Annotated in this window: 57 protein-coding genes and 2 pseudogenes (1 of these 59 only partly in view); 27 read left to right on the top strand and 32 right to left on the bottom strand. The window is 68.2% G+C overall.

Features of this window, described 5'->3' with window-relative positions:
* The 3 genes in view from PARHAE_RS00475 to PARHAE_RS00465 are tightly spaced (at most 14 nt apart) and all read right to left on the bottom strand, a layout consistent with a single transcriptional unit that may run on beyond the window.
* Positions 1 to 160, bottom strand: the beginning of a protein-coding gene (locus PARHAE_RS00475) for a DUF2478 domain-containing protein (RefSeq protein ID WP_126152654.1). 353 nt of this gene lie to the left of the window's left edge; 160 of the gene's 513 nt are visible here — the first part of the coding sequence; the start codon lies at positions 158 to 160; its stop codon lies off the left edge, out of view.
* 5 nt (positions 161 to 165) lie between these two features.
* Complete coding sequence (locus PARHAE_RS00470; RefSeq protein WP_206436829.1) at positions 166 to 789, bottom strand: response regulator; 624 nt, start codon at positions 787 to 789, stop codon at positions 166 to 168.
* Between the two features lie 14 nt (positions 790 to 803).
* On the bottom strand, positions 804 to 2,135 hold the full coding sequence (locus PARHAE_RS00465) for an ATP-binding protein (RefSeq protein WP_126152642.1): 1,332 nt from the start codon (positions 2,133 to 2,135) through the stop codon (positions 804 to 806).
* A 77-nt stretch (positions 2,136 to 2,212) separates the two neighbouring features.
* Here PARHAE_RS00465 and PARHAE_RS00460 point away from each other — a divergent pair, with 77 nt between their 5' ends.
* Genes PARHAE_RS00460 through PARHAE_RS00445 form a run of 4 tightly spaced genes read left to right on the top strand, consistent with a single transcriptional unit; the run spans position 2,213 to position 4,305 of the window.
* Positions 2,213 to 2,665, top strand: coding sequence for a GAF domain-containing protein (locus PARHAE_RS00460; protein WP_126152641.1), 453 nt, complete (start codon positions 2,213 to 2,215; stop codon positions 2,663 to 2,665).
* Positions 2,658 to 3,035, top strand: coding sequence for a GFA family protein (locus tag PARHAE_RS00455; RefSeq protein ID WP_126152640.1), 378 nt, complete (start codon positions 2,658 to 2,660; stop codon positions 3,033 to 3,035). The genes PARHAE_RS00460 and PARHAE_RS00455 overlap by 8 nt, the downstream gene beginning before the upstream one ends.
* On the top strand, positions 3,032 to 3,658 hold the full coding sequence (locus tag PARHAE_RS00450; protein ID WP_126152639.1) for a LysE family translocator: 627 nt from the start codon (positions 3,032 to 3,034) through the stop codon (positions 3,656 to 3,658). Before PARHAE_RS00455 ends, PARHAE_RS00450 begins: the two co-directional genes overlap by 4 nt.
* Positions 3,655 to 4,305, top strand: coding sequence for a pseudouridine synthase (locus PARHAE_RS00445; RefSeq protein ID WP_126152638.1), 651 nt, complete (start codon positions 3,655 to 3,657; stop codon positions 4,303 to 4,305). Before PARHAE_RS00450 ends, PARHAE_RS00445 begins: the two co-directional genes overlap by 4 nt.
* Here PARHAE_RS00445 and PARHAE_RS00440 read toward each other — a convergent pair.
* Positions 4,302 to 4,754 (bottom strand): RrF2 family transcriptional regulator, encoded by a 453-nt coding sequence (locus PARHAE_RS00440; protein WP_126152637.1) that lies wholly within the window; start codon positions 4,752 to 4,754, stop codon positions 4,302 to 4,304. The two genes, PARHAE_RS00445 and PARHAE_RS00440, sit on opposite strands and share 4 nt — an antisense overlap.
* Positions 4,755 to 4,898: 144 nt before the next feature.
* Here PARHAE_RS00440 and PARHAE_RS00435 point away from each other — a divergent pair, with 144 nt between their 5' ends.
* From PARHAE_RS00435 to PARHAE_RS00425, 4 genes and pseudogenes are all read left to right on the top strand, one after another.
* A complete protein-coding gene (locus tag PARHAE_RS00435) occupies positions 4,899 to 5,372 on the top strand; it encodes an Lrp/AsnC family transcriptional regulator (RefSeq protein WP_126152636.1) in 474 nt (157 codons plus the stop codon).
* A gap of 90 nt (positions 5,373 to 5,462) precedes the next feature.
* Positions 5,463 to 5,630 (top strand): annotated as a pseudogene (locus PARHAE_RS21840) (alpha/beta hydrolase); the annotation flags it as partial.
* A 70-nt stretch (positions 5,631 to 5,700) separates the two neighbouring features.
* Entirely contained in the window at positions 5,701 to 6,063 is a 363-nt protein-coding gene (locus PARHAE_RS21835; RefSeq protein ID WP_277600620.1) for an RBBP9/YdeN family alpha/beta hydrolase, read from the top strand.
* A complete protein-coding gene (locus PARHAE_RS00425; protein ID WP_164555089.1) occupies positions 6,063 to 6,272 on the top strand; it encodes a hypothetical protein in 210 nt (69 codons plus the stop codon). Before PARHAE_RS21835 ends, PARHAE_RS00425 begins: the two co-directional genes overlap by 1 nt.
* Here PARHAE_RS00425 and PARHAE_RS00420 read toward each other — a convergent pair.
* Positions 6,191 to 6,865, bottom strand: coding sequence for a TetR/AcrR family transcriptional regulator (locus PARHAE_RS00420; protein ID WP_126152634.1), 675 nt, complete (start codon positions 6,863 to 6,865; stop codon positions 6,191 to 6,193). The genes PARHAE_RS00425 and PARHAE_RS00420 overlap by 82 nt on opposite strands.
* Before the next feature lie 104 nt (positions 6,866 to 6,969).
* On the opposite strand from PARHAE_RS00420, the gene PARHAE_RS00415 reads away from it, so the two are divergent.
* The 3 genes from PARHAE_RS00415 to PARHAE_RS00405 are packed head-to-tail and all read left to right on the top strand — an operon-like array spanning position 6,970 to position 12,617.
* Positions 6,970 to 8,154: an efflux RND transporter periplasmic adaptor subunit gene (locus PARHAE_RS00415; RefSeq protein ID WP_126152633.1), complete on the top strand. Its 1,185-nt coding sequence runs from the start codon at positions 6,970 to 6,972 to the stop codon at positions 8,152 to 8,154.
* A 3-nt stretch (positions 8,155 to 8,157) separates the two neighbouring features.
* Positions 8,158 to 11,268 carry an efflux RND transporter permease subunit gene (locus PARHAE_RS00410; protein ID WP_126152632.1) on the top strand — a complete coding sequence of 1,037 codons (3,111 nt, stop codon included), beginning with the start codon at positions 8,158 to 8,160 and terminating at the stop codon, positions 11,266 to 11,268.
* Positions 11,265 to 12,617, top strand: coding sequence for an efflux transporter outer membrane subunit (locus PARHAE_RS00405; RefSeq protein ID WP_164555088.1), 1,353 nt, complete (start codon positions 11,265 to 11,267; stop codon positions 12,615 to 12,617). Before PARHAE_RS00410 ends, PARHAE_RS00405 begins: the two co-directional genes overlap by 4 nt.
* Before the next feature lie 203 nt (positions 12,618 to 12,820).
* Here the strand turns inward: PARHAE_RS00405 and PARHAE_RS00400 are convergent, their stop codons facing one another.
* A complete protein-coding gene (locus PARHAE_RS00400; RefSeq protein WP_126152631.1) occupies positions 12,821 to 13,510 on the bottom strand; it encodes a fumarylacetoacetate hydrolase family protein in 690 nt (229 codons plus the stop codon).
* Positions 13,511 to 13,678: 168 nt separating this feature from the next.
* Between PARHAE_RS00400 and hmuQ the strand changes: the two genes are divergently transcribed.
* On the top strand, positions 13,679 to 13,999 hold the full coding sequence (gene hmuQ / locus PARHAE_RS00395; RefSeq protein WP_126152630.1) for a heme-degrading protein HmuQ: 321 nt from the start codon (positions 13,679 to 13,681) through the stop codon (positions 13,997 to 13,999).
* Between the two features lie 24 nt (positions 14,000 to 14,023).
* Positions 14,024 to 15,646: an acyl-CoA synthetase gene (locus PARHAE_RS00390; protein ID WP_126152629.1), complete on the top strand. Its 1,623-nt coding sequence runs from the start codon at positions 14,024 to 14,026 to the stop codon at positions 15,644 to 15,646.
* Here the strand turns inward: PARHAE_RS00390 and PARHAE_RS00385 are convergent.
* The 5 genes from PARHAE_RS00385 to PARHAE_RS00365 all read right to left on the bottom strand — a co-directional run bounded on the left by PARHAE_RS00385 (position 15,622) and on the right by PARHAE_RS00365 (position 18,877).
* Positions 15,622 to 16,068, bottom strand: a complete 447-nt coding sequence (locus PARHAE_RS00385) for a DUF1284 domain-containing protein (protein WP_126152628.1) — start codon at positions 16,066 to 16,068, stop codon at positions 15,622 to 15,624. The two genes, PARHAE_RS00390 and PARHAE_RS00385, sit on opposite strands and share 25 nt — an antisense overlap.
* Positions 16,065 to 16,628, bottom strand: coding sequence for a biotin transporter BioY (locus PARHAE_RS00380; RefSeq protein WP_126152627.1), 564 nt, complete (start codon positions 16,626 to 16,628; stop codon positions 16,065 to 16,067). The genes PARHAE_RS00385 and PARHAE_RS00380 overlap by 4 nt, the downstream gene beginning before the upstream one ends.
* An 88-nt stretch (positions 16,629 to 16,716) precedes the next feature.
* Positions 16,717 to 17,343, bottom strand: a complete 627-nt coding sequence (locus PARHAE_RS00375; RefSeq protein WP_126152626.1) for a GntR family transcriptional regulator — start codon at positions 17,341 to 17,343, stop codon at positions 16,717 to 16,719.
* A gap of 39 nt (positions 17,344 to 17,382) precedes the next feature.
* On the bottom strand, positions 17,383 to 17,934 hold the full coding sequence (locus PARHAE_RS00370) for a DUF924 family protein (RefSeq protein ID WP_126152625.1): 552 nt from the start codon (positions 17,932 to 17,934) through the stop codon (positions 17,383 to 17,385).
* 1 nt (position 17,935) lies between these two features.
* Positions 17,936 to 18,877 (bottom strand): pirin family protein, encoded by a 942-nt coding sequence (locus PARHAE_RS00365; RefSeq protein WP_126152624.1) that lies wholly within the window; start codon positions 18,875 to 18,877, stop codon positions 17,936 to 17,938.
* 161 nt (positions 18,878 to 19,038) lie between these two features.
* On the opposite strand from PARHAE_RS00365, the gene PARHAE_RS00360 reads away from it, so the two are divergent.
* Both PARHAE_RS00360 and PARHAE_RS00355 read left to right on the top strand, forming a co-directional pair.
* Positions 19,039 to 20,562, top strand: coding sequence for a VOC family protein (locus tag PARHAE_RS00360; RefSeq protein WP_126152623.1), 1,524 nt, complete (start codon positions 19,039 to 19,041; stop codon positions 20,560 to 20,562).
* Positions 20,555 to 20,872: a GNAT family N-acetyltransferase gene (locus tag PARHAE_RS00355; RefSeq protein WP_126152622.1), complete on the top strand. Its 318-nt coding sequence runs from the start codon at positions 20,555 to 20,557 to the stop codon at positions 20,870 to 20,872. The genes PARHAE_RS00360 and PARHAE_RS00355 overlap by 8 nt, the downstream gene beginning before the upstream one ends.
* 52 nt (positions 20,873 to 20,924) lie before the next feature.
* On the opposite strand, the gene PARHAE_RS00350 is transcribed toward PARHAE_RS00355, so the two are convergent.
* From PARHAE_RS00350 to PARHAE_RS00340, 3 genes are read right to left on the bottom strand one after another with little or no spacing between them, the layout of a single operon-like run.
* The gene (locus PARHAE_RS00350) at positions 20,925 to 21,683 is read right to left on the bottom strand and encodes a VOC family protein (protein ID WP_126152621.1); all 759 of its coding nucleotides are present in this window, start codon (positions 21,681 to 21,683) and stop codon (positions 20,925 to 20,927) included.
* Positions 21,680 to 22,240: an NADPH-dependent FMN reductase gene (locus PARHAE_RS00345; protein WP_126152620.1), complete on the bottom strand. Its 561-nt coding sequence runs from the start codon at positions 22,238 to 22,240 to the stop codon at positions 21,680 to 21,682. The genes PARHAE_RS00350 and PARHAE_RS00345 overlap by 4 nt, the downstream gene beginning before the upstream one ends.
* Positions 22,241 to 22,291: 51 nt before the next feature.
* On the bottom strand, positions 22,292 to 23,233 hold the full coding sequence (locus tag PARHAE_RS00340) for a ring-cleaving dioxygenase (RefSeq protein WP_126152619.1): 942 nt from the start codon (positions 23,231 to 23,233) through the stop codon (positions 22,292 to 22,294).
* Positions 23,234 to 23,356: 123 nt separating this feature from the next.
* On the opposite strand from PARHAE_RS00340, the gene PARHAE_RS00335 reads away from it, so the two are divergent.
* Together PARHAE_RS00335 and PARHAE_RS00330 are read left to right on the top strand one after the other, a co-directional pair.
* Positions 23,357 to 24,253, top strand: coding sequence for a LysR family transcriptional regulator (locus tag PARHAE_RS00335; protein ID WP_126152618.1), 897 nt, complete (start codon positions 23,357 to 23,359; stop codon positions 24,251 to 24,253).
* A gap of 67 nt (positions 24,254 to 24,320) precedes the next feature.
* Positions 24,321 to 24,503 carry a hypothetical protein gene (locus PARHAE_RS00330; protein WP_126152617.1) on the top strand — a complete coding sequence of 61 codons (183 nt, stop codon included), beginning with the start codon at positions 24,321 to 24,323 and terminating at the stop codon, positions 24,501 to 24,503.
* A gap of 2 nt (positions 24,504 to 24,505) precedes the next feature.
* Here PARHAE_RS00330 and PARHAE_RS00325 read toward each other — a convergent pair whose 3' ends face one another.
* A complete protein-coding gene (locus PARHAE_RS00325; RefSeq protein WP_126152616.1) occupies positions 24,506 to 26,107 on the bottom strand; it encodes an alpha-glucosidase family protein in 1,602 nt (533 codons plus the stop codon).
* Positions 26,108 to 26,226: 119 nt separating this feature from the next.
* On the opposite strand from PARHAE_RS00325, the gene glgB reads away from it, so the two are divergent.
* The 5 genes from glgB to PARHAE_RS00300 all read left to right on the top strand — a co-directional run bounded on the left by glgB (position 26,227) and on the right by PARHAE_RS00300 (position 35,727).
* Complete coding sequence (gene glgB, locus PARHAE_RS00320; RefSeq protein ID WP_126152615.1) at positions 26,227 to 28,419, top strand: 1,4-alpha-glucan branching protein GlgB; 2,193 nt, start codon at positions 26,227 to 26,229, stop codon at positions 28,417 to 28,419.
* Positions 28,420 to 29,676, top strand: a complete 1,257-nt coding sequence (gene glgC, locus PARHAE_RS00315) for a glucose-1-phosphate adenylyltransferase (protein WP_126152614.1) — start codon at positions 28,420 to 28,422, stop codon at positions 29,674 to 29,676.
* A gap of 13 nt (positions 29,677 to 29,689) precedes the next feature.
* Positions 29,690 to 31,114, top strand: coding sequence for a glycogen synthase GlgA (gene glgA / locus PARHAE_RS00310; protein WP_126152613.1), 1,425 nt, complete (start codon positions 29,690 to 29,692; stop codon positions 31,112 to 31,114).
* Entirely contained in the window at positions 31,111 to 33,192 is a 2,082-nt protein-coding gene (gene glgX / locus PARHAE_RS00305; protein ID WP_126152612.1) for a glycogen debranching protein GlgX, read from the top strand. The genes glgA and glgX overlap by 4 nt, the downstream gene beginning before the upstream one ends.
* Positions 33,193 to 33,342: 150 nt before the next feature.
* Positions 33,343 to 35,727: a glycogen/starch/alpha-glucan phosphorylase gene (locus tag PARHAE_RS00300; protein ID WP_126152611.1), complete on the top strand. Its 2,385-nt coding sequence runs from the start codon at positions 33,343 to 33,345 to the stop codon at positions 35,725 to 35,727.
* 11 nt (positions 35,728 to 35,738) lie between these two features.
* Here PARHAE_RS00300 and PARHAE_RS00295 read toward each other — a convergent pair whose 3' ends face one another.
* The 8 genes from PARHAE_RS00295 to PARHAE_RS00260 form a co-directional block, all read right to left on the bottom strand.
* The gene (locus PARHAE_RS00295) at positions 35,739 to 36,473 is read right to left on the bottom strand and encodes an ABC transporter permease (protein WP_126152610.1); all 735 of its coding nucleotides are present in this window, start codon (positions 36,471 to 36,473) and stop codon (positions 35,739 to 35,741) included.
* The gene (locus PARHAE_RS00290) at positions 36,470 to 37,390 is read right to left on the bottom strand and encodes an ABC transporter ATP-binding protein (protein ID WP_126152609.1); all 921 of its coding nucleotides are present in this window, start codon (positions 37,388 to 37,390) and stop codon (positions 36,470 to 36,472) included. Before PARHAE_RS00290 ends, PARHAE_RS00295 begins: the two co-directional genes overlap by 4 nt.
* Positions 37,387 to 38,523, bottom strand: a complete 1,137-nt coding sequence (locus PARHAE_RS00285) for an ABC transporter permease (protein ID WP_164555087.1) — start codon at positions 38,521 to 38,523, stop codon at positions 37,387 to 37,389. Before PARHAE_RS00285 ends, PARHAE_RS00290 begins: the two co-directional genes overlap by 4 nt.
* Positions 38,524 to 38,526: 3 nt before the next feature.
* The gene (gene osmF / locus PARHAE_RS00280) at positions 38,527 to 39,432 is read right to left on the bottom strand and encodes a glycine betaine ABC transporter substrate-binding protein OsmF (protein ID WP_126152608.1); all 906 of its coding nucleotides are present in this window, start codon (positions 39,430 to 39,432) and stop codon (positions 38,527 to 38,529) included.
* Between the two features lie 61 nt (positions 39,433 to 39,493).
* Positions 39,494 to 40,069 carry a DUF1190 domain-containing protein gene (locus PARHAE_RS00275; protein ID WP_126152607.1) on the bottom strand — a complete coding sequence of 192 codons (576 nt, stop codon included), beginning with the start codon at positions 40,067 to 40,069 and terminating at the stop codon, positions 39,494 to 39,496.
* A 12-nt stretch (positions 40,070 to 40,081) separates the two neighbouring features.
* Positions 40,082 to 41,308, bottom strand: a complete 1,227-nt coding sequence (locus PARHAE_RS00270) for a glutathionylspermidine synthase family protein (RefSeq protein ID WP_126152606.1) — start codon at positions 41,306 to 41,308, stop codon at positions 40,082 to 40,084.
* Positions 41,309 to 41,355: 47 nt separating this feature from the next.
* Entirely contained in the window at positions 41,356 to 41,820 is a 465-nt protein-coding gene (locus tag PARHAE_RS00265) for an Lrp/AsnC family transcriptional regulator (RefSeq protein WP_126152605.1), read from the bottom strand.
* A complete protein-coding gene (locus PARHAE_RS00260; RefSeq protein ID WP_126152604.1) occupies positions 41,817 to 42,272 on the bottom strand; it encodes an Lrp/AsnC family transcriptional regulator in 456 nt (151 codons plus the stop codon). The genes PARHAE_RS00265 and PARHAE_RS00260 overlap by 4 nt, the downstream gene beginning before the upstream one ends.
* Before the next feature lie 131 nt (positions 42,273 to 42,403).
* On the opposite strand from PARHAE_RS00260, the gene ilvC reads away from it, so the two are divergent.
* Positions 42,404 to 43,426, top strand: coding sequence for a ketol-acid reductoisomerase (ilvC, locus tag PARHAE_RS00255; RefSeq protein WP_126152603.1), 1,023 nt, complete (start codon positions 42,404 to 42,406; stop codon positions 43,424 to 43,426).
* Between the two features lie 139 nt (positions 43,427 to 43,565).
* Here ilvC and yghU read toward each other — a convergent pair whose 3' ends face one another.
* Positions 43,566 to 44,432, bottom strand: coding sequence for a glutathione-dependent disulfide-bond oxidoreductase (yghU, locus tag PARHAE_RS00250; RefSeq protein WP_126152602.1), 867 nt, complete (start codon positions 44,430 to 44,432; stop codon positions 43,566 to 43,568).
* A gap of 104 nt (positions 44,433 to 44,536) precedes the next feature.
* On the opposite strand from yghU, the gene PARHAE_RS00245 reads away from it, so the two are divergent.
* A complete protein-coding gene (locus PARHAE_RS00245; protein ID WP_126152601.1) occupies positions 44,537 to 45,616 on the top strand; it encodes a PA0069 family radical SAM protein in 1,080 nt (359 codons plus the stop codon).
* Between the two features lie 11 nt (positions 45,617 to 45,627).
* On the opposite strand, the gene PARHAE_RS00240 is transcribed toward PARHAE_RS00245, so the two are convergent.
* The 8 genes from PARHAE_RS00240 to PARHAE_RS00205 all read right to left on the bottom strand — a co-directional run bounded on the left by PARHAE_RS00240 (position 45,628) and on the right by PARHAE_RS00205 (position 50,915).
* Positions 45,628 to 45,993 carry a DUF983 domain-containing protein gene (locus tag PARHAE_RS00240; RefSeq protein WP_126152600.1) on the bottom strand — a complete coding sequence of 122 codons (366 nt, stop codon included), beginning with the start codon at positions 45,991 to 45,993 and terminating at the stop codon, positions 45,628 to 45,630.
* 30 nt (positions 45,994 to 46,023) lie between these two features.
* A complete protein-coding gene (locus PARHAE_RS00235; protein WP_164555086.1) occupies positions 46,024 to 46,773 on the bottom strand; it encodes a YoaK family protein in 750 nt (249 codons plus the stop codon).
* Between the two features lie 70 nt (positions 46,774 to 46,843).
* Positions 46,844 to 47,806: a betaine--homocysteine S-methyltransferase gene (bmt, locus tag PARHAE_RS00230; RefSeq protein WP_126152598.1), complete on the bottom strand. Its 963-nt coding sequence runs from the start codon at positions 47,804 to 47,806 to the stop codon at positions 46,844 to 46,846.
* A gap of 160 nt (positions 47,807 to 47,966) precedes the next feature.
* Positions 47,967 to 48,548: a 50S ribosomal protein L9 gene (gene rplI, locus PARHAE_RS00225; RefSeq protein ID WP_126152597.1), complete on the bottom strand. Its 582-nt coding sequence runs from the start codon at positions 48,546 to 48,548 to the stop codon at positions 47,967 to 47,969.
* 12 nt (positions 48,549 to 48,560) lie between these two features.
* Positions 48,561 to 48,788, bottom strand: a complete 228-nt coding sequence (gene rpsR, locus PARHAE_RS00220; protein ID WP_103173059.1) for a 30S ribosomal protein S18 — start codon at positions 48,786 to 48,788, stop codon at positions 48,561 to 48,563.
* A gap of 2 nt (positions 48,789 to 48,790) precedes the next feature.
* On the bottom strand, positions 48,791 to 49,249 hold the full coding sequence (rpsF, locus tag PARHAE_RS00215) for a 30S ribosomal protein S6 (RefSeq protein WP_126152596.1): 459 nt from the start codon (positions 49,247 to 49,249) through the stop codon (positions 48,791 to 48,793).
* Positions 49,250 to 49,433: 184 nt separating this feature from the next.
* Positions 49,434 to 49,691: a hypothetical protein gene (locus PARHAE_RS00210; RefSeq protein ID WP_126152595.1), complete on the bottom strand. Its 258-nt coding sequence runs from the start codon at positions 49,689 to 49,691 to the stop codon at positions 49,434 to 49,436.
* A gap of 162 nt (positions 49,692 to 49,853) precedes the next feature.
* Positions 49,854 to 50,915: a cytochrome-c peroxidase gene (locus tag PARHAE_RS00205; RefSeq protein WP_126152594.1), complete on the bottom strand. Its 1,062-nt coding sequence runs from the start codon at positions 50,913 to 50,915 to the stop codon at positions 49,854 to 49,856.
* 149 nt (positions 50,916 to 51,064) lie between these two features.
* Here PARHAE_RS00205 and speB point away from each other — a divergent pair, with 149 nt between their 5' ends.
* The 3 genes and pseudogenes from speB to PARHAE_RS00190 all read left to right on the top strand — a co-directional run.
* Positions 51,065 to 52,024: an agmatinase gene (speB, locus tag PARHAE_RS00200; RefSeq protein WP_126152593.1), complete on the top strand. Its 960-nt coding sequence runs from the start codon at positions 51,065 to 51,067 to the stop codon at positions 52,022 to 52,024.
* A 106-nt stretch (positions 52,025 to 52,130) separates the two neighbouring features.
* Complete coding sequence (gene prfA / locus PARHAE_RS00195) at positions 52,131 to 53,183, top strand: peptide chain release factor 1 (protein ID WP_126152592.1); 1,053 nt, start codon at positions 52,131 to 52,133, stop codon at positions 53,181 to 53,183.
* A pseudogene (locus PARHAE_RS00190) lies at positions 53,180 to 53,373 on the top strand (peptide chain release factor N(5)-glutamine methyltransferase); the annotation flags it as partial. The gene prfA and the pseudogene PARHAE_RS00190, both read left to right, overlap by 4 nt.

Genomic DNA, 53,373 nt, shown 5'->3' with positions numbered 1-53,373 from the left:
CGTCCATGTCGCAGGCGCAGTCGGCGCCCTGGTCGGTATTGACTTGGATGGCGCCCGCCAGCCGCAGGCCCGCATCCGCCAGACCGGCGGACAGGCGCGCCAGGATCCGGTCGGCCTCGCCCGCCGGCGCGTCGTCGTCCAGGCTGAACCATCCCAGCATCGCCGTCATACCCCGCTGTCCAGGGCGAATTTCATCAGCCCGTTGATGCCGTCCACGCCCAGCTTCTTCTTCAGCGCCGAAGACGTGTTGGCTGCCGTCTTGTAGCTGACCTCCAGGTGATCCGCGATGGCTTGCAGGCTGAGGCCCCGGCCGATCAGTGCCAGCACCTGCCGTTCCCGATCCGAAAGCGCCCCCAGCGGATCGGCCGAGGCCCCGGCCCGCAGCGTCGCCAGCGCCATGGCGTGGCGGGGCGACAGATAGAATTCGCCCGCTTCTAGCATCCGCACCGCCTCGCGGAAATCGGCGGGGGGCGCGTTCTTCGACAGAAACCCCTGCGCGCCAGCCTGCAAGGCGCGGGCGGCAAAGCCGGTCTGGTCGTTCATGGAAAAGATCAGGATCGGCGCATCGGGCGCGGCATCGCGCAGCGGCGCCACCAAATCCAGCCCGCCCGCGCCCGGCAGGCTGATGTCCAGCACGATCAGATCCGGCGCCTCGCCGCCCGCCAGTTGCAACAGCGCCTCCTCGCCCGACACGGCCTGGCCGATGCGGTCGTATCCCAGTTCGCGCAGCAGGCGGTTGGCGCCCAGATGGGTGATCGGATGATCGTCGATGACAAGCGCGGACTTCATCTGCGGTGGGGCCTTCATTCCGGCTGTTGCAAGGGCAGGCTGGCGCTGATGGTGGTCCCCTCCGCCCCCGAGGACAAGGACAAATCGCCGCCCAGCAGGGTGATGCGTTCGCGCATCCCGGTCAAGCCGGTGCCTTCGCGCGCGTCCGGCGCCATGCCCCGGCCGTCATCGGACAGCACCACCCGCCAATGCGCCGGATCGGCCCACAGGCGCACCGTCACGCGCGACGCCCCGGCATGGCGCAGGGCGTTGGTGGTGCCCTCCTGAACGATGCGGAACAGCGTCAGGGCGGTCGCCTCGTCCGGTTCCGGCAGGTCGGGGGCCAGATCCAGGTCGATGTCCAGATCCGGGAAGCGCCGTTCCAGGTCGGCCAGGTAATCGCCCAGCACCGCCGCCAGCGGCAGCTGCCCGATGGCGGCGGGGCGCAGGTCGCCCAGAAGGGCGCGGTTCACGCGGGCGATTTCCTCGGCGATGTCGGCGATGGCCTGGGCATGGGCCTGGATCGCGGGGGTCGGGGCGGCCTCGCGCAGGGCGTCGGCCTCGACCCGCAGGCCGAACAGGCAGGGGCCCATCTCGTCATGCAGGTCGCGGGCCACGGCCTTGCGTTCCTCGTCCCCGCGGGTGACGACGCGGCGTTGCAGCCGGGCGCGGTCGGCCTGGGCCTGCCCAAGCGCCTGCGCCAGGTCGTCCACCCCGGCGGCGATGGGGGCCAGGTCGCGCTGCGCCACCGGCCCGACGCGCGCCGACAGATCGCCCCGGCGCAGGTCGCCCAACCGGCTGGCGATGGCCGCGACGGGCCGCAGCGCTTGGCGCGTGGCCCACAGGATCAGCAGCCCCTGGACCACCGCCGCCAAGGCCGCCAGCCCCAGGAAGGCCGACAGGTCGCGCCAGGCCAGGGCGATTTCCGCCCCCGGATCGGTCGCGATGAAGACATAGCCGCGCGGCCGCCCCTCCAGCACCACGGGAAGGCGGGTTTCCAGCAGGTCGGGGGCGACCAGGGCCGCGAACCAGGGCGGCGCCGAGGCCTGCGCCGGCACCGGGGCGCGGGCCCGGCGCACCACCCCGTCCAGGATGTCGACGGTCCCCAGCGTGACATGGCGCGGCACCACCAGCCGTTCCGGCAGAAGCTGCATGATCCGATCCGGGGGGACCGCCCCCTGCATGGTCCCGATGGTCGCCAGCACCAGGGCGCGCGCGGTTTCGACCGCCAGCCGGGTCTCGGTGGCGATGTCGCGGCGCGCGCCCTCAAGGCTGGCCACGGCCAGGGCGGCGAACAGCGCCGCCTGCACGGCCAGGATCACCAGGAAGATGCGTTGCGTCAGGGTCAGGCGGTTCATGCCGCGCATGATTGGCCCAGCCGCGGGGCCGCGTAAATGCCAAGATCGCGGCTTTTCGCGCCGCGTCGCCCGGCGTAGAAAGGGGCATGACCGATTACGACGCCCTTGCCGCCCGCATCCGCGCCCTGACCGACGGCGAGACCGACGAGGTCGCGCTGATGGCGACCCTGGCCTGCGAGATCCACCATGCCGACGACCGCTTCGACTGGACCGGCTTCTATCGCGTCGTGGCGCCCGAGCTGTTGAAGATCGGCCCCTATCAGGGTGGCCATGGCTGCCTGGTCATCCCGTTTTCACGCGGGGTCTGCGGGGCTGCGGCGCGCACGGGGCAGGTCCAGCTTGTCCCCGACGTGGACGCCTTTCCCGGCCATATCGCCTGCGTCAGTTCCACCCGGTCGGAAATCGTCCTGCCGGTCCGGGGCAAGGGCGGGCGGCTGATCGGCGTTCTGGACATCGACAGCGACCGCCCCGATGCCTTCACCGAAGCGGATGCCGGCCGGCTGGCCGCGATCCTTCACGAGGTTTTCGCCCATGTCTGATTTCACCGGGCGCTGCCTGTGCGGCGCGGTCACCTTTGCGGGACGCTGGACCGATGATCCGCTGCGCGCCTGCCATTGCGGCCAGTGCCGCCGCTGGTCGGGCCATGTCTGGGCCGCGGCCTCGGCGCGGGGCGTGACCGTGGACGGGCCGGTGCGCTGGTATCGGTCCTCGGACCAGGCCGAGCGCGGCTTCTGCCCCGAATGCGGCAGCAGCCTGTTCTGGCGGCAGATCGGCGCGGCCAACCCCGAAATCGCGGCAGGCGCCGTGGACAGCCCCACCGGGCTGCGGCTGGCGGGCCATATCTATGTGGCCGACAAGGGCGATTACTATGACATCGCCGACGGCTTGCCGCAGGAAGCGCAGGGATGATCTGGGACACGATCGCCGCCATTCCGCTGGCGCAGCTGACCGCCTTCGTCGCGGGCGGGCTGCTGCTGAACGTCGCGCCGGGCCAGGACGTGTTCTTCGCCAGCGCCTGCGGCATTCAGGGCGGGCCGCGCGCAGGCGCCCTGGCGGGATTCGGCGTGGGCCTGGGCGTGCTGATGCATGTGACGCTGGCGACCGTGGGCCTGGGCGCGGTGGTCGCCGCCCACCCCGAGGCGTTGCGCGCGATCAAATACGCGGGCGCGGCCTATCTGCTGTGGCTGGCCTGGAAAAGCTGGCGGGCGGGGCCGGTCGATCCGTCGGCGCGCGGCAGCGTCCGGCCCTGGGCCATCATCCGGCGCGGCTTTCTGTCGAACGCGCTGAACCCCAAGCCGGTGCTGTTCCTGCTGGCCTTCCTGCCGCAGTTCACCAACCCCGCCTGGGGCCCGGTCTGGCAGCAGATCCTGGGCCTGGGGCTGATCTTCGCCTTTACCGGCACGCTGGTGACGATGGGTTACGGCATCGTCGCGGGCTATGCGGGCCATGTGATCGGGCGGCGGCTGGGCCTGATCAACAGGATCGCCGCCGTGATGTTCGCGGGCCTGGCGATCCGGCTGGTCGCGAAGTGACAGATTTCGTCTATGCTCCGCCGCCGGACGCGCCGCAGGTGATCCATGCCGATCACGAGATCCTTGTGGTGGGCAAGCCCGCCGGGCTTCTATCGGTGCCGGGCCGGGGCGAGGGCAAGGACGACTGCCTGATCAACCGCCTGCGCGGCGCCTTCCCGACGGTGCTGCTGGTGCATCGGCTGGACCAGGACACATCCGGCGTGATGGTCTTCGGCCTGACGCCGCACGCGCAGCGGGTGCTGTCCAAACAGTTCGAGGACCGGAAGGTCAAGAAGGCCTATGTCGCGCGCTTGGCCGGGCGGCTGGAACCCAGGACCGGCACCGTGGACCTGCCGCTGATCGTCGACTGGCCGAACCGCCCGCGCCAGAAGGTCGACCACGAAACGGGGCGCCCGGCGCTGACCGAATGGCGGGTGATCCGCGCGACGGATGACGAAACTCGCGTGCGGCTGTTCCCGCTGACCGGGCGCAGCCATCAACTGCGGGTTCACATGGCCGAAACCGGCCATCCGATCCTGGGCGACCCGCTGTATGCGACGGGCGCTGCGGCCGATCATCCGCGCCTGATGCTGCACGCCGAAAGCCTGCGCCTGCGCCATCCCGACAGCGGTGTGCAGGTCAGCTTCAGCCAGGCGGCGCCGTTCTAGGCCCCGATCACCTGTTCCGCCACCTGTTCGGACCGCAGCATGTCCTCCAGCGTCAGCGATTCGATCAGGATCAGATAGGACCAGAAAATCTCGGCGAAGACCTTGCGGATGCGGCAGGACGCCTCGTCCCGGCAATCCTCGCAGCGTTGATAGGCGCGCCGCGACAGGCAGGGCAGCGGTGCGATGGGACCGTCGATCAGGCGCAGCAGTTCGGAAATGGAAATGTCGCTGGGCCGCTTGATCAGCAGATAGCCGCCCGACCGGCCGCGGATCGAGCTGACCATGCCCGCGTTCCTGATCTCCAGCAGGATCTGTTCCAGGAACCGCTTCGGCGTGTCGGACCGGCGGGCGATCTTCTCGATGGTCAGCGCCTCGGGGTGGGGCTGGGCGGCCTCGTCCCCCAGGACCAGCATCGCCTTGAGGGCGTATTTCATCTTCTGCGTGATCATGGCCCACCCTATGGCGATAAAATACCCGCTTCAAGGTCGACATTTGCCGCAGGTCAAGGCAATTCCAAATATACGACAATAACGGTGGACATTTGCTGTTTTTATGGCAGTCTGTGGCCGATGCCGACCCCGAGGAAAGACCAGATGGCCAATTTGGACCTGATCGACCGCAAGATCGTCGCCGCCCTGATGCAGGACGCCACCCAGCCGATCGCGCAGATCGCCGATCAGGTGGGCCTGTCGCAAACCCCCTGCTGGAAGCGGATCCAGAAGCTGGAGGCGACGGGAGTCCTGACCGGGCGCGTGGCCCTGGCCGATCCGGCGAAGCTGGGCCTGGGCCTGACCGTCTTCGTGGGGATCGAGGCGGCGGACCACGGCGCGGCCTGGCGCGACGCCTTCCTGGCCGCCGTCAGGAAGTTCCCTGAGATCATGGAAGCCTATCGCATGGCCGGGGAAATGGACTATCTGCTGCATGTCGCGGTGTCCGACATGGCCGCCTATGACGACTTCTATCGCCGGCTGACCGACGCCGTGCCGATCAAGAACCTGACCTCGCATTTCGCGATGGAACGGTTGCGCCATACCACCGCCTATCCGATCAACACCCGCGACCGTTAGAGATCCCCGTTCTCTTTGGGCCGGGATCTTTGGGAACAAAATCACGACAACGATTGTAGTCTTATCGGGACGGATGAAAGGAATCGCGCCATGTCCAAGACTCTGATCGGTCCCGGTCTCGACGGATCGCCAGCGCCGCATTGGCAGGACTGGTGGGCGCGCACCGATCCAAGCGCGGTGATCGTCGATTTGCCCGACCCCCGCCGCCCCGTGCGCGAGGCGTGGGAGGCGACGCTGGCCGAAATGATCCTGCGCCATCCAGACAGCATCCTGGTCGGCCATTCGCTGGGATCGGTGCTGATCGCGCAGATGCTGGGCGGGGCTGCGGGTGCGCGGCGCTGTCCTGGTCGCGCCTGCCGACCCGCTGGCGGGATCCGAGGATTGCAAGCGCATCCGCCGCTTCGGGCCTTTGCCCGAACGGGCGCTGGACGTGCCTGCGGTCGTGGTGGCCAGCCGCAACGATCCCTGGATGTCCTTCGGCCGCTGCCAGGATCTGGCCGACGACCTGGGCGCGGACCTGATCGACCTGGGCCATGCGGGGCATATCAACGTCGCCTCGGGCTTTGGGCCGTGGCCGGGGGGCAAGGTGATCCGCGACCGGCTGCTGGACCGGACTGCCCGGCCATCGATGCTGCGCAGGCTGCTGGGCCAGTCGACGGCCCCGCGCCGGGCGCCGGTGGCAGGTGCATGATGCCCGCCCGCAGTTTTGACCGCCGCGCCGAACCCTGCCCGATCATCGACTTCGGGGTGCCCTTCATGTTCGACATCCAGACCGAGCTGCACCTGCGCCGCATCGGCCAGGACGCTCCGGCCGCGGTTCACGGCCGGATCGGGGCCGCCGCGGTGCTGGTCATTGCCTGCGTGTCCGGCCTGACGGTGCTGGCGGCGGGGATGGGCTGAACGCCGGGCGTCAGTAAACCGCGCAAGACCTGCAATTTGGCGGCAGCAATGTCGACGATGCTGTCGGCCGACATGCCGTCGTCATTGGCCCAGATGCGGAACGTGTCGGCTAGGGCGTGGGAAATCGCCTCGGCCAGCAGTTCGGCGTCGGCGCGAGCATCCTCGCCCAGGCGCATGACGGCCAGATCGGCGATCTGGTCGCGCAGGCGTTTCAGCGATCCGTAAAAGATCGGCAGCAGATCGGGCGACCTGACCAGCAGCCGGTCGATCAACTGCGAGGTGGAGCGGTCAAGGTCGCTGTTCGACAGCAGCCGCCGCAGCGCCTGCAACAAATCCGCCAGCAGCGGTCCCGACGATTCGCGGAACCGGGCCACGGTATCGTCGTCGAAGCTGGGCGCGTTGCCGATGATCGCGGCATCCTTGTTCAGGTAATAGTTGAAGAACGTCCGCTGGCTGATCCCCGCTTCGGCCGCGATGGCCTCGGTGGTCACGCTGTCATGGCCGTGGCGCAGCGCCAGCGTCAGCGCCGCCCGCTGGATCTCGCGCGAGGTCTGCAATCGCCTTCGATCACGAAGCGACGATTTCACGGTCATGGCGCATTTCCCCCTCCCATTCACATCAGGCAAATATTGCACACTATGCATTCATGTGCAACAAGGCGGCAAAGCCCCTCCGCCTGTCCGAAGGAACGATTCCGATGCCCCTTTTCCGCCCGCTGGCCTGCGTGGCCCTGATCGCCGTCTGGTTTTCGTCGCTGCCGGCGCTTGCGCAGCAGGACCAAATGCCGCCTCCCGCCGTCGGCGTGGTGACGGTGCAGCCCCAAGAGGTGCCCCGCATCGTGACCCTGCCGGGTCGCGCCGTGGCCCAGTCCCAGGCCGCGATCCGTCCCCGCGTCGGCGGGCTGGTGACGGAAATCCTGTATGAGCCGGGGGCCGCCCTGGAACGGGGCGCGCCGATGTTCCAGATCGACCCGGCGACCTATCAGGCCAATCTCTCCAGCGCCGAGGCGCAGGTCAGTTCCGCCCGCGCCGCGCTGACGCAGGCGGAAACCTCGTTCGGGCGGACCGAGCGGCTGCTGGGATCGGGCACGACCCAGGCGCAGGTCGACGAATCGCGCGCCACGCTGGAACAGGCCCAGGCCGCGCTGCAATCGGCCGAGGCCGCGCTGACGCTGGCGCAGGCGGAACTGGACTGGACCACCGTCACCAGCCCCATCGACGGCGTGGCCAGCGTCGCGGCCGTCTCGGTCGGCGATCTGGTCACGGCGGGGCAGGCCGATGCGCTGGCCACCGTCACCAGCCTGGATCCGATCGACGTGGACATGTACGAGCCCTCGGCCCGGCTGCTGTCCCTGCGCGAGGACATCAGCGCGGGCCGGCTGCGGCTGAACGAAACGCTGCAAGCGACGCTGACGCTGGAAACCGGCGAGACCTATGAGGCGACGGGGACGCTGGTGGCGCCGGGCGTCACCGTCTCGACCTCGACCGGGTCGGTGGATACGCGGTTCCGCTTCGACAACCCGCGCCGCCTGATCCTGCCCGGCATGTTCCTGCGCGGCCAGATCGAGATGGGCACGACCCAGGCCTTCCTGGTGACGCAGAACGCCGCGACCCGTGACAGGACCGGCCAGCTAACGGCCTGGGTGATCCGCGACGGCAAGGCCGCGCAGGTGAACCTGACCGACGACGGCAGCTATCGGAACCACTGGATCGTGACGGACGGGCTGGAACCCGGCGACCTGCTGGCGGTCGACAACCTGGCCGCGCTGACCGAAGGCGCGACCGTCACGACCGTGCCCGTCACCCTGGACGACAACGGCGTGGTCCGCGAAGCGGCGCCCGATGCCGCCGCCGCCCAACCCGCCCCGGCCCCGGCAGAGTAACCCATGGCACGTTTTTTCATTCATCGTCCCGTCTTCGCCTGGGTTCTGGCCTTCGTGACCATGCTGGTCGGCGGGCTGGGCCTGCAAACCCTGGCGATCGAGCAATATCCCCAGATCGCCCCCACCACCGTGCGCATCAGCGCCACCTATACCGGCGCCTCGGCCGAGATCGTGGAAAACTCCGTCACCACCGTGATCGAGGACGGGATGACCGGGATCGACGGGCTGATCTACATGACCTCGAATTCGACGCCGGGATCGGCCTCGGTATCGCTGACCTTCGACGATACGGTCGATCCCGACATCGCGCAGGTCCAGGTCCAGAACAAGCTGCAACTAGTCACCAGCCAGCTGCCCGACATCGTGCAGAGCCAGGGCGTGAACGTGTCGCGGTCGACCTCGTCGATCCTGCTGGTGGGCGCGCTGACCAGCACGGACGGCAGCTTCTCGTCCGTGGAACTGGGCGATCTGGTGGCGCAGATGATCGAGGATCCGGTCAAGCGGACCCCCGGCGTCGGGTCCATCAACACCTTCGGGTCGGGCTATGCGATGCGCATCTGGCTGGATCCGATGAAGATGGCGCAATACCAGGTCACGCCCGCCGATGTGACCGCCGCCGTGTCGGAACAGAACACCAACGTGACCGTGGGCGACCTGGGCGCCGAGCCGTCGGCGGAAGGCCAGCGGCTGACCTTGACCCTGTCGGCGCAGTCGCAGTTCAGCTCTGTCCAGGAATTCGAGCGGATCCTGCTGCGCGTGGATCCCGACGGATCGACGGTCTTTCTGGGCGACGTGGCCCGGATCGAGATCGGCCAGGAATCCTATGGCGGGGCTGCGCGATACAACGGCAATCCGGCGGCGGGCTTCGGCGTCAACCTGGCGACCGGCGCCAATGCCGTGGACACGGCCCATGCGGTGCGCGCGGTGATCGACGGCATCGCGCCGTCGCTGCCCGCGGGCGTGCAGGTCGTCTATCCCTATGACACCGCGCCCTTCGTCGAAAAATCCATCCACCAGGTCTACAAGACCCTGGCCGAGGCCGTGGTGCTGGTCTTCCTGGTGATCCTGGCCTTCCTGCAAAGCTGGCGCGCCACGATCATCCCGGTGATCGCCATCCCGGTGGTGCTGCTGGGCACCTTCGGAGTGCTGGCGGCGGCGGGCTTTTCGATCAACACGCTGACCATGTTCGCGCTGGTGCTGGCCATCGGCCTGCTGGTCGACGACGCCATCGTGGTCGTCGAAAACGTCGAACGGGTTATGGAGGAAGAGGGCCTCGGCCCTGTCGAGGCCACCCAGAAGAGCATGGAGGAGATCACCTCGGCCCTGGTCGGCATCGTCATGGTGCTGTCGGCGGTGTTCCTGCCGATGGCCTTCATGTCGGGCGCGACGGGGGTGATCTATCGCCAGTTCTCGCTGACGATCATCACCGCCATGGTGCTGTCGCTGGGCGTCGCGGTGATCCTGACGCCCGCCATGTGCGCCAGCCTGCTGAAGCCGCGCAAGCATGGCGACGGCATCGCGCCGGCCCGCTGGTTCAACCGCAACCTGGACCGGGCGACGAACGGCTATGGCAGCGTCGTGGCCCGGCTGGTGCGCCGCCCGTTCAGGATGCTGCTGGTGCTGGTCGCCATCGGCGCGGGCGCCCTTGCGCTGTATGAACGCCTGCCCGGATCGTTCCTGCCGGACGAGGATCAGGGCGTGATGATGGTGATGATCGAGACGCCCGACGGATCGACCACCGCGCAGACCCTGGCCCTGGTCGAGCGGGTCGAGGACTATCTGCGCGTCCAGGAAGCCGATACGGTCGAGTCGACCTTCTCGGTCCTGGGCTTCAGCTTCGGCGGCGCAGGCCAGAACAACGCCATGCTGTTCGCCAAGCTGCGCGAATACGAGGATCGCCCCGGCCTGGACGTGGCCTCGCTGGTGACGCGGGCCAACGGCTATTTCTTCATGAACAACCGCGCGGGCCAGGCCTATTTCCTGCAACCGCCGGCGATTCCCGGCATGGGCGCGTCCTCGGGCTTTTCGATGTATCTGGTCGATCAGGCGGGTCGCGGGCAAGAGGCGCTGACCTCGGCCGCCGACCAGTTGGTCGCCACGGCCCAGGCCGACGGCCGCGTCACCAACCTGCGCGGCAACGAGGCGCCGTTCCAGACATCCTTGCGGCTGGACATCGACCAGCAGAAGGCCGCCGCCTTCGGCCTGTCGATCTCCGAGGTGAATGCGATGCTGTCGGTGATCTTCTCGGGGCGCGACGTGAACGATTTCGCACTGGGCACCGAACTGCGCCCGGTGATCGTCCAGGGCGAGGCCTATGCCCGGTCCCAGCCCGAGGATATCGACCGCTGGTTCGCCCGCAACGCGGCGGGCGACATGGTGAATTTCGGCGCCTTCACCACCCGCGTCTGGGACCAGGAACCGCAGGCCCTGGCCCGTTACGGCGGCACCCGCGCGCTGGAACTGTCGGGCGCCGCGGCGCAGGGCCTGTCGTCCGGCGCCGCCATGACCGCGATGGAGGAGATGGTGGCCGACATGCCCGGCGGCTATGGCACCGCCTGGACGGGCCTGTCTTATCAGGAACGGCTGTCGGGCAACCAGGCGCCGCTGCTGTTCGCGCTGTCGGGGCTGGTGGTGTTTCTGGCGCTGGCTGCCCTGTACGAAAGCTGGACGGTTCCCCTGGCGGTGATGCTGACCGTGCCGGTGGGTATCCTGGGCGCCTTGGCTGCCGCGCTGTTCTTCGACCAGACCAACGACGTCTACTTCAAGGTCGGGCTGCTGACGACCATCGGCCTTGCCGCGCGGAACGCCATCCTGATCGTGGAATTCGCGCAATCGCTGGTGGCCCAGGGCCGTCCGCTGCTGGAGGCCGCCATCGAGGCGTCGAAGATGCGGCTGCGCCCGATCCTGATGACCACCTTCGCCTTCATGCTGGGGGTGCTGCCGCTGGCCATCGCCTCGGGCGCGGGGGCGGGTGCGCAGAACTCGATCGGGATCGGGGTTCTGGGCGGCATGGCGTCCTCGGCCGTGATCGGGATCTTCCTGGTGCCGGTCTTCTATGTGGCCGTGCTGAAGGCGGTCGAGCTTGCAAGAAGAAGAAAGGGGAAGCCCGCATGACGACGACGATGCGCCGCCGCGCGCTGCTGGGATCGGTTCTGGCGCTTGGCGCCTGCGCGGCGGTCGGCCCGGACCCGGACGCCTTGCCCACCCCTGCCGTTCCTGCCGGGTTCCAGGAAGGCGAGGGCGCGGCGACCCCGGCCCAGACGGCCTTCTGGTCGGGATACAACGACGCCAATCTGAACCGGCTGATCGGGCAGGGTCTGAGCCAGAGCTTCGATATCATGGCCGCCAACGAACGCATCCGCGCCGCCCAGGCGGATCTGGCGGGGACCGGCGTCCTGGCCAGCCAGGTCGGCGGCACGACCACGGCGGGCCGCGAACGGGCGGGCGGCGACGGCATCGCCGCAGCCGCGGCCAATACCGCAAACCTGTCGGCCAGCCTGGTCTTCGACCTGTTCGGGGGCGCTCGCCGCGCCCGCGAAGGGGCTGCGGCCAGCCTGCGGTCGGCCCAGGCCCAGGCGCAGACCGTCCATCTGGCCTGGCTGGCCGAGGTGATCGCCGCCTATGCCGATGCGCGGTATTATCAGCAGGCGCTGGCGCTGACACGGGACACGATCAGCACCCGCGAGGGCACGCTGGAGGTGACGCGCAACAGCCTGTCCGTGGGCATCGCCACCGAATACGACCTGGCCCAGACCGAGGCGCTGTTGCAGACCGCCCGCGCCGACCTGCCGAATTACGAGGCGCAGTTCAACGCCCAGGTCTATCGGCTGTCCACGCTGCTGAACCTTCAGGCTGCCCCGCTGATGGCGCAGATGCGGCGCGGGTCGGCACCGTTGCGCACCCCGCCGGGGCCGGGCACGGGGGTTCCCGCCGACCTGCTGCGGTCGCGCCCCGACATCCGCGCGTCGCAGGCCGATTACGCGGCGGCGCTTGCGGCGGTGGGGGTGGCGACGGCCGATCTGCTGCCCGCCATCTCGCTGACCGGGACGGTTTCGGACCGGGGCGGCGCGACCACATGGGGCTTCGGTCCCGGCCTGTCGCTGCCGGTCCTGAACCAGGGCACCTTGCAGGCCGCCCGGTCGCGCCGCCTGTCCGAGGCGCGCCAGGCCGAGATCGCCTGGAAATCCGCCATCGCGGCGGCGGTCGAGGATGTGCAGACCGCGCAATCGAACCTGCGCCGATACCGGCAGCGGGCCGCGACGCTGGACGGGGCGGCGGCGTCCTATGACCGCGCCTATACCCTGGCCCGCCAGAACTTCGAGGAAGGAGCCCTGGCCCTGGTCGATCTGCTGGAGGCCGACCGATCCCGCGCGGCGGCCCGGCTGGCTGCGGCTCAGGCAAGGAACGCCGCCGCGAAGGAATGGGCGGTCTTGCAGATCGCCACGGGGGCGGGATCGCGCTAGGCTAGGCTGGGCTGGAACGGCGAAGGCAATCGCCTTCGCCGCGCGACGGCCCATCCTCTGAACCGCCGGGCCGGGCGCCGGCCTTCCGTGGTCGCGCGACGGCACCGTCTTTATTGGCAAGGTCGCGCGAATGGCGGGGAAAACGTGGGGCGTTTCCCCGTCCCGCCCTGCCGCGCAGCAAGACGGGCCGAGTGCGTGCAGTTTTAAACCACCCGTGTGACCAGCGGCGTCAACCCCTCGATCTCGACCTTCACCACCTGGCCGCGCGCGACCGCGCCGACCCCCGCCGGGGTGCCGGCGAAGATCAGATCCCCCGCCGCCAGCCGCACCGATTGCGACAGATGCGCGATCACGTCGGCGACCGGCCAGATCATCTGCGACAGGTCGCCGTCCTGCCGCAGGTCGCCATCGACCGTCAGCGCGATGCGGCCCCGATCCAGCGGGCCGGTCTGCGCCGCCGGATGCAGCCTCCCGCAGGCCGCCGACAGATCGAAGCCCTTGGCCAGATCCCAGGGCCGCCCGGCTTTCTTCGCCACCGCCTGAAGGTCGCGCCGGGTAAAGTCGTTGCCCGCCGCATAGCCCCAGATCAGCCCCTGCGCATCGCCGGGCGCGATGTCGGTCCCGCCGCCGCCCAGGGCGACGACCAGTTCCGCCTCGAAATGCAGGTCGCCGGTCTGCGGCGGATAGGGCAGATCGCCGCCATCCGTCAGCAACGCGTCGGCGGGCTTTCCGAAGAAGAACGGCGGTTCCCGGTCGGGGTCGTGGCCCATTTCGCGCGCATGGTCGGCATAGTTGCGGCCCACGCAGAAAATTCGCCGCACCGGAAAGCGGCGGCTGTCGCCCGACACGGGAACGGACGGGATGGCGGCGGGCGGGATGACGAAATCGGACATGGGCCGGACCTTTGCTGGTTCGCGGCGGACTGTCCCGCGCCCGTCGCGTCCCGTCAAGGCCGCCTTGGATCGCCCCTTACAACCGCGTGACAGCGGTCGAACAAGGGCTTATCCAAGGCACCGAAGCCCGCGGGATCGCCAGCCGGAACCCTTTGGAAAGGACAAACGATGTTCATCGCCATGAACCGCTTTACCGTGCCGGTCGAGAATGCCGAGGCGTTCGAGGCCCTGTGGCTGTCGCGCGACAGCAAGCTGAACGAGCTTCCCGGATTCGTCGAATTCCACATGCTGAAAGGCCCCGAGGAAGACGGGCGGCGCCTTTATGCCTCGCATACCGTATGGGAAAGCGAGGAACATTTCCGGGGCTGGACCCGCAGCCAGCAGTTCCGCGACGCCCATGCCCGCGCGGGCGACACGAAGAAGCTGCATGAAGGCACGCCCCGGTTCGAAGGCTTCACCGCCATCCAGGCCATCGGCCGCGCCGGATAGGATCGAGAAAAGAGGGAGGGGGACATGAGCGACACCATCTATGACCGGGGGCTGGACGCCTGCGCGGCCAATTTCGCGCAGCTGACGCCGCTGGATTTCCTGGCGCGCACCGCCGCGATCCATCCCGACCGGCTGGCCCTGGTCCATGGCCCGGTGCGGCGGACCTGGGCGCAGGTTCATGACCGGGCCGTCCGCCTGGCAAGCGCCCTGGCCGCGCGCGGCGTCGGGCGCGGCGATACGGTCGCGGTGGTCGCCCCCAACATTCCCGAACTCTACGAGGCGCATTTCGGCGTGCCGATGCTGGGCGCGGTGCTGAACGCCATCAATACCCGCCTGGACGCCGAGGCCGTCCGCTTCATCCTGCGACACGGAGAGGCCAAGGCCCTGCTGGTGGACAGCGAATTCGCCCCCCTTGCGGCCGAGGCCCTGCAAGGCTGCGACATCGGGCTGGTGGTGGACATCCTGGATCCGGCCGTTCCGCATGGCGATCCGATCGGCGCACTGGATTACGAGGCACTGCTGGCCGAGGGCGACCCCGCCTATGACTGGCAGCCGCCCAGGGACGAATGGGACGCCATCGCGCTGAACTATACGTCGGGGACCACCGGCAACCCCAAGGGCGTCGTCTATCACCACCGGGGCGCGGCGCTGAACGCGATTTCGCAGTTGCAGGACTGGGGGATGCCCGCGCATTCGGTCTATCTGTGGACGCTGCCGATGTTTCACTGCAACGGCTGGTGCTTCCCCTGGGCGATGGCGGCGAATGCCGGGGTGTCGGTCTGCCTGCGCGCGGTGCGGGCAGAGCCGATCTTCGACCTGATCGCGGACGAGGGCGTCACCCATTTCTGCGGCGCGCCCATCGTGCTGAACATGCTGGCGCAGAACGCGCATCTGAAACGCTTCGACCATCCGGTCAAGGTGATGACCGCGGGCGCGTCGCCCCCCGCCGCCGTCATCCAGGCGATGGAGGACATGGGCGTCGAGGTGACGCATGTCTATGGCCTGACCGAGGTTTACGGCCCGTCGGTCGTCTGCGTCTGGAAGCCGGAATGGAACGACCTGCCCCCCGACCGCCGCGCGCGGCTGAAGGCGCGCCAGGGGGTGCGCAACGCGGCCCTTGCCGGGCTGATGGTGGCCGATCCCGACACGCTGGCCCCGGTTCCCCATGACGGCCAGACGATCGGCGAAATCTTCATGCGCGGCAACAACGTCATGCGCGGATACCTCAAGAACCCCGAGGCCACGGCCCAGGCATTCCGGGGCGGCTGGTTCGCGACCGGCGACCTGGGGGTGATGCATCCCGACGGCTATGTGGAAATCAAGGATCGCAGCAAGGACATCATCATCTCGGGCGGCGAGAACATCTCCTCGGTCGAGATCGAGGACGTGCTGTATCGTCATCCTTCGGTGAACGAAGCCGCCGTGGTCGCCCGGCCCGACGCGAAATGGGGCGAAACGCCCTGCGCCTTCGTCGACCTGCGGCCGGGCAGGCAGGCATCCGAGGCCGAGATCATTGCCTTCTGCCGCGATCACATGGCCCATTTCAAGGCGCCCAAGACGGTGGTGTTCGGACCGCTGCCCAAGACCTCGACGGGCAAGATCCAGAAATTCGTGCTGCGCGATCAGGCCCGCAGCCTGTCGGGCTGAGACGCGGGCAGCGCCGTCGCGGCAAAGCCGTCCGCGGCGATGTCGCGGCACAGATCCGCCCAGTCGCAGCCCGCGCAGGCGCTGCGGATGCCGCCCCGGGCAAAGGCGCGCCGCATCCGGTCAAGGACGGCGCGGTCCAGCACCAGCCGCTGTCCGGGCGCGACCGGACGCCCCAGCAGGGCCGCCACGTCGCGCGCGGCCTGCGCGTCGCGCCGCACCACGCTGTCGCCCCGGCAATGGCAGGCCGGGTCGTCCAGCATCGGCGCGCAGACATCGTCGGGGCCTTCGGTCATCACCACCGCCTCGCCCGCCGCGATGCGGGTGGCTATGGCGGTGAACCCCGCCGTGAAGGCGGGGCTGTAGCCCTTGCCCGCATAAGTCAGCAGGCACAGCAGGTGATGCGCGCGCAGGTGGATCGTCATGCGCGGCGCGGACGGCTCAGTTGCCGCAGCGCCAGCGCGCCCACGGCGGATTTCAGCGCTGCTCCCAGCAGGAAGGGCAGCACGCCATGGGTGATGGCCGCGTCCCAGCCGATGCCGCGCGACAGCCAGGCCGCGCCAAGGACCAGGCACAGCAGGTTCCCGGCCAGCATCGACAGGAAGGCCAGCCCGGCGCGGCTGCCGTTCCAGCCGCGTTCCGCCAGCCAGCCGATCAGCGCCGCCATGACCGGGAAGGCGGCCAGATAGCCGCCGGTCGGCCCCGCGAAATGCGCAAGCCCCGCGGCGCCCCCCGCCAGCACCGGCAGGCCAGCCGCCGCCTGGCCCAGCCAGGCCAGCACCGTCAGCGCGCCCAGCCGCCAGCCATACAGCGCGCCGACCATCGCCACGGCGAAGGTCTGCATGGTGATCGGCACCGGCACCATCGGCACCTCGATCCGCGAGGAAACGGCCAGCAGCACCGTGCCGAAGGCGACGGCCAGCAGGCGGACGGGCAGCGACCGGGATTGCAGGTCCACGGGGCTGAAGGCGGATGATGTGGTCATGGATGTCCCTCTTGTTGAATTATAGATAATCATGGATTCGTCGTGACCAGATACTCCATGAATTATCTATCGGATCAAGGGAAAGGTTTCACCTGCGCGCTGAACGCGGTCTTTGACCGCTGAACTGGATATGCCGCGCCAGCACGGATGCCGCCCGGTCCACGTCGCCGGATCGCAGGGCGTGCAGGATGGCGCGGTGGTCGCGGTCGGTCGGCGCTTCCCATTCGGCACGCCAGCCGGAAAACAGGAAGCGCGCGCTTGCGGTATGCAGATCGGCGATGGATTTCAGCAGGCGCGGCATCCCGCAGGGATCCAGGATCAACCGGTGGAACTGCCGGTTCGCCTGTTCCCAGGTTTTCACGTCGCCTGCATGATCGCCCGCCCGCGTGGCCTCATCAGCCCGCTCCAGAATGGCGCGGGTCAGGTGCGGCGCGGCATGGCGCAGGGCCAGCACCTCCAGGGCGGCGCGCATCTCGGCGACCTCGCGCACCTCGGCCAGTGAAAAGCCCGCGACACGAAAGCCGCGCCGGGGTTCGCTGACGGCAAGGCCCCGGCTTTCCAATTCGCGGAACGCCTCGCGCACCGGGACATGGCTGGCGCCGAATTCGGCGGCGACGTGATCCTGGCGCAGCCGTTCGCCGGGGGCGATCCGGCCAGAGACGATGCGGGCCGCCAGTTCGCGGCTGATGCGATGGGCAAGGGGTTCCTGGGTCATGGATTATAGATAATCCGGCCCGAACCCGGCGTCCAGCCGTCAGAAGCCGTGATGGGTTTTCAGGAACTCATCCTCGTCCGGGGTGTTCGGCCGGTCCAAGGCGGCGTTCCTGTGCGGGAAGCGGCCGAATTGCTGGATGATGTCGCGGTGCTGGATGGCGAAGTCCAGGCTTCCCGGATCGCCCAGGGCCTCGTACAATTCGACCGAACGGGTCTGATCGGGCAGATCCTCGCTGTGCATGAAGGGCAGATAGAAGAACTGCCGCCGCTTGGGGTCCACCTGCTGGTCGAAGCCCGCATCGACGGCGGCGCGGGCATGGTCCAGGGCCAAATCGTTCGATTCGAAGGCCCGGCCGCTGCCCCGAAAGATGTTGCGGGGAAACTGGTCCAGCACGATCACCAGGGCCAGCGCGCCTTCGGGCGTGGCGGCCCAGTCGTCCAACTCTCGCCGATGGGCGGCCTGGTAGGTGGCGGCGAAGCGGTCGCGGATGGCCGCGTCGATATCGTCGGATTTGGCGAACCAGTTCGGCTCCATCCGGTCCGAGAACCAGAAATCCAGCACGTCGGCGGCAGTGGCGGGTTCGGTCGTCATGTCAGTTCCTTTCCGGCAGCGGAATATGTTCGGCCCGGTCGGTGGGCGGCAGGTCGAACAGACCCGTGCCCCAACGCCCGGCCCGCCATTGGCGTTTCGCCTCGTCAATGCGGTCGCGGGATGATGCCACGAAGTTCCACCAGATGTGGCGCGGCCCGTTCAGCGTCGCCCCGCCCAGGGCCATCAGCCGCGCCCCCCGGTCGCCCGCCTGCACGGTGATCGCGTCGCCGGGGCGGAACACCATCATCTGCCCGGACTCGAAATCCTGCCCGGCGATGCGGACGCTGCCCTGGGTGACGTAGAGGCCGCGATCCTCGTGATCGCCGGGCAGCGGAAAGCGCGCGCGCGGATCCAGGGTCACGTCCAGATAGAAGGTGTCGGAATAGATCGTCGCGGGCGCGGTTTCGCCATAGGCCCGGCCCAGGATCAGCCGGGCGTCGATGCCCGCGTCGCGGATCACCGGCAGCGCGTCGCGGCCGTGATGCTCGAACGAGGGGGCCATGTCCTCGTGCGTCTCGGGCAGGGCGATCCAGGTCTGGATGCCGAACAGGCTGCTGGGGCCGTGGCGCGCCGCTTCGGGGCTGCGCTCGGAATGGGTGACGCCCTTGCCCGCCACCATCCAGTTCAGCGCGCCGGGCGTGATGACCTGGTCCGCCCCGGTGCTGTCGCGATGCTGGAAGCTGCCGCGATACAGATAGGTCACGGTTCCCAGCCCGATATGGGGATGGGGGCGCACGTCGATGCCCTGATTGGTCAGGAGCTCGGCGGGGCCCATCTGGTCGAAGAAGATGAAGGGACCGACCATCTGGCGCCTCGGTGCAGGCAGGGCGCGGCGCACCTCGAACCCGCCCAGGTCGCGGGCGCGGGGGATGATCAGCGTCTCGATGGCGTCGGCGCCGATCTGGTCGGGACAGCCTGGGGCCAGGGCGGGGTTCCAGCTCATGTCGTTCCTCCTGTCGCCCCAGGATAGGTCCGGTTGCCGCAGGGTGCCAAGCCCGCAGGCGTTCGCGGGGACCGAACGCCGGGTTGGCGCGCAGGACGGTGGCGCGGATGCGCGCGGAACCGCATCTTGGGGCGAAAGTTTTCCAAGCCGGGGGAAGGGCGATGACCAGCGGACTGCATCATGTGACGGCGATCACCCGCGACGTTCAGGCGAATGTCGATTTCTGGATGGGCTTTCTGGGCCTGTCGCTGGTCAAGCAGACGGCGGGGTTCGAGGATGCCGAGCAGCTGCACCTGTTCTATGGCGATCCCGCCGGGTCGCCCGGCAGCCTGGTCAGCTTCCTGGTCTGGCAGGACGGCGCGCCGGGCCGCACCGGCCATGGCCGGGTGGCGGAAATCGCGCTGGCGATCCCGCGCGCCCGGATCGGCGACTGGCTGACCCGCGCCATGCAGCGGGGCCTGCGCGTCGAAGGCCCGGTCCGCGAATTCGGCGAACCCGTGCTGCGGCTGAAGGATCCCGACGGCATCATCGTCAAGCTGGTGGGCATCGACCTGCCCGATACCGGCTGGCCCGCGGCGCCTGCCGCCCTGCGCGCCGTGACGATCTGGTCCGAGGTGCCGGACCGGACCGCCGCTTTCCTGCGCCCCTTCGGCTATCGCGACGGCGGGGCCGAGGGCGGGCTGAGGCGGCTGCTGTCGGACAGCGACGCCATCGACATCCGCGACGCCTCGGGCTTCGTGCCGGGCATTCCGGGAACAGGGGTCGTCGACCATGTGGCGCTGCGGGTGCCCGATGCGGCGGCATTGCAGCGCCATCACGATGCCTTGAAGGCCCGCGACGCGGGCGATGTGACGGTTCACGACCGCAAGTATTTCGCGTCCCTTTACGTCCGCGAACCGGGCGATACGCTGATCGAGCTTGCGACCGACGGGCCGGGCATGGCGGTGGACGAGGATGCGGATCGCCTGGGGCGGATCCTGATGATCCCGCCGCATTTCGCCGGGACCGAGGATTTGCCCCTGCGGCTGCCTCAATTCGCCCGACCGGGCGAGGAAAGGACAAGGATGAGAGAGCTTCCCTTCGTTCACCGGCTGCGCCAGCCCGACGCCCCCGACGGATCGGCCATGGTGCTGCTGCACGGCACCGGCGGTTCCGAGGCCGACCTGATGCCGCTGGCCCATCGCATCGCCCCTCATGCGACGCTGCTGGGCGTGCGCGGCCGTTCGGCCGAGGAAGGCGTGGCGCGCTTCTTCCGCCGCACATCGATGACCAGCTTCGACCAGGACGACATCCGCGCCGAGGCCGAGGCTTTCGCGGCCTTCTGGCAGGGCGCGCTGTCGGCCTATGACCTGGATCCGGCGCGGATCACGGTGATGGGGTACAGCAACGGCGCGAATTTCGCCGCCGCCGTGATGGGCCTTCATCCCGGCCTGATCCGCCGCGCGATCCTGATGCGGCCGATGGCGGTGCTGGAGGATCTGCCGAAGGCCGACCTGACCGGCGTGTCGGTGCTAACCCTGACCGGGGCGCGCGATCCATACGGCCCGCACGCGCCGCGCCTGAACGACTGGCTGGCGGCGCGCGGCGCGACGCTGGACGCGCGGGTGGTCGCCGGCGGGCATGAACTGTCGCCAGACGATCTGGCAGAGGCTGCGGATTGGATGAAAGGGGCGCGGGATGGCTGAGATCACGGTTTCCAGAGAAGACATCGATGCCCGGCACGGCCGCTATGTCGCGCGCGTGGCGGGCATCGACGCCGAGGCAGAACTGACCTTCACCCATCGCGGCCAGGATCGGATCAGCGCCGATCACACCGGCGCGCCCGAGGCGCTGCGCGGAACCGGCGCGGCGGCCGCCCTGGTGGATGCGATGGTGGCCGACGCGCGCAAGGCGGGCTTTCGGATCGTGCCGCTGTGTTCCTATGTGGCGGCGCGCTATGCCAGGAACCCGGACTGGGCCGATGCCTTCGCCACCGCGCCGGGGGAACAGGCGTAGGGTGGGGTTCCACCCCACCGTTCGCCGGGGCGTGGTGGGGTGAAACCCCACCCTACACAAAACGGAACCGCGTGCCCCAGGGATCGGTGATCGCCTGCCCCGCGCGGCGGGGATCCCCGATGACCACCTCGGCCAAGCCCGCCATCTGCGGGTCGCGAGGACCGGCGCCCCGGCTGTTCCAGGTGTTTCCGGCCAGGTGGTGGTGATAGCCGTTCCAGCCATACCAGGCCCCGCCCTGGCCGTCGAAGGTCCGCGTCAGGGCCAACTCGCCCGCGAAAAAGCCGTCCGCGCGGTCCAGGTCGCCGACCTGGAGATGGACATGGCCCACGCTGCTGCCCTCGGGCGCGCCTTGCCAGGGGGCGTCGGCCAGGGACAGCAGGTCGTCCAGATCCAGGCGGCGGGTGAACATCTCGATCCGGTCGTCGTCGCGCTGCCATTCCGACGCCGGGCGGTCCCAATAGATCTCGATCCCGTTGCCTTCCGGGTCGTCCAGATAGATCGCCTCGCTGACGCCGTGATCGCTGGCGCCGGTCAGGCGGACGCAGTTTTCGGCGGCGTGGCGCAGCCAGCGGGCCAGGTCGGCGCGGTCGGGCAGCAGGAAGGCGGTATGGAACAGCCCCGCCTGGCGCGGGTCGCGGGGCCGGGCGGCGGTGTCGCCGCGCAGTTCCAGCAGCGTCCGCCCGCCCGCGCCCAGCCGCGCGGTTTCGCCGTCGCCGCCCAGCGGCGCCAGGCCAAGGGTGTCGCGATAGAAAGCCGTCATGGCGGGCAGATCGCGCACCGTCAGGGCAACGTGGCCGATGGCAGGGGTCATGATGTTTCCTGTCCCGTCTTCAGGCTGGCTGCGAAGCCCGCGATGAAATCGGCCAGCATTTGCCGGGTCTTGTCGTCGGTCAGGGTGCCGTCCGCGTCGAACAGCCCGCCCGCGCGCGACACCATCAGCCGCCCGTCCCACCAGGGCCGGGTCCGCAGGGTCCGCAGCACCGGCAGCCAGTGCGCCTGCGCCAGCGTGGTCCCGAACCCCCCGGGCGAGGCGCCGATGACCGCGACGGGCTTGTTCGCGAACAGCGCCAGACCGTCGCCGCGCGACATCCAGTCGATGACGTTCTTGAACACGCCGGGGATGCCGTTGTTGTATTCGGGCGTCACCAGCAGCAGCCCGTCGGCCTGCGCAAGCTGGCGGTTCAATTCGGCGACCGCCGGGGGCGTGCCGTTGGCAGCCTCAAGATCGCCGTCATACAGCGGCACGCCGGAAATGTCGCCGATGCGGATGGTGACGCCTTCGGGCGCGGTATCGCGCGCGGCCCGCAGCAGCCCGCTGTTGAACGAGGCGCGGCGCAGGCTGCCCGACAGGCCGAGGATGGTGGTCATGATGGGATCTCCTGTGACGATGCCGGGGGCAGGGTGCCCCCGGCGCCGGGGTCAGTCCAGCGGTTTCAGCCCGGCTTCGATGGCCGCTCGGCGACCCTCGAGGAAGGGGGGCAGCGACAGGCCCTGGCCCATCGTCTCGCGCGGTTCATCCACGTCGAAGCCGGGACCGTCGGTCGCCAGTTCGAACAGGTTGCCGCCCGGTTCGCGGAAATAGAGCGAGCGGAAGTAGTACCGCTCGACCTCGCCGGAATTGGGCACCCGCAACCCGCGCAGGCGGGCTGTCCATTCGGTCAGCGCCGCCGGGTCGGGAACCCGGAAGGCGACGTGATGGACGCCGCCCGCGCCCTGCCGGGCCACGGGCAGGCCGGGCTGGACCGCGACATGCAGTTCCGCCGCCGCCCCGCCGTCGCCCATCTGGAAGACATGGATCTGGCCTTCGCCGTCCGGGCTGGCATAGTCGCGGACCTTCCGCATGTTCATCGCCTGGGTCAGCACGGCCTCGGTCGGAGCCAGGTCGGGGACGGAAATGGTGATCGGCCCCAGGCCCCGGATCTGGTGTTCTGCCGGAACCGGGCTTCGGTCCCAGGGCTGGCCCGCCGGATCGGGGGCGGCGACCAGGCGCAGGCGCTGGCCTTCGGGATCCTCGACATCCAGGCTGGCGCGGCCGTCCAGCGCGGCCACCCTGCCGGTCGACACGCCCAGGTCGGCCAGGCGCGCGGCCCAGAACTCCAGGCTGGCTTCCGCCACCCGCAGCCCGGTGCGGCTGATCGAATGGGTGCCGCGCCGTTCGCGGGCGGCGGGCCAGTCGAAGAAGGTGATGTCGGTGCCGGGCGTGCCCGCGCCATCCGCGAAGAACAGGTGATAGGCCGAGGTGTCGTCCTGATTCACGGTCTTCTTCACCCGGCGCAGGCCCAGCGTTTCGGTATAGAAGCGGTTGTTGCCGGACGCGTCGGCGGTGATGGCGGTCAGGTGATGGATGCCGGTCAGTTGCATGATGCGGTTCCTTGTCCTTGGTCGACGCCAATATGGCGCGGCGGTCCCGTTCGGAACAGCCGCCCCCTGCGCAAAGCGGCGTTCGCTTCTTGCGAACGGGCGGGCGGCGGCTATGGTTGCGGGATGAACTGGTCGATCAGCGACATCCAGACCTTCCTGTCCGTGCTGGATGCGGGCAGCATCTCGGCCGCCGCCGCACGGGCCGATCTGTCGAAATCCGTGGTCAGCAAGCGGATCAGCGATTTCGAGGCCGCCCTGGGCGTGGCCCTGTTCGTCCGCAACGCGGGCCGCATCGCGCCCACCGACACCGCCCTGACCCTGGCCGAGCGGCTGCGCCCGGCGCTGGCCGAACTGATCGCAGCCACCGAAAGCGTGGGCGCGCAGGCCGATCTGCGCGGACGGCTGGCCATCGCCGCGCCGATGAGCTTTGGCATCCGCCATCTTGGCCCGGTGATCGCCGGTTTCGCCCGCGCCCATCCGGGGCTGGAGATCGTGCTGGATTACGACGACCAGCTGGCCGATCTGGGCCGGGCGGGTTTCGACGCGGGTCTGCGCATCGGCGAGTTGAAGGACAGCAGCCTGATGGCCCGCCGCGTCTGCGAGGATCCGCGGGTCCTGGTGGCCAGTCCCGATTATCTGTGCGTGCATGGCCCGATCCGCGCCCCCGCCGACCTGGCTCGGCACCGCGCCATCGGATATCTGAACGCCCGGCTGGGCGACATCTGGCCCTTCGACGGCATCGCGCCGCCGCCGCTGGGACCGATCACGGCGAACAACGGCGATGCGATCCGCGACATGGCGGTGGGCGGGCTGGGGCTTGCGCTGCTGCCGATGTTCATCGTCCACGACGCGCTGCGCGACGGGCGTCTGGTGCGGCTGCTGCCCGGCCTGCCGCAGCGGCCCCTGCCGATCAGCGTGGTCTGGCCGCCGGTCCGGCCGATGCCGCGCAAGACCCGCGCCTTTGTCGACCATGTGGCGGATGCCTTTGCGGGGGCGCCGCCCTGGCTGGAGGGGTTGTGAAAGGCCGGGGGTTTCACACCCCCGGACCCCCGTGGGATATTTGAAGTCCAAAGCAGGAGCCGTTGAGATGCTGGTCGATCCGAACGCGCCGTTTTTCCGGTCCCTTTGGGTGCGGATCCTGTGTGTCTTTGTGCCGCTGGCCTGGGCGGGGGTCGAGATCTGGACCGGCAACCCCTTCTGGGCGCTTCTGTCGGGCGCCGCCGGTCTTTATCTGGCCTATGAGTTGTTCCTGCGCCGCGATCCAGGCTGAGGTCAGGCCAGCAGGCCGACCGCGCGGTCAAGCCAGGCAAAGCCGTTGGGCGGCAGGCTCAGCACTCGGCCCGACAGCGTGGCGTGCGAGGGGCCGGTCAGGTCCGCCTTGTCCGACAGCGTCAGCGTCGCCGGGGTCTTGGACAGGTTGAACACGCAGGTCAGCGCCTGCCCGCCGTCGCCGCGATGGAAGGCCAGCAGCGGTTCGGGCAGATCCAGGAACGACGTCTTGCCCACCCGCAGCGGCGGCTGGGCCTTGCGAAAGGCGATGGTCGCGCGATAGGCCGACAGCACGCTGTCATTGTCGGCCTGCTGGCCCGCCACATGGCGCGCGGCCTGGGGTTCCTTGACCGGCAGCCAGGGCCGGGCGTCGGAAAACCCGGCATGGGCGCTGTCGTCCCAGACCATCGGCGTGCGGCAGCCGTCGCGGCCCCTGACCTCGGGCCAGAAGCGCAGGGCCGGGGGGTCGGTCAGTTCGTCATAGGTCAGCTCGGTTTCCGTCTGGCCCAGTTCCTCGCCCTGATAGAGACAGATGGTGCCGGGGAAGGACAGCAGCATCGCCGCCGCCTGCCGGGCGATGGCTTCGGGCGATTCCGCATGGGGCAGCCAGCGGGTGACGTGGCGGAACACGTCGTGGTTGGAAAAGGACCAGCAGGCGTGGCTGTCAGGCGCGCCGTTATGGACGCCCTCGATCGTGTGGCGGAAATGCCGGGCGGTGAATTGCGGGCTGAGCATCTCGAAGCTGTAGCACATGTGCAGCCGGTCGCTGCCCGCCGTGTATTCGGCCATGATGCGGATCGAGGTGTCGCCGCCGTCGCCCACCTCGCCCACCATCATGCGGGCGTCGTATTCGTCGGTCAGCTTGCGCATCCGCTTCAGGAAGGGAATGTTTTCCGGGCGGTTCTTGGAATAGATGTGGCGTTGCAGGTTATAGGTGTCCGGCCCGGCATGGTCGGGATTGGGCGGGTTGTCGCGCAGCCGGGCGTCGTGGAAGTAATAGTTCACCGTATCCAGCCGGAACCCGTCCACGCCGCGTTCCAGCCAGAAGCGCATCGTGTCCAGAAGCGCGTCCTGCACGTCGCGGTTCCACAGGTTCAGGTCGGGCTGTTCGATCAGGAAGTTGTGCAGGTAGTATTGCCTCCGCCGCGGCTCCCATTCCCAGGCGGGGCCGCCGAAGACCGAGGGCCAGTTGTTGGGCGGCGTGCCGTCGGGGTTCGGGTCGGCCCAGACATACCAGTCGGACTTGTCGTTGTCGCGCGACCGGCGGCTTTCCGCGAACCAGGGGTGGCGGTCGCTGGAATGGCTGATCACCTGGTCGATGATGACCTTCAGCCCCAGCTCATGCGCGCGGGCCACAAGCGCGTCGAAATCGGCCAGCGTGCCGAACAGCGGGTCGATGTCGCAGTAGTCGCTGACATCGTAGCCCATGTCCTTCATCGGGCTGGTGAAGATCGGCGACAGCCAGATCGCGTCCACCCCCAGCGAGGCGACGTGATCCAGCCGCCGGGTGATGCCGGGCAGGTCGCCGATGCCGTTCCCGTCGCTGTCCTGAAAGCTGCGGGGATAGATCTGATAGATCACCGCGTCGCGCCACCATTCGGTCATAAGGGTCTCCTGTCCGTTCGGTCTTGGGCCGATAGAACACGATGACGGTGGCACCGGAAAGGCGGTTTCCGCGTTAGGAGACGGATTGCCCCGAGTGATGGGCCGGTTAAGGTGGGTGCATGGGACAGACGCCGGAACGCTTGCGCCTGACGAACGACGACATCGCCGCCCTGTCCGGCGGGCGCTGCGACCGGCCGTTCGACATCCTGGGACCGCATGACGGCTGGCTGACCGTCTTTCATCCCGACATCGCCGCCCTGTCCGCCGTGACCGAAGCGGGCGAGATCCCGCTGGAGCGGGTGTCGGGCGACCTGTTCCGGGGCCGGGTGGACGGGCCCTATCGGCTGAAGGCGCGGTCGGCGGGCGGGGTGGAATGGGTCTTCGAAGATCCTTACCGCTTCGCCCCCGTGCTGGGGGACATCGACCTGCACCTGCTGGGCGAGGGGACGCATCGGCGCCTGTGGCAGGCGCTTGGCGCGCATGTCATCACCCATGAAGGCGTCGCGGGAACGCATTTCGCGGTCTGGGCGCCGAATGCGCGGCGCGTGTCGGTGGTGGGACCGTTCAACGCCTGGGACGGGCGGCGTCATCCCATGCGCCGGATCGGCGGCAGCGGCGTGTGGGAGATTTTCCTGCCCGGCGTGGCGGAAGGGGCGCTGTACAAATACGAGATCCTGGGTGCCGATGGCGGGTTGCTGATGAAGGCCGACCCGGTGGGCTTCGGCAGCCAGCATCCGCCGGAAAAGGCCAGCGTGGTGCGCGACATCGCGGGCTATGGCTGGAAGGACGCGGCCTGGATGGAAGGGCGGGCCCAGGCGCAGGACCGCCGGGCGCCGATCAGCATCTATGAGGTGCATCTGGGATCCTGGCGCCGCCGCCTGGATCAGGGCGGGCGGCCCTTGTCCTACAAGGAACTGGCGCGCGATCTGGTGGCCTATGCCCGCGACATGGGCTTCACGCATCTGGAACTGCTGCCGGTCAGCGAGTTTCCCTTCGACGGATCCTGGGGATACCAGCCGGTCGGGCTTTACGCGCCGACCATCCGCTTCGGCCCGCCGCACGAATTCCGCGACCTGGTCGAGGCCGCGCACAAGGCGGGCCTGGGCATCCTTCTGGACTGGGTGCCCGGCCATTTCCCGACCGATGCGCATGGGCTGGCCCGTTTCGACGGGACCGCGCTTTACGAACATGCCGATCCGCGCGAAGGGTTCCACCAGGACTGGAACACCCTGATCTACAACTACGGCCGGACCGAGGTCCGCAATTACCTGATCGCCAACGCGCTGTATTGGCTGGAGGAATACCATATCGACGGGCTGCGCGTGGATGCGGTGGCATCGATGCTGTATCGCGACTATTCCCGCCGCGAGGGTCAGTGGATCCCCAACAAGCATGGCGGGCGCGAGAATCTGGAGGCCATCGACTTCCTGAAGGCCATGAACGTCGCGGCCTATGCGGAATCGCCCGGCATCATGACCGTGGCCGAGGAAAGCACGTCCTTTCCCAAGGTGTCGGCCCCGGTGGACGCGGGGGGCCTGGGCTTCGGGTTCAAATGGAACATGGGCTGGATGAACGACACGCTGCGCTACATGAGCCGCGATCCCGTTCATCGGCGCTATCACCACGACCTGATGACCTTCGGGCTGATGTATGCGTTTTCGGAAAACTTCATCCTGCCGATCAGCCATGACGAGGTCGTCCACGGCAAGGGATCCATGCTGCGCAAGATGCCGGGCGACGAATGGCAGCAGTTCGCGAATCTGCGGGCCTATTACGGCTTCATGTGGGGCCATCCTGGCAAGAAGCTGCTGTTCATGGGCTGCGAATTCGCCCAGCCCGAGGAGTGGAACCATAACGGCGAACTGAACTGGCCCGCCGCCGCCGAAGCCCGGCATCAGGGCGTGCAGGCCCTGGTGCGCGACCTGAACCGGCTTTATCGCGACACGCCCGCGCTTTACCGCAAGGATGCCGATCCCGACGGTTTCCAGTGGGTCGCGACGGATGCGGCGCAATCGACCTATGTCTGGATCCGGCTCGGCGATCCCGGCGATCCGCCGGTTGTGGTCGCCTGCAACTTCACGCCCGTGCCGCGCGCCGATTTCCGCATCGGCGTCCCGCAGCCCGGCCCCTGGCGCGAGGCGATCAACACCGACGCGGCGATCTATGGCGGCAGCGGCAAGGGCAATCTTGGAGGAGTGACGGCCACCGAAGCGCCGCAGGACGGGCAGCCCGCGTCCATGGCGGTGATGCTGCCGCCCCTGTCGGTGGTGATCTTCGTCGCGGGCAAGGACGAACATGGGGAGGATGTTTGAATGGCCGAGAAACGATTGACCCGCCGCGCGATGGCCTTCGTGCTGGCCGGGGGACGGGGCAGCCGGTTGCGGGAACTGACCGACCGCCGCGTCAAGCCCGCCGTCTATTTCGGCGGCAAGACCCGCATCATCGACTTCGCGCTGTCGAACGCGATGAATTCCGGCATCCGCAAGATCGCCATCGCCACCCAGTACAAGGCCCACAGCCTGATCCGGCATGTGCAGCGCGGCTGGAACTTCTTTCGCGCGGAACGCAACGAATTCATGGACATCCTGCCCGCCAGCCAGCGATACGACGAATCCATGTGGTATCGCGGCACCGCCGACGCCGTGGCCCAGAACATCGACATCGTGGACAGCTATGATGTCGACTACATCATCATCCTGGCCGGGGACCATATCTACAAGATGGATTACGAGATCATGCTGCGCGAACATTGCGAAAGCGGCGCGGACGTGACCATCGGCTGCCTGACCGTGCCCCGGATGGAGGCCACGGCCTTCGGCGTGATGGCGGTGGACGATGCCGGGCGCATCACCTCGTTCCTGGAAAAGCCCGCCGATCCGCCGGGGATGCCCGACGATCCCGACAGCGCCTTGGCGTCGATGGGGATCTATGTGTTCAACTGGCCGTTCCTGCGCGACCTGCTGCAAAAGGATGCCGAGGATCCGAATTCCAGCCATGATTTCGGCCACGACCTGATCCCCGCCATCGTCAGGAACGGCAAGGCGATGGCGCACCGCTTCGATACCTCTTGCGTGCGCGATCCGGGCGCGCCCGCATACTGGAAGGACGTGGGCACGGTGGATGCCTTCTGGCAGGCCAATATCGACCTGACCGATTTCACGCCGGAACTGAACCTGTGGGACCGCGAATGGCCGATCTGGACCTATTCCGAAAGCGTGCCGCCCGCCAAGTTCATCCATGACGAAAAGGACCGGCGCGGCATCGCCGTGTCGTCGATGGTCTCGGGGGGCTGCATCATCTCGGGGACCGAGATCCGCAATTCGCTGCTGTTCACGCAGGTCCATACCAACAGCTATGCGCAACTGGATCATGTGGTGGCGCTGCCCTATGTGACGGTGCAGCGGCGCGCCCGGCTGACCCGCGCGGTGATCGACCGGGGCGTCGTCATCCCCGAGGGTCTGGTGGTCGGCGAGGAACCCGCCGAGGACGCCCGGTGGTTCCGCGTCAGCGACGGCGGCATCACCCTGATCACCCAGGACATGCTGGACCGGCGGGCGGCCAGTCTGTGAAGGAGGGCCGGTGATGCGGGTTCTGTCGATCGCGTCCGAATGCGCGCCGCTGGTCAAGACCGGCGGGCTGGCCGATGTGGCGGGCGCGCTGCCCGCCGCCCTGCGGGCCGAGGGGGTCCAGATGCGCACCCTGCTGCCCGGCTATCCGGCGGTGGCGGCCGCCTTGCAGGACGGGGCCGAGGTGGCGCATTTCGACGACCTGTTCGGCGCGCCGGCCCGTGTGATGGCGGGGCAGGCGGCGGGGCTGGATCTGCTGATGATCGACGCACCCCATCTGTTCGCCCGGCCGGGAAACCCTTACCTTGGCCCGGACGGCCGCGACTGGCCGGACAATCCGGAACGCTTTGCCGCTTTGTCCTGGGTGGGGGCGCATCTTGGGGTGCATGGCGCGGGCGGCTGGCATCCGCAGGTGCTGCACGGCCATGACTGGCAGGCGGGCTTCGTCACCGAATACCTGCGCCAGATGGGCGGCGGCCCGGCCACGGTGCTGACCATCCACAATATCGCCTTCACCGGCAGCACCGATGCCGGGCGGATGCATTCGCTGCGCCTGGACCCGGGCCGCTTCACGGTCGACGGCTATGAATTCTATGGCGGCATTTCCGCGCTGAAGGCCGGGCTGATGGGGGCCGAGGCGCTGACCACCGTGTCGCCGACCTATGCCGAGGAGCTGATGACCCCCGAATACGGCATGGGCCTGGACGGGGTGATGCGATACCGGCGCGAGGCGCTGACGGGGATCCTGAACGGCATCGACACCGACGCCTGGAACCCCGCCACGGATCCGGCGATCCAGCCCTTTGACAGCCTGGCGGGCAAGGCCGCGAACAAGGCCGCCCTGCGGGCCGAGATGGGCCTGCCCGATGCGGATGGACCGCTCTGCACGATCGTGTCGCGGATGACCCATCAGAAGGGCCTGGACCTGGTGCCCGAGGCGCTGCCCGTGCTGCTGGACCATGGCGGGCAGCTGGCGCTGCTGGGATCGGGCGATCCGGGGCTGGAATACGCCTTTCGCGCGCTGGCCGAACACAATCCCCATGTCGCCGTCCGCATCGGCTATGACGAGGCGTTGTCGCATCGGCTGATCGCCGGAGCCGACGCGATCCTGGTGCCCTCGCGGTTCGAACCCTGCGGGCTGACGCAGATGTACGGGCTGCGCTATGGCACGGTGCCGGTCGTGGGCCTGACCGGGGGGCTGGCCGATACCGTCATCAACGCCTCGCCCGCGGCGCTGGCGCGGGGGGTGGCCACGGGGATTCAGTTCTCTCCGGTGACGGCGGATGCGCTGCGCGGCGCGCTGGCCCGGCTGTGCCTGCTTTACAAGGACGCCGAAACGTGGTCCCGGCTGGTGGCGAACGCGATGGCGCATCCGGTCGGCTGGGATCAGTCGGCGCGGGCCTATGCCGCGCTTTATGCAGGGCTTGCGACGCAACGATGACTGATCCGATCACGGCGGGACATCCTTTCCCGCTTGGCGCCTGCTTCGACGGGGCGGGCGTCAATTTCGCCATCTTCTCGCAGCATGCGGACCGGGTGGACCTGTGCCTGTTCGACGACCAGGACCGGGAAACCCGCATCCCCCTGCCCGAGCGCGAGGGCCATGTCTGGCACGGATATATCGCCGGCCTGGCGCCGGGCCAGCGATACGGATACCGTGTGCTCGGACCCTATCGCCCCAGGGACGGCCATCGCTTCAATCCCAACAAGCTGCTGATCGACCCCTATGCCAGGCGCCTGACCGGCAGTCCGCGCCCCCATGACGCGTTGTTCGGATACCGGGCCGGGCATGAGGATGCCGACCTGTCCTTCGACCGACGCGACAGCGCCGCCCATATGCCGCGCTGCGTGGTCGTGGACCCCGCCTTCAGTTGGGGCGACGACCGCCCCCCGCGCCGCCCGCTGACCGAAACCGTCATCTACGAGGCGCATGTGAAGGGCCTGACCATGCTGCATCCGGGCGTGGACCGGCCCGGCAGCTATCTGGCGATGGCCTCGGATCCGATCCTGGACCACCTGAACCGGCTGGGCGTCACGACGGTGGAACTGCTGCCGGTCCATGCCTTCGCCGACGACCGCTTTCTGACGAACCGGGGGCTGACGAATTACTGGGGCTATATGTCCTATGGCTTCTTCGCGCCCGAGCCGCGCTATATGCGCGACGGCGACATCGCCGAATTCCAGCAGATGGTCGCCCGCTTCCACCAGGCCGGGATCGAGGTGATCCTGGACGTGGTCTACAACCACACCGCCGAGGGAAACGAACTTGGCCCGACGCTGAGCTTTCGCGGCCTCGACAACGCCGCCTATTACCGGCTGGCCGAGGACCGGCGCTTTTACGTCAACGACGCGGGGACGGGCAATGTCCTGAACCTCGACAATCCCTTCGCGCTGCGGCTGGTGATGGACAGCCTGCGTTACTGGGTCGAGGCGATGCATGTCGACGGCTTCCGCTTCGACCTGTGTTCGGTGTTGGGCCGCACGCGCGGGGTGTTCGACCGCGACGCGCCGCTGTTCCGGGCGATCCGGCAGGATCCGGTCCTGAACCGCGTCAAGCTGATCGCGGAACCCTGGGATCTGGGGCCGGACGGCTATCAATTGGGCAACTATCCGGCGCCGTTCTGCGAATGGAACGACCGCTATCGCGACCAGGTGCGCGGCTTCTGGCGCGGCGATCCGGGCATGGTCGGCAAGCTGGCCAAGCGCATCGCCGGATCGGCGGCGCGCTTCGACCATGACGGCCGGGCGGCCACCTCGGGGGTGAACTTCATCGCCGCGCATGACGGTTTCACGCTGATGGATACCGTCAGCTACAACCACAAGCACAATCAGGCGAATCGCGAAGGCAACCGCGACGGCCACGACCACAACCTGTCCGACAACATGGGCGTGGAAGGCCCGGCGGGCGATCCGGCCATCCGCGCGCGCCGCGACCGCCGCCGCCGCGCCCTGTTCGCCACGCTGATGCTGAGCCAGGGCACGCCGATGATCCTGGCCGGGGACGAGCTGGGCAATTCCCAGGGCGGCAACAACAACGCCTATTGCCAGGACAACCCCTTGGGCTGGGTGGACTGGCAGGGCGCGGATCCGGATTTCCTGGAGTTCTGCCGCCAGGCGATCGCCTTTCGCAAGGCGCATCCGATCCTGCGCCAGCGCCGCTTTCTGCACAGCCAGCCCCGAGAACAGGACGGGCTGCCCGACCTGTTCTGGCGCCGCGCCGACGGCGCCCCTATGACGCCCGAGGATTGGGCAGATCCCGGCCTGCGCCTGCTGGCGGCCGAGATGCGCATGGCATCGGGCACCCCGGCCTATGCGGCGCTGCCGGGCGCGATCTTCGTGGTGTTCAACAACGGCCCCGAAACGCCGGTGCGCCTGCCCGATCCCACCCAGGGCGGACATTGGCGCAGGCGTCTGGACAGCGCGCGCGACCGCCAGCCCGACGCCCCCGCAGGCCCGGTCGAACGGATCGAGGCGGAAAGCGTGGCGGCCTTCGTGCTGTGCGATCTGGGCGGGGACTGACCGGATCGCAGGCAGGACCGGCATCGCCGCGTCATAAATCCGGCGCGGCCCTTTCCATCGGCCCGCAAAGCTGGCAACAAAAATCAACCCTTGGGCGGTAATCTGGCCGTTCGACGGCAGCCCCCGATTCCCCCCGCTACGAGGCTTGATTTGCAGAATGTCCCCTCGGCCCAGGCCCTGCACGACCAGATCCTTCATCACCTGACCCACAGCCAGGGGCGCGGGGCGGAATTCGCAACGCCCTTCGACTGGCGGATGGCCGTCAGCTATACCGTGCGCGACCTGATGGCGGGCACCTGGGTCGATGCCTTCCGCGCCGCGCGGGACCAGGGGGCCAAGCGGGTCTGCTATCTGTCGATGGAATTCCTGATCGGGCGAATGCTGGGCGACGCGATCATCAACCTGCGGCTGGAAAAGCCGATGGCCGAGGCGCTGCGGATGCTGGGCCTGGACCAGCAGCAGATCCTGGACAACGAACCCGACGCGGCACTGGGCAATGGCGGGCTGGGACGGCTGGCGGCCTGCTTCATGGAATCGCTGTCATCCTTGCAATGCCCGGCCTTCGGCTATGGCATCCGTTACGAACACGGGCTGTTCCGGCAGCGTTTCGAAGGCGGCCAGCAGGTCGAGACGCCCGAGGACTGGCTGAACCAGCCCCACCCCTGGGAATTCGTCAAGGTCGATTACAGCTATACCGTGGGCTTCAAGGGGCATGTCGAAACCGTCGATGGCCGCGCCGTCTGGCGTCCGGGCGAAAGCGTGATCGCGCGGGCCTATGACACGCCGGTGATCGGCTGGGGCGGCAACTGGGCCAATACGCTGCGGCTGTGGGGCGCGCATCCGACCACGCTGCTGGATCTGCACCGCTTCAACGCGGGCGACCACACGGCGGCGGCCGAACCCGAGGCCTTGGCCCGCACTCTGTCGCGCGTCCTTTACCCCGACGACACCACCGAATCGGGCAAGGAACTGCGGCTGAAGCAGGAATATTTCCTGACTTCGGCATCCTTGCAGGACATCCTGCGCCGCTTCATGCAGGAACACGGCGACCTGCGGCTGCTGCCCGACAAGGTGGCGATGCAACTGAACGACACCCATCCCGCCATCGCCGGGCCGGAACTGATGCGGCTGCTGATGGACGACCACGGGCTGCCTTTCGACCAGGCCCGCGACCTGGCGCGGGGCACGCTGAACTATACCAACCACACCCTCATGCCCGAGGCGCTGGAACGCTGGTCCACCTGGCTGATGGGCGGCGTGCTGCCGCGCCATATGCAGATCATCCAGATGATCGACGACGACCACCGCAAGACGACGGCCCGCCCGCCGCAGGTGGGCATCGTCCAGCACGACCAGGTGCGGATGGGCGAACTGGCCTTCATCATGGCCAGCAAGGTGAACGGCGTGTCCGCGCTGCATACCGAACTGGTCAAGGACACGGTCTTCGCCGACCTGCACCGTCTGCATCCCGACCGGATCGTGAACCAGACGAACGGCGTCACCCCGCGCCGCTGGATGCGCATGTCCAATCCGGGACTGGCGCGGCTTCTGGACGACACCATCGGCGAAGGCTGGACCACCGATCTGGACCAGTTGCGCGGCCTTGAACCCCATGCCGGGGACGCGGGCTTTCGCAAGGCGCTTGGCCAGGTCAAGCGCGCCAACAAGGTCTGGCTGTCGAACGGCCTGCTGGCCGAGCTGGGGATCAAGGCCGACCCAGAGGCGATCTTCGACATCCAGGTCAAGCGCATCCACGAATACAAGCGCCAGCTTCTCAACGTCCTGGAGGCCATCGCCCTGTGGCAGCGCATCCACGACGATCCGAACGGCGACTGGACCCCGCGCGTCAAAATTTTCGGCGGCAAGGCGGCGCCGGGATACTGGCTGGCGAAATCGGTGATCCACCTGATCAACGACGTGGCCGCGACCATCAACAACGATCCGGTCACCGCGCGATACCTGCAAATCGCCTATCCGCCGAATTACAACGTCTCGATGGCCGAGGATCTGATCCCGGCGGCGGATTTGTCGGAACAGATCAGCACGGCGGGGAAAGAGGCCTCGGGGACAGGCAACATGAAGTTCACCCTGAACGGCGCGCTGACCATCGGCACGCTGGACGGGGCGAACGTGGAGATCCGCGATCTGGTGGGGCCCGAGAACTTCTTCCTGTTCGGGCTGAAGGCCGACCAGGCCGCGGCCGAGGCCGCAAGCCCCGGCCATGCCCGCCGCGCGATCGAGAAAAGCCGGGAGCTGAGGGACGCGCTGCACCTGATTTCGGAAGGCCGGTTCGGGCGCGCGGAATCCTATTACACGCTGCTGGACCGGACCTGGAACGACGATCCCTTCCTGGTCGCCAGCGATTTCGACGATTATTTCGCCACACAACGCCGGATCGACGCTGCCTATCGCGACAGCGCGGCCTGGGACCGGATGGCCTGCCTGAACATCGCGCGTGCGGGGTTCTTTTCGTCGGACCGCACCATCCGGGGCTACATGAACGACATCTGGCACGTTCTGCCGGTGGCGATCTGACGGCGCGCGGGTCAGGCCAGCCCCATCCGCCCTCGGACCCGACGTTCGGCCGCCTGGAAGCCGTGGTGGATCAGCACAGCCAGGATGCCGACCACCAGTCCGCCTTGCAGCACGAAGGCGGTGTTCGAGGACAGCAGCCCGGCGATGATCACCTCGCCCAGGGTGCGCGCGGCCACCGTCGATCCGATGGTCGCCGTCCCCAGGGATATCACCGCCGTCAGCCGCATCCCCGCCAGCAGCAAGGGCAGCGCCAGCGGCAGGTCGATCTGCCACAGCCGCTGGGTCGGTGTCAGGCCCATGGCCCGCGCGGCCTCTGCCACGGGCGGAGGCTGGCAGGTCAGCCCGGCCAAGGCGTTCTCGAACACCGGCAGCAGGCCATAAAGGAACAGCGCCACCAGCGTCGGCCCGCTGCCGAAGCCCAGAACCGGCACCGCCAGGGCCAGCACCGCGACCGGCGGAAAGGTCTGGCCGACCGCCGTCACCGTGCGCGCCAAGGGCAGGAACTCTCGCCCCGCCGGGCGGGTCACAAGGATCGCCAGCGTCACGCCCACCAGCGTCGAGGCCGCGACGGCCAGGGCGACGATGGCCAGATGCGACAGGGTCAGCGACAGCAGGCTGGTCTGGGTATAGATCGCGGGCGCGTCGTTGCGGGTGAAGGGCCGGAACAGCGGCGCGAAGGCCGTTGGCGCAGTCAGGAAGGCCAGCAGCGCCAGCCCCGCCAGAACCGGCAGGATTCGCCCGGTCATCGCTGCCCGGCCCGCGCGCGCAGGGCGTCCAGCGTCACGACCCCGCCGCCCCGGACGGGCAGGGCGTCCCGCCCGCTCCACAGGCATTCGGCCAGGGCGTCGCGCAGGCTGGATTCGGGCGGGATGGGCGGGCCGCTGGCGTGGCCCGGCGCGGCGATCTCGGCCACCCGCGCCAGCGACAGCAGCCGCAGCGCCCGGTCCGAGGGGCCGATCAGGTCGGCCACGAAGGGCGTGGCCGGGTCGGTCAGGATCCGTTCGGGCCGGTCGTATTGCAGCAGCCGGCCGCCGTCCATGACCGCGATGCGGTCGGCCAGATCCACGGCCTCGCGCATGTCATGGGTGACAAGGATCAGCGTGGTGCCCAGCCTGCGCTGGATCTGGCGCAGGTCGTCCTGGGCCTTGGCCCGGATCAGCGGATCCAGCGCGCCGAACGGCTCGTCCATCAGCAGCAGGTCGGGTTTGGCGGCAAGCGCGCGGGCCACGCCCACCCGCTGGGCCTGTCCGCCGGACAGCTGATGCGGCATCCGGTCCCGGAACAGCGCCGGGTCCAGCTGGAACAGGTCCAGCAGTTCGTCGACGCGGGCGGCAATCTGGGCACGCGGCCAGCCCAGCAGGCGGGGCACGGTGGCGATGTTCTGGGCGACCGTGCGATGCGGGAACAGCCCGTGGCCCTGGATGGCATAGCCGATCCGGCGGCGCAGCAGGTGCGGGGCCAGCGTGGCGGTATCCACCCCGTCGATCAGCACCTGCCCCGCCGAGGGCGCCACCAGCCGGTTGATCATCCGCAGCAGCGTCGTCTTGCCCGACCCCGAGGTGCCGACCAGCACCGCCAACTGCCCGGTTTCCACCGTCAGGCTGACATCCTTGACCACGGCCACGCCATCATAGAGACGCGTCAGGTTGCGGATCTGGATCATGCGGCCCCCTTGCGCGCGCCCTGGACCAGCAGGTCAAGCGCGATCCCCGCGACAAGCGCCAGGGCGATGGTGGGCAGCGCGCCCAGCAGGACCAGATCCATGGCCGTCTGGTTCAGCCCCTGAAAGACGAAGGTGCCGAACCCGCCGCCGCCGATCAGCCCGGCGATCACCGCCAGGCCGATGTTCTGGACCAGCACGATCCGCACCGCCGCCAGCAGCACCGGCAGGGCCAGCGGCACCAGAACCTGCGCCAGCACCTGCATCCGCGTCATGCCCAGGCCCAAGGCGGCGTCGCGGACCGCTGCGGGCACGCCCGACAGCCCGGACAGCGTGTTCGACACGACCGGCAGCAGCGAATACAGGAACAGCGCCACGAGCGCGGGAAAGGTGCCGATGCCCGATAGTCCGGCCCAGGCCGCGCCGGGCAGGGTCGCCGCGACCCAGCCCAGGACCGGGATCATGATGCCGAACAGCGCAAGCGACGGGATGGTTTGCAGGATGTTCAGCACCCCCAGCACCGGCCCGCGCCAACGCGGCGCCTGAAAGATCGCGATACCCGCCGGAATGCCCGCCAGCAGCGCCAGGCCCAGCGATCCGAAGGCGAGGGCCAGATGGGCCTGCGCCTCGCGCAGGAACAGGTCGCGGCGGCTGGCATATTCGCGCATCACCGACACCCCGTCCAGCAGCCCCGAGGTCAGCATCCCCGCCGCCAGCACCATCGCCCCCGCCAGCAGCAGCCACCGCAGCGACAGGGAAGGGCGAAGCCGGTTCGCCGCATCGGCCAGCATCAATCCGAAGGCCAGCAGCAACAGCCAGAAGCCCGAGGACGGCGAAACCCGCGCCAGGCTGTTGCCTTCGGGCGTCAACTGGCTTGCCCCGACGCCCAGCGACAGGGTGACCGCGACCAGCCCCGCAACCGCCGCCGCCATCCTTAACGCTGCGGACCACCGCGCCCAGCAGGCTGCGGCCAGGATCGCGCCCGACAGGACGGCCGTCCCCCAGCCCTGGGGCAGGTCGGCCAGCCCGATCCCTTCGCCCGGCACGATCCGGTTCGCCTTGAACTGGACCAGCGGCAGGGCCAGCCCCGCGCCTCCGATCAGGGCGAACAGCACGGCCGGGGGCGACAGCCGCATGGATCAGTCCAGAAAGCCCGCCTGGGTCAGGTAATCCTGGGCCACAGCCGCCGCCGGTTCGCCACCGATCTGGATGCGGCCGTTCAGGGTTTGCAGCGTTTCCAGGGTCAGGGATGCGAAAATCGGCTTCAGGACCGCAGAGATTTCGGGATGCGCCTCCAGCACCGGGGTGCGGACGATGGGGGCGGGCTGATAGACCGGCTGGACGGCCTTGTCGTCCTGCATCACCACCAGCCCCGCCTCGGCGATGGCGCCGTCGGTGCCATAGACCATGGCCGCATTCACGCCCGAGGTCTGCTGCGCCGCCGCCGCGATGGTCGCCGCCGTGTCGCCGCCCGCAAGCTGGACCAGCTGGTCGGGCGTCAGGGTGAACCCATAGGTCTGCTGGAAGGCGGGCAGGGCGGCGGGAGAGGTCACGAATTCGCTGGACGCCGCCAGCTTGACCGCGCCGCCGCCCGCGATCCATTCGCCCATCTGCGACATGGTGGCCAGGCCGTTCGGTTCGGCCACATCCTGGCGCAGGGCGATAGCCCAGGTGTTGTTGGCGGGCGAGGGTTTCAGCCAGACGATATCGTTCTGCGCCTTGTCCAGTTCGGCCACGCGGGCATAGCCCTGGGCGGCATCCTTCCAGACATCGCTGTCGGCCTCGTTGAAGAAGAACGCGCCGTTGGCGGTGTATTCGGGATAGATGTCGATCTGGCCCGCAACGATGGCGTCGCGCATGATCGGCGTGCCGCCCAGTTGCAGCCGGTCCCGCACCGGCAGGCCCGCATCCTTCAGCGCCAGAAGGATCATGTTGCCCAGAAGCCCGCCCTCGGTGTCGATCTTGGACGAGACCACGATGTCCTGCGCGGCAAGCGGCGTCGCCGCCATCAGCAGGGTCGCGGCAAGCGGGGCAAGACGGGGCATGGGGAAACTCCTGCGAAAAAGGGGCAAGGCAAGACGCCCCGTCCCCCCGAAAGGTTCCGCCTCAGCCGCCGAAGCCCCGGCTGCCGCCGGTCGATCCGAACCCGCCGCGCGACGCGGCGGTGGCGCGCGACATGGGCGGCTGGCCCGCCGTCGCGGCAGGGCGGGCGAACTGGCTGCTGTTCAGCGCCGCCCGGCCCGTATTGCTGGAAAACGTGCTGGTCCGCGCGGCGTTGGTATAGCCGCCCTGGGGCGTGCGGTACATCGGCTGGGACCGCGACAGCCCGCCGCCGCCCAGCATCGACCCGATCAGGTATCCCGCCAGCAGCGGCATGAAGATGCTGCCTGCGCCGCCGCCGGTCTGCTGCGCCTCGGAGCCGCAATTGCCGACGCCGTGCTGTTCCTCGCAAACCTCAAGGCTGTCATAGCGGGGGGCGGATTCGACGTGAAGCTGTTCGGCCTCGGCAAAGGACTGGCGGCACTCGTCGGGGGTGAACAGCCCGCCCTGGTCGGCGGCGGCAAGGCAGGCGTTCAGGTCGGGAAAGGCCTGCGCCTCGACCTGTTCCTCGCGGCAGCCCGCGATGGCAAAGCTGGCGGCGCCCAGGATGGTCAGCGCGACGGTTCTGGAACGTTTCCTCATGGCTTTCCCCCTTTAGTCCGCGATGAAATGCGGCTTGAAGCGCGACAGATCCTGCGTGATGCGGGATTTGTCCTCGCGGATGCCCATGCCGACGCATTGATCGCCGACGATCCAGGCGCCGAGGATGGGCCGGAAGCCGTCGAAGTCGGGCAGCGGCGCATAGGCCTGGACGATGCGCGGATGGGCGTCGTAGTTGCCCGCGGGCGAGGCGTCGGTGACCGCGCCCCCTTCGACGATGCTGACCCCCGCGCCCTCGCGCGAGAAGATCGGCTTGACCACATGGGCGCGCCGGAACTGGTCGGCCACCTTGTCGAAGGCCGGGGCGACGTCCGGCACCGCCTGGCCCCCGGCGACAAGCGCATCGGCAATGTCATCCGCGAAAAAGGCGGGCAGCAGGTTCGGATGGCCTTCGAACATCTGCCACAAGACCGGCAGGATGCCCTTGTTCGACACAAGCGCCTTCCAGGCCGGTTCCAGGAAGAGGCAGCCCGATCCGGCAATGTGGCGCGCGTAATCGTCGCGCAGCAAATCCTCCCACGGGTACAGCTTGAACAGCGTGCCGATCACCCGGTCCTGATCGTCGACGAACTGGCCGTCCCTGGTGACGCCCAGCTTGTCCAGGTCGCTGTACTGCGCGCCCATCCCGGCTTCGCGCGCGGCCCAGGCCATCGCCTCGACGGTGGCGTAATCCTCGGGGTTGCCCGCCGCTGCCGTGAAATGGATGTCGGTATTGGGGTCGAACAGCGCGCGGAAGCGTTCGACAAGCGCCTCGTGGATGCCGTTGAACTGGTCGGCCCCGCGCGGCAGAACGCCCGCCGCCAACTGATCCTCCAGCCACTGCCACTGGAAGGACGCGCTTTCGTAAAGCGAGGTCGGCGTGTCGGCGTTGTATTCCAGAAGCTTAGCCGGGCCGGTGCCGTCATAGGCCAGATCCAGGCGGCCATAGATTTCGGGCTCGTTGCGCCGCCAACTGTCCGCCACCAGGTCGCGGTGTTCGGGCGGAATGCCCAGCCGGTCCATCATCCGTTCGCTGCCGACGATCTCGGCCACGGCGTCGCGGCACATGGCGTGCAGGTCGGTCGAGGGATCCTCAATGTCGTTCTCGATCTCGCGCAGCGAGAAGCGATAGGCCGAGCTTTCGTCCCAATAAGGTTCGCCATGCATGTCGGCGAAGGTGAAGCCCGCGTCTTTCGCGGTGTCGCGCCAATGGGGCCGTTCGGGAAGCGTGATCTTCTGCATGGTGAATCTCTAGCGCGACCGGCCCGGCAGGGCCAGACGAAACGCAATCACGATGCGCCCAGCGGCCCCGGCCTGCGTTCCTCGGACAGCATCACGTTCGCCTCGACCTGGCCCACGCCGGGCAGGGTCATGATCCGGCGGCGCAGGATGCGTTCGAAGTCGCTGATGTCGCGCGCGGTGATGCGCAGGCGATAGTCGAACTGGCCCAGCACATGCTGGACGGTCTGCACCTCGGGGATAGCGGTGACGGCGCGTTCGAAATCCTCCAGGCTGGTGCGGCCCTTGGCGGCAAGGCGGATGCCCAGAAAGACCGTGACGCCAAAGCCCAAGGCGGCATTGTCCACGATCACCCGCCGCCCGGCCAGGATGCCGCTGTCGGTCAGCCGCTTGATGCGGCGCCAGGCGGCGGGCTGGCCGAGGCCGACCGCGCGCCCGATCTCGGCCGCGCTTCGGGTGGCGTCATCGGACAGGATCCGCAGGATCGCCAGGTCGGTGGCGTCAAGGCCGCTCACAACGCCAGTTCCCCGCTGTCCTTGATGGTCGAGACCAGCATCAGCGCGTCGCTGTCGGATACATGCGGCAGGGTCAGGATCCGGTCGCGATAGATCTGCTGCCAATGCGCCATGTCGCGCGCGATCACCGACAGCCGCAGATCCACGCTGCCCAGAAAGGTCTGGATTTCCGTCACCTCGGGCACCTCGCGCGCGGCGGCCATGAATTCGTCGAAGGCGCGGGGGCTGGTCTTGTCCAGCGTGAAGCGCAGGCTGACCTGGACCTCGTATCCCAGCTTGCGCCAGTCGATGCGGTTCTGGATGGCAGCGATGACGCCCGTTTCCCGCAACTTTTCCAAGCGCCGCCACAGGCTGGCGGGCGCCACGCCCGCGCGTTGGGCCAGGACGGCATTCGGGGCCTGAGGGTCGGCCATCAAGTGGCGCAGGATGCGATGATCGGTTCTGTCCGGCATGATTTTTCCAGTATGCCGCATTTCAGGGAATGTCTATCGCAGCCATGACGCTGATAGTGAGAAAAATAGATGCTATTTCGCGCAGCGCCGACGCTAGAACAGCCGCCATCGGAGAGGAAAGGAACCATTCCATGCGCGTTTACTATGACCGCGATTGCGACGTGAACCTGATCAAGGACAAGAAGGTCGCGATCCTGGGCTATGGGTCGCAAGGCCATGCCCATGCGCTGAACCTGCGCGATTCGGGCGCCAAGAACGTCGTCGTCGCCCTGCGCGAGGGCAGCCCGTCGGCGAAGAAGGTCGAAGGCGAGGGCCTGAAGGTCATGGGCATCGCTGAGGCTGCCGCCTGGGCCGACCTGATCATGTTCACCATGCCGGATGAATTGCAGGCCGAGACCTACAAGAAATACGTCCATGACAACCTGCGCGAAGGCGCGGCGATCGCCTTCGCGCATGGCCTGAACGTGCATTTCGGCCTGATCGAGCCGAAGCCGGGCGTCGATGTCATCATGATGGCGCCCAAGGGGCCGGGCCATACCGTCCGCGGCGAATACGTCAAGGGCGGCGGCGTGCCCTGCCTGGTCGCGGTCCACAACGACGCAACCGGCAAGGCGCTGGATCTGGCGCTGTCCTATTGCTCGGCCATCGGCGGCGGGCGTTCGGGCATCATCGAGACCAACTTCCGCGAGGAATGCGAAACCGACCTGTTCGGCGAACAGGCGGTGCTGTGCGGCGGTCTGGTGGAACTGATCCGCATGGGCTTCGAGACGCTGGTCGAGGCGGGCTACGAGCCGGAGATGGCCTATTTCGAATGCCTGCACGAGGTGAAGCTGATCGTCGATCTGATCTATGAAGGCGGCATCGCCAACATGAACTACTCGATCTCCAACACCGCCGAATACGGCGAATATGTCAGCGGCCCGCGCATCCTGCCTTACGACGAGACCAAGGCCCGGATGAAGGCGGTGCTGCGCGACATCCAGTCGGGCAAGTTCGTGCGCGACTTCATGCAGGAAAACGCCGTGGGCCAGCCGTCCTTCAAGGCGACCCGCCGCATCAACGACGAACACCAGATCGAGCAGGTCGGCGCGAAACTCCGCGAGATGATGCCCTGGATCTCCAAGGGCAAGATGGTGGACCGCGCGCGGAACTGATCCGTCAGGCCAAAGCCGGGGGCTGTCTACCCCCGGACCCCCGAGGCTATTTGCGCACAGAAGATGGCAGCGGCCTTTATCTTCTGTGCGCAAATATCCTGGGAGGATTCCGAAGGACGGGGGGCAAAGCCCCCCTTTTTCATTCCGTTCCGATCTTGTCCTGCGTCCGGTTCTGGAAGTCGCTGGCATCGTGGCGTTCCCACAACTGCTGCGCCGGATCCCCATTGGTCTTGTTGACCATGATCCCGCGCCCCACGGCGGGGCGGGCCGCGATCTCGTCGCTCCAGCGGCGGACGTTTTCGTAGATCCCCGCGTCCAGGAAAGTCGCCGCGTCGCCATAAAGCTTGCCCGCCACGACCTGCCCGTACCAGGGCCAGATCGCCATGTCGGCGATGGAGTATTCCTCACCGGCCATGAAGCGGTTGCCGGCCAGGTGGCGGTTCAGCACATCCAACTGGCGCTTGGCTTCCATCGTATAGCGGTCGATGGCGTATTCGATCTTGACCGGCGCATAGACATAGAAATGCCCGAAGCCGCCGCCCAGGAAAGGGGCCGATCCCATCTGCCAGAACAGCCAGTTCATCGCCTCGGTCCGCGCCGCGGGATCGCGGGGCAGGAAGGCGCCGAATTTTTCCGCCAGATAGACCAGGATGGATCCCGATTCGAAGACCCGGCGCGGCGGCGTCGCCGAATGGTCCATCAGCGCGGGGATCTTGGAGTTCGGGTTCACCGCGACGAAGCCGCTGCCGAACTGGTCGCCTTCGTTGATGCGGATCAGCCAGGCGTCGTATTCGGCATCGAAGCCCGCCTCCAGCAACTCCTCCAGCAGGATCGTCACCTTCTGCCCATTCGGCGTGGCCAGCGAGTAAAGCTGCAAGGGATGCTTGCCGACCGGCAGATCCTTGTCATGGGTCGGGCCTGCCACGGGCCGGTTGATGCTGGCGAACTGGCCGCCGTTCGGGGCCTTCGGCGCCCAGACCTTGGGCGGGATGTAATCGTCGGACATGACGCCTCCTGACATGCGTTCGGGCGCAGGATGGGCGCGGCCGGGACGAACATCAACCGTCAAAAACGCTGGCGTTTGTTCTTGTATTGTTCTAGTCTGGTGGAATGCTGCCGCCCCGCAATCCCGACGAACGCCTCAGGGCCAGAGGCGCCGATACCCGCCCCGACGGGCGGTTCGAACCCCATGCGCGGATGCGCGAATCCGACGGCTGGGATATCCCCGAGGACGAGCGCCTGTTGCGGACCGAGGTCGTCACCGAACGCCCGCGCAGCATCATCACGCGCAACACCTCGCCCGATATTTCCTTCGACCGCTCGATCAATCCCTATCGCGGTTGCGAGCATGGCTGCATCTATTGCTATGCGCGACCGACCCATGCCTGGCTGGGCCTGTCGCCGGGTCTGGATTTCGAGACGCGGATCACGGCCAAGCCCGACGCGGCTTCCCTGCTGGCGCGCGAACTGGCGCGGCCATCCTATCGCCCGGCGCCCATCGCATTGGGCACGAATACCGATCCCTACCAGCCGGTGGAATCGAAGCTGGCGATCATGCCGGGGATCCTGCGGGTGCTGTCGGACTGGAATCATCCGGCCACGCTGGTCACGCGGGGGCAGACGGTCCTGCGCGATGTCGCCTTGTGGGCGGAACTGGCGGCCAAGCGGATGGCGGCGGTGGGCGTCAGCATCACGACGCTGGATCCGTCCCTGGCCCGCGCCATGGAGCCGCGCGCCCCCGCCCCCGCCACGCGGCTGCGGATGATCCGTGAACTTGCGGCCGCGGGGGTGCCGGTGCGGGTGATGGTCGCCCCCGTGATCCCGGTCCTGACCGAGCCCGAGATCGAGGCGATTCTGACGGCGGCGCGGCAGGCGGGCGCCACCACCGCCAGCATGATCCCCCTGCGCCTGCCCTTGGAGGTCGCGCCGCTGTTTCGCGACTGGCTGGACCGCCATCGCCCCGGCATGGCTGCCCATGTCATGAACCGCGTGCAGGCGATGCGCGGCGGGCGCGACAACGACCCGCGCTTCGGCCACCGCTTCCGGGGCCAGGGGGCCGAGGCGCAGCTTGCCCTGCAACGCTTCCGCCTGGCGCGCAGACGGCTGGGCTATCACCGCGAATCGGCGCCGCTGGATTGCAGCCGCTTCGGCCCGCCGCCCAGGGCGGGGGACCAGTTGTCGCTGTTCTAGGCGCTTCCGGTTTAAGCGCCCCGGTCCTGTTCGTTCTTGGCCCACAGGTATCCTATGAAGGCCCCCTTCACGAGACGCAGCAGGATCAGCGTCAGGACCGTGGTGATGACGCCGGTGATCGCCAGCAGCATCACCGGCGAGGGGCGCAGCAGCACCCAGGTGAAGCCGATCAGCGGGATCAGCAGCAGAAGCATGATCGTCATCGCGAAGAAGGCGGGGCCGTCGGCGGCGGGATAGCGGCCAAGGGGCGCGTGGCAGACCTCGCATTCGGCGGGCACGCCTAGATATCCGCGCAGCAGCCTGCCCTTGCCGCAATTCGGGCAGAGATTCATCAATCCCCGGACGATGGCCGTCCGGCTGTCTCGGTCTTCGGTCATGGTTCGCGCGTCCTGATGATGGATCCTTCCTTATCGATGGCCCGGCCGGGGGACCATGCGTCCGCCTGCCGCGCCGAAGGTCGGCAGGGCCAGGGCCAGCAGCAGCCCCGCCAGCGGCAGCGAGAAATAGAAGCCGACGACCGCATAGCCCAAGGCACCAACGATGCCGCCCACCACATAGGTTCCGATCAGAGACAGCAGGATGCGCAGTTTCGCCCCGTCGGGGCGGACGGCGCGGCGCGGCTGGACCAGCCGATACAGGGCGCGGCCGCATTCGATGCCCACATCGGTGATCATGCCGGTGGCATGGGTGGTCCTGATGCGCGCGCCGGAAATCTTGGTGATGGTGGCGTTCTGCATGCCCATGATGAAGCACAGGCAGGCCAGGGCGAACATGCGGCCGGGCAGCGTGGTGAAGATGCCGCCGAAGGCGAAGCAGGCCAGACAGGCCCCCTGAACCGCCAAGGGCAGCGCGAATTGCCGCCGCCCCATCCGGTGCCGCGCCCAGTTCACCAGAAAGGTGCTGAAGGCCGCGCCGGTGGTGAAGGCGCCGATGGCCAGCAGCGCGGTCGCCGTGACCAGCAGGTTGCCGATCACCAGGTTGTCGGCGATCTGCGACAGATAGCCGGTCATGTGCGACGTATACTGCCCCAGGGCGAAGAACCCGCCCGCGTTGGAAGCCCCTGCGATCCCCGCCAGGAACACCGCCAGCACGAAATCGCTGCCCTGCGAACGCCGGTGGCTGACCAGAACCCTGGCCGCCGCGAAGGGACGGGACATGCGATTTCGTCTTGCCATGACGGCTGGTCTAACGCGCCCGGCGGCGACTGTCAGCCGTCACATGCGGCCTTCAGTAATCGCCGACCGCGCTGAAACCGCCCAGCCGGGACGCGATCTCCTCCAGCGAGGGGCGGGGGCCGGGGGCACGGGTCTCCAACGCCTCTCGCATGGCGCGCAGATGGCCGGGCGTGGTGCCGCAGCAGCCGCCGATGATCCGTACGCCCATATCGCGGGCCAGGCAGGCGTAATCGGCCATGATCGCGGGCGTGCCGTCGTAATGCAGATGCCCGTCCTCAAGATGCGGGATCCCGGCATTCCCCTTGGCGATGATCGGCCGTTCGTTTCCCGATGCGACGAAATCACGCACCGTCCGCAGCAGATCCGCCGCTCCGACGCCGCAATTCGCGCCATAGGCGATGGGCGGGTTCGGCAGCCGTTCCACCAGGGCCGACAGCTGCGCCGAGGTGACGCCCATGATCGTGCGTCCGGCGGTGTCAAAGCTCATCATCCCGCCCCAGGGCATGTCGGCCAGCCGTGCGGCCTCGGCGGCGGCGCGGAATTCCTGCTCGGAACTGATGGTTTCCACCCACAGCACGTCGGCGCCGCCGTCCTTCAGCGCCTCGGCCTGTTCGTGGAACATCTCGACCGCGCGGGCTTGGGACAGGCTGCCGATGGGGGCCATGATCTCTCCGGTGGGGCCGATATTGCCGGCGACCACAACCTTGCGCCCGGCGGCATCGGCGACCTCGCGCGCCATGGCGGCGCCGGCCAGATTCAGTTCCCGCACGCGATGGCCCGCGCCTTGCAGGCGCAGGCGGCTGGCGTTGCCGCCGAAGGTGTTGGTCAGGAACAGGTCGGCCCCCGCATCCACCGCGTCCCGATAGAGACGCCGCACCAGGTCGGGGCGGTCGGTGTTCCACAATTCCGGCGCGACATTCGACGCCAGGCCCATGTTGAACAGGTTGGTCCCCGTCGCCCCGTCAGCCATCAGCCAGTCGCGTCCGGCAAGAAGCTGGGAAAGGGGATCGGCCATGGTCTGTCCTTCGGCGTAATGCGCAAGCTCCGTCCAGGGACGGCTTCCAATCATCAGGTCCATGATATGTCCGGTTCGGGCAGGAAACAATTTGCCCCAGAACGAAAAAAAGGCCGCATCGGTTTCCCGCTGCGGCCTGAACTTTGCGTGTGCGGAAGGATCAGTTCCGGTCGTCGCTGTCGTCGTTCGCGGCGCCGATGTCGTCGAACAGTTCGGCGATCTCGAATTCGGCGGCGGCATCGGCCTCGGCGGCCAGATCCTGGATCGACTTGCCCTGCGCTTGCAGTTCGGCTTCCTCGGGCGAACGGGCGACGTTCAGCACGATGGTCGCGTCGACCTCGGGGTGCAGCACGACGTTGACGTTGTGCAGGCCCAGTTCCTTGATCGGGTGGTTCAGAACCACCTGCTTGCGGTCCAGCGTGAAGCCGGCCTCGGTCGCGGCGTCGGCCGCGTCGCGGGTGGTCACGGACCCGTACAGCGCCCCGGCGTCCGAGGCCGACCGGATGATCACGAAGGTCTGGCCGTCCAGCTTGTCGGCGATCTTCTGCGCTTCGGCCTTGGTTTCGGCGTTCTGCGCTTCCAGTTGGACCTTGCGGTTCTCGAAGGACTTGATGTTGGCCTCGGATGCGCGCAGCGCCTTGCCCTGGGGCAGCAGGAAGTTGCGGGCAAAGCCCTCTTTCACGTTGACGACTTCGCCCATCTGGCCAAGTTTCGCCACGCGTTCCAGCAGGATGACTTGCATGTCCTTGTCCCCTTACTTCACGACATAGGGCAGCAGGGCCAGGAACCGGGCGCGCTTGATGGCGCGGGCCAGTTCACGCTGCTTCTTGGCCGAGACGGCGGTGATGCGCGAGGGCACGATCTTGCCGCGTTCGGAAATGTAACGCTGAAGCAGGCGCGTGTCCTTGTAGTCGATGGCCGGGGCGTTTTCGCCCGAGAAGGGGCAAACCTTGCGGCGGCGGAAGAACGGTTTGTTCGCCATGATCAGATCCTTTCAGTCCGCTCGCGGCGGTCGCCGCGATCACCACGGTCGGCGCCACGGTCGCCACGGTCACGGTCGCCGCGCGGGCGGTCGCCGCGATCACCGCGGTCGCCACGATCCCCACGCTCGCCGCGTTCCTCGCGCTTCTGCATCTGGACCGAGGGGCCTTCCTCGTGCTTGTCCACGCGCACGGTCATGACGCGCATCACGTCGTCATGCAGGCGGGCCAGGCGTTCCATTTCCTGCACGGCGGCCGAGGGCGCGTCGGTGCGCAGGAAGGCGTAATGGCCCTTGCGGTTCTTGTTGATCTTGTAGGCGAGGGTGCGCACACCCCAGTATTCGTTTTCGATCACGGTGCCGCCGTTGTCGGCCAGCACGGTCGAGAAATGTTCGATCAGCCCTTCGGCCTGCGTGTTCGACAGGTCCTGGCGGGCGATCAGCACATGCTCGTACAGAGGCATGGCGATCCTTTCAGTTTCAGGCGCATTTCATCGACGGGCGACCCCTTCCGCACCCGTCACGAGAGGCTGCGCCGGTTGCAAGATCTCGGCGGAAGGATGCGGTCTTATAGCGGCGAAGGCGCAGGATGCAAGGCGATTCGGGGGGCGTACTGGCTGCTATGTGGGACGAAGCTGCCAATCAGGACTATATCTCGTCGCGATCAAAGTCCTCTGCACGTAGGGCTAATGTTGGTCCTGGCAACCCGGTTTCGCCTGCCAAAAGAGCTTCCACAGCATTCAGCAAGTTGACCACGGCCTGAGCTACGCCATCTCCCATCGCGTCCTTCAAAGCGCTTTCGATCCCAGTATCTAGATCCCAGTGAGTGTAGGCCCAATGCACAGCGCCAGCACTTTCAGCATATGCTTTCGCAAGTGCGCTATAGCGCTCATCGCTAATTTCCATCTCAGCAACCCGGAGTTATTTCATGAAACAATAGCTGCCACTGCGGCGGCCGGCTATGGGCTCAAAGCGCCGTTCGGCAAGCCGGCATTTGTCCGGCGCATCGCGTGGCGGGCAAAACCAGCCCATGGCGAAGGCCGCAGCCCTCGCCATGGTAGGTCCGGTTTACTGGACCATCGGCTGGGGCTGCGGGGTTTCCGCGTTGCGGACCGGCAGGATCGGATGGACGATCTGCGGCTGCTTGCCGGTCAGGCTGCCCAGGAAGGCCACGATCTCGTCCACCTGGGGTTCGGCCAGTTCGGTGCCAAGCTGGGACGAGGACATGATGCTGACCGCCTCGTGCAGATCCCAGACGGCGCCGGAATGGAAATACGGGGCGGTCAGCGCGACGTTGCGCAGGGGGGCCGCGCGGAAGACGTATTCGTCATCCGCCGTCTGGGTGACGGCGAAGCGGCCGCGGTCGCCTTCCGGCAGGACCGATCCGCCCGGCCGCTCGATCACGCCGAAGGGATAGTAATCCTGCCCGCCGACGTTGCGGCCCGCATGGCAGGCGGTGCAGCCGGTGTCCATGAAGGCGGCCAGGCCGCGTTTCTCCTGGTCGGTCATGGCGGCGTCGTCGCCCTTGAGGAAGCGGTCGAAGGCGCTGTCGGGGGTGATCAGCGTCGCCTCGAACGCCTCGATGGCGCGGGCGAAGTTGTCGAAGCTGACCGGGGCGTCCTCATCGGGGAAGGCCGCCTTGAAGGCATCGACATAGCCCGGCATGGAATTCAGCGTGCCGATCAGGTTCTCGGGGGTGTTGTTCATCTCGACCCCGGCCTGGACAGGGCCTTTCGCCTGCGCGGCCAAGTCGGGCGCGCGGCCGTCCCAGAACTGGGCGATGTTGAAGATGGCGTTCAGCATCGTGGGAGAGTTGCGCGGCCCCTGCTGCCAGCCATGCCCGATCGAGGTGGTCAGCCCGTCCACTCCGCCCAGGCCCACGTTGTGGCAGGACTGGCAGGAAAACACCCCCGACCGCGACATGCGCGGGTCGAAGAACAGCATGGCGCCCAGATCCACCCGCTCGGGCGTCAGGACGTTGCCGGCGGGGATCTGCGGCGTGTCGGGGATCGGTTCGAACCATTCCAGCGCGGCGCTGCGCAGGTCGGCATCGGCGGGCAGGTCCGTCTGGGCAAGCGCTGGCGCCGCCAGCGCGGCGGTCGCGGCGATGGCAAGAAGGGATGTCTTCATGGCTGTCTCTCTTGTCGTGGTCGTCGCGCGTCCTTGCGCATGATGGACCAATCGACGCGCCGCCGCCCTGATGCAGATCAAGGTCCGGCGCTTGAGAACCGCGCGCCGCTGCGTCACGATAAGGGCGACGGACATGGAAAGGACCGGCCATGGCATTGGAAGACGCAGGAACGCAGGTCGATCAGGCCTTTACGCGAAACGACCCGCGCGGGCTGTCCTTCGAGAACGCCTTCGGCGGCGCGACCAGCTTTCTGCGGCGGCGTTACAGCAAGGATCTGGCGGGGGTGGATGTGGCGGTGACGGGGATTCCCTTCGACCAGGCGGTGACGCACCGGCCCGGCACCCGCTTCGGCCCGCGCGCGATCCGCGAGGCCTCGGCGCTGCAACCCTATGACCCGCCCTATGGCTGGGGCTATGATCCCTTGTCGCTGCTGAACGTGGTCGATTACGGCGACATGGCCTTCGATTACGCCAAGACCCGCGAGGTTCCCGCCCGGATCGAGGCGCATGTCGGCGCCATCATGGATGGCGGCGCGGCGCCGGTGACGCTGGGGGGCGATCATTCGATCACCCTGCCGATCCTGCGCGCGGTGGCGGCGCGGCGCGGGCCGGTGGCGCTGATCCAGTTCGACGCCCATTCCGACACCTGGGTGGACGACGATCCCGACCGGATCGACCACGGGACGTTCCTCTACAAGGCGATCCGCGAGGGGGTGGTGGACCCGACCGCCAGCGTCAGCGTCGGCATCCGCACCGAAAACCCCGACACGCTGGGCGTGACCATCCTGGATGCGCCGGGGGTGCATCGCGACGGGGTGGACACCACGCTGGACCGGATCCGCGCGGTGATCGGCAACCGGCCGGTCTATGTCACCTTCGACATCGACGCGCTGGATCCGGCCTTCGCGCCCGGCACCGGCACGCCGGTCTGGGGCGGGCTGGCAAGCTGGCAGGCGGCGGCGCTGTTGCGCGGGCTCGCCGGTGTGGATCTGATCGGCGGCGACGTGGTCGAGGTCTCGCCCCCCTATGACACGACCGGGGCGACGGCGGTGGCGGGGGCGCATGTCGCCATGGAACTGATCGCGCTGTATGGCTGGACCCGGCGCTGATTGCGTCCCGCGACGGCCGGGGGCGCTTCGCCCCCCGGACCCCCCGAGGATATTTGCCGTCCAAAGCAGGCTTGCCGGTGCCGCGGCGCGACGGTAAGCCCCCGCCATGTTGCCCGAGGATCGCCTTGTCCAGATCGTCCAGCGGTTCGAGTTTCTCGAAGCGCAGTTGAATGCGGGCGCGGCGCCCGACCAGATCGCGCGAATCAGCCGGGAATATGCGGATCTCAAGCCGGTGGTCGAGGAGATCGGCGAATGGCGCGCCGCCCGCGACGGCCTGGCCGAGGCCCAGGCGATGCTGGCCGACCCCGAGATGCGCGAACTGGCCGAGGATGAGCTGGCCCGGCTGCGCGAGGCTCTGCCCGCGCTGGAGCAGCGGCTGCGCATCGCGCTGCTGCCCAGGGATGCCGCCGATGCCCGCCCCGCGATCCTGGAGATCCGGCCCGGCACGGGCGGGGACGAGGCAGCGCTGTTCGCGGGCGATCTGCTGGCCATGTATCGCCGCCATGCCGAGGCGCAGGGCTGGACCTTCCAGTTGCTGGATCTGACCGAGACCGAACTGGGCGGCGTCAAGGAAGCCGTCGCCCGGATCGAGGGCGAGGGGGTCTTTGCCCGGCTGAAATACGAATCCGGCGTTCACCGCGTTCAGCGGGTGCCGGAAACCGAATCGGGCGGGCGCATCCATACCAGTGCCGCGACCGTGGCCGTGCTGCCCGAGGCCGAGGAGGTCGATATCGACATCCCGGCCTCTGACATCCGCATCGACACGATGCGGGCCAGCGGTGCCGGGGGCCAGCATGTGAACACGACCGATTCGGCTGTGCGGATCACCCATCTGCCGACCGGGATCGTCGTCACCAGTTCCGAGAAGTCGCAGCACCAGAACCGCGCCAATGCGATGGCCGTCCTGCGCGCCCGGCTTTACGACATGGAGCGCGCCCGCAGCGATGCCGAGCGCGCCGCCGACCGCAAGTCTCAGGTCGGGTCCGGCGATCGCAGCGAACGAATCCGCACCTATAACTTTCCGCAGGGGCGGATGACGGATCACCGGATCAACCTGACGCTTTACGCCCTGGACCGGATCATGGCAGGCGACCTGACCGAGATCATCGACGCGCTGACCGCCCATGACCAGGCCGCGCGGCTGGCGGCGCAGGAATGAGGCTGCCCCAGGCGCGGGCCGAGGCCGCCGTCCGGCTGCGCGCGGCGGGAATCGAGGGCGCGGCGCGCGATGGCGACCGGATCCTGGCCGCCGTGCTGGGGGTCGAGCCGGGGCGGCTGCTGACCCTCGACCGCGACCTGACCGCCGATGAACTGGCCCGGCTGGACGCCGGGATCGCCGCCCGCGCCGC

The organism is Paracoccus haematequi (genome assembly GCF_900631945.1).
GTDB lineage: Bacteria > Pseudomonadota > Alphaproteobacteria > Rhodobacterales > Rhodobacteraceae > Paracoccus > Paracoccus haematequi_A.
The sequence above is the reverse complement of the archived record's forward strand: the minus strand, read 5'-3'. Positions and strand labels throughout refer to the sequence as shown.

Excerpts from the sequence above, each read along its gene's own strand:
- PARHAE_RS00470 (WP_206436829.1), bottom strand. The coding sequence starts at position 789 with ATGAAGTCCGCGCTTGTCATCGACGATCATCCGATCACCCATCTGGGC.
- PARHAE_RS00465 (WP_126152642.1), bottom strand. The coding sequence starts at position 2,135 with ATGCGCGGCATGAACCGCCTGACCCTGACGCAACGCATCTTCCTGGTG.
- PARHAE_RS00460 (WP_126152641.1), top strand. The coding sequence starts at position 2,213 with ATGACCGATTACGACGCCCTTGCCGCCCGCATCCGCGCCCTGACCGAC.
- PARHAE_RS00455 (WP_126152640.1), top strand. The coding sequence starts at position 2,658 with ATGTCTGATTTCACCGGGCGCTGCCTGTGCGGCGCGGTCACCTTTGCG.
- PARHAE_RS00450 (WP_126152639.1), top strand. The coding sequence starts at position 3,032 with ATGATCTGGGACACGATCGCCGCCATTCCGCTGGCGCAGCTGACCGCC.
- PARHAE_RS00440 (WP_126152637.1), bottom strand. The coding sequence starts at position 4,754 with ATGATCACGCAGAAGATGAAATACGCCCTCAAGGCGATGCTGGTCCTG.
- PARHAE_RS00435 (WP_126152636.1), top strand. The coding sequence starts at position 4,899 with ATGGCCAATTTGGACCTGATCGACCGCAAGATCGTCGCCGCCCTGATG.
- PARHAE_RS00425 (WP_164555089.1), top strand. The coding sequence starts at position 6,063 with ATGCCCGCCCGCAGTTTTGACCGCCGCGCCGAACCCTGCCCGATCATC.
- PARHAE_RS00420 (WP_126152634.1), bottom strand. The coding sequence starts at position 6,865 with ATGACCGTGAAATCGTCGCTTCGTGATCGAAGGCGATTGCAGACCTCG.
- PARHAE_RS00415 (WP_126152633.1), top strand. The coding sequence starts at position 6,970 with ATGCCCCTTTTCCGCCCGCTGGCCTGCGTGGCCCTGATCGCCGTCTGG.
- PARHAE_RS00410 (WP_126152632.1), top strand. The coding sequence starts at position 8,158 with ATGGCACGTTTTTTCATTCATCGTCCCGTCTTCGCCTGGGTTCTGGCC.
- PARHAE_RS00405 (WP_164555088.1), top strand. The coding sequence starts at position 11,265 with ATGACGACGACGATGCGCCGCCGCGCGCTGCTGGGATCGGTTCTGGCG.
- PARHAE_RS00400 (WP_126152631.1), bottom strand. The coding sequence starts at position 13,510 with ATGTCCGATTTCGTCATCCCGCCCGCCGCCATCCCGTCCGTTCCCGTG.
- hmuQ (WP_126152630.1), top strand. The coding sequence starts at position 13,679 with ATGTTCATCGCCATGAACCGCTTTACCGTGCCGGTCGAGAATGCCGAG.
- PARHAE_RS00390 (WP_126152629.1), top strand. The coding sequence starts at position 14,024 with ATGAGCGACACCATCTATGACCGGGGGCTGGACGCCTGCGCGGCCAAT.
- PARHAE_RS00385 (WP_126152628.1), bottom strand. The coding sequence starts at position 16,068 with ATGACGATCCACCTGCGCGCGCATCACCTGCTGTGCCTGCTGACTTAT.
- PARHAE_RS00380 (WP_126152627.1), bottom strand. The coding sequence starts at position 16,628 with ATGACCACATCATCCGCCTTCAGCCCCGTGGACCTGCAATCCCGGTCG.
- PARHAE_RS00375 (WP_126152626.1), bottom strand. The coding sequence starts at position 17,343 with ATGACCCAGGAACCCCTTGCCCATCGCATCAGCCGCGAACTGGCGGCC.
- PARHAE_RS00370 (WP_126152625.1), bottom strand. The coding sequence starts at position 17,934 with ATGACGACCGAACCCGCCACTGCCGCCGACGTGCTGGATTTCTGGTTC.
- PARHAE_RS00365 (WP_126152624.1), bottom strand. The coding sequence starts at position 18,877 with ATGAGCTGGAACCCCGCCCTGGCCCCAGGCTGTCCCGACCAGATCGGC.
- PARHAE_RS00360 (WP_126152623.1), top strand. The coding sequence starts at position 19,039 with ATGACCAGCGGACTGCATCATGTGACGGCGATCACCCGCGACGTTCAG.
- PARHAE_RS00355 (WP_126152622.1), top strand. The coding sequence starts at position 20,555 with ATGGCTGAGATCACGGTTTCCAGAGAAGACATCGATGCCCGGCACGGC.
- PARHAE_RS00350 (WP_126152621.1), bottom strand. The coding sequence starts at position 21,683 with ATGACCCCTGCCATCGGCCACGTTGCCCTGACGGTGCGCGATCTGCCC.
- PARHAE_RS00345 (WP_126152620.1), bottom strand. The coding sequence starts at position 22,240 with ATGACCACCATCCTCGGCCTGTCGGGCAGCCTGCGCCGCGCCTCGTTC.
- PARHAE_RS00340 (WP_126152619.1), bottom strand. The coding sequence starts at position 23,233 with ATGCAACTGACCGGCATCCATCACCTGACCGCCATCACCGCCGACGCG.
- PARHAE_RS00335 (WP_126152618.1), top strand. The coding sequence starts at position 23,357 with ATGAACTGGTCGATCAGCGACATCCAGACCTTCCTGTCCGTGCTGGAT.
- PARHAE_RS00330 (WP_126152617.1), top strand. The coding sequence starts at position 24,321 with ATGCTGGTCGATCCGAACGCGCCGTTTTTCCGGTCCCTTTGGGTGCGG.
- PARHAE_RS00325 (WP_126152616.1), bottom strand. The coding sequence starts at position 26,107 with ATGACCGAATGGTGGCGCGACGCGGTGATCTATCAGATCTATCCCCGC.
- glgB (WP_126152615.1), top strand. The coding sequence starts at position 26,227 with ATGGGACAGACGCCGGAACGCTTGCGCCTGACGAACGACGACATCGCC.
- glgC (WP_126152614.1), top strand. The coding sequence starts at position 28,420 with ATGGCCGAGAAACGATTGACCCGCCGCGCGATGGCCTTCGTGCTGGCC.
- glgA (WP_126152613.1), top strand. The coding sequence starts at position 29,690 with ATGCGGGTTCTGTCGATCGCGTCCGAATGCGCGCCGCTGGTCAAGACC.
- glgX (WP_126152612.1), top strand. The coding sequence starts at position 31,111 with ATGACTGATCCGATCACGGCGGGACATCCTTTCCCGCTTGGCGCCTGC.
- PARHAE_RS00295 (WP_126152610.1), bottom strand. The coding sequence starts at position 36,473 with ATGACCGGGCGAATCCTGCCGGTTCTGGCGGGGCTGGCGCTGCTGGCC.
- PARHAE_RS00290 (WP_126152609.1), bottom strand. The coding sequence starts at position 37,390 with ATGATCCAGATCCGCAACCTGACGCGTCTCTATGATGGCGTGGCCGTG.
- PARHAE_RS00285 (WP_164555087.1), bottom strand. The coding sequence starts at position 38,523 with ATGCGGCTGTCGCCCCCGGCCGTGCTGTTCGCCCTGATCGGAGGCGCG.
- osmF (WP_126152608.1), bottom strand. The coding sequence starts at position 39,432 with ATGCCCCGTCTTGCCCCGCTTGCCGCGACCCTGCTGATGGCGGCGACG.
- PARHAE_RS00275 (WP_126152607.1), bottom strand. The coding sequence starts at position 40,069 with ATGAGGAAACGTTCCAGAACCGTCGCGCTGACCATCCTGGGCGCCGCC.
- PARHAE_RS00270 (WP_126152606.1), bottom strand. The coding sequence starts at position 41,308 with ATGCAGAAGATCACGCTTCCCGAACGGCCCCATTGGCGCGACACCGCG.
- PARHAE_RS00260 (WP_126152604.1), bottom strand. The coding sequence starts at position 42,272 with ATGCCGGACAGAACCGATCATCGCATCCTGCGCCACTTGATGGCCGAC.
- ilvC (WP_126152603.1), top strand. The coding sequence starts at position 42,404 with ATGCGCGTTTACTATGACCGCGATTGCGACGTGAACCTGATCAAGGAC.
- yghU (WP_126152602.1), bottom strand. The coding sequence starts at position 44,432 with ATGTCCGACGATTACATCCCGCCCAAGGTCTGGGCGCCGAAGGCCCCG.
- PARHAE_RS00245 (WP_126152601.1), top strand. The coding sequence starts at position 44,537 with ATGCTGCCGCCCCGCAATCCCGACGAACGCCTCAGGGCCAGAGGCGCC.
- PARHAE_RS00240 (WP_126152600.1), bottom strand. The coding sequence starts at position 45,993 with ATGACCGAAGACCGAGACAGCCGGACGGCCATCGTCCGGGGATTGATG.
- PARHAE_RS00235 (WP_164555086.1), bottom strand. The coding sequence starts at position 46,773 with ATGTCCCGTCCCTTCGCGGCGGCCAGGGTTCTGGTCAGCCACCGGCGT.
- bmt (WP_126152598.1), bottom strand. The coding sequence starts at position 47,806 with ATGGCCGATCCCCTTTCCCAGCTTCTTGCCGGACGCGACTGGCTGATG.
- rplI (WP_126152597.1), bottom strand. The coding sequence starts at position 48,548 with ATGCAAGTCATCCTGCTGGAACGCGTGGCGAAACTTGGCCAGATGGGC.
- rpsR (WP_103173059.1), bottom strand. The coding sequence starts at position 48,788 with ATGGCGAACAAACCGTTCTTCCGCCGCCGCAAGGTTTGCCCCTTCTCG.
- rpsF (WP_126152596.1), bottom strand. The coding sequence starts at position 49,249 with ATGCCTCTGTACGAGCATGTGCTGATCGCCCGCCAGGACCTGTCGAAC.
- PARHAE_RS00210 (WP_126152595.1), bottom strand. The coding sequence starts at position 49,691 with ATGGAAATTAGCGATGAGCGCTATAGCGCACTTGCGAAAGCATATGCT.
- PARHAE_RS00205 (WP_126152594.1), bottom strand. The coding sequence starts at position 50,915 with ATGAAGACATCCCTTCTTGCCATCGCCGCGACCGCCGCGCTGGCGGCG.
- speB (WP_126152593.1), top strand. The coding sequence starts at position 51,065 with ATGGCATTGGAAGACGCAGGAACGCAGGTCGATCAGGCCTTTACGCGA.
- prfA (WP_126152592.1), top strand. The coding sequence starts at position 52,131 with ATGTTGCCCGAGGATCGCCTTGTCCAGATCGTCCAGCGGTTCGAGTTT.